Consider the following 57,671-nt stretch of genomic DNA (forward strand, 5'->3'; position numbering starts at 1 on the left):
TCTTTCTAGATACTTTTCATTTTTTAATCAGTTCGATTGTTTTTACTTGACAAAGGGCTTTACATATCAGTCATTTAGTTTATCTTTGATTACTTCGTTAACTCGCTTTGCCGTACTCCACGAAAGTGACTTGCTTCGCATGTCTTATTTCCAACCTAGAACAGCCTCTAGGTTGTTCTAGCAACCTGCACCTCGTTGCCTTGTACTAAAAGCAAACTAAACGACTACATATAAAAACTGGAGCAATCCAGTTTTTTTGGGAGATATTTATGACTGAACTAAACACCATTCTCACCCAACTTGAAGCAGCCAGCCACACTGGCACACTCAAGCGATACGAAAAAATTGGCGAAACTAAGCCCTACTACGGCGTTCCAATGGGAGCTATTTCTGGTATCGCCAAGGCCTATAAAAATCGACTGGACTTGTTTGCCCCACTCTGGCAAACAGGTGTCCTAGAAGCACAATATTTAGCTATTCAAGTTGCAAAAAATAAGCCTGACCAGCTTCCCCAAGCTGATCTAGAGAATTGCCTCAAGGAAGAATTTTCAGTCAATGTCTTAGACAAACTAGCTTCTATCATTCTCAGCAAACGAAAAGACAGTAGGGATTGGGAAGAAACCTTGCTTGCCCAAAAACCAGCCATCTTTCAACGCCTAGGTTGGTTCCTTCGTGCCAAATACTTTGCGGGTAATTCAGCTTCAAATCAAGAAATCGAAGAAACTCTAGACCATATTCACCAGCATTTACAAACCGCAGACTCGCTTATCCAATGGACCATGAACCAATGCTTGGTGGAGATTGCGGTTGCCTATCCCAACTATCTGGAACAAGGCATTGCAATCGGTCAAGAGTTAGCTGTCTATGCGGACATGAAAGTTCCAAAAGGCTGTACTTCTGCCTACGCACCCGACTGGATTGAGGCATTATTGAGGAGGAAATGAGATGCAACATAAAGGAACTCAGATTTTAGAAACAGAACGACTGATTTTACGCCCTTTTCAAGCAAGCGATGTTGAGCCCGTTTTCCAAAACTGGACTTCAGATGAAAAGGTTACCACCTATCTGACCTGGCCAACTCATCAGACAATTCAAGAAACCCAAGACTACATCCAGTTCTGTATCCAATCCTATTCACAGGAAGAAACATACAGGTGGGTAATCGAGCTCAAAGAAAGTCAGCAACCTATTGGAGATATTTCCGTCGTCAGCTTAGATGAGAGAATACAGGCTGCTGAATTAGGTTGGGTGTTAGGTAGCAGGTGGTGGGGCCAAGGTTATATGCCCGAAGCCCTTGAAGCAGTCACTCACTTTCTGCTGGAGGAAGTGGGCTGTTTACGGATTACAGCTGTTCACGATAGTGAAAATCGTCCTTCTGGTCGTGTCATGGAAAAAGTCGGTATGACCTACGAAGGCACTCTCCGCCAAGCCGCTCGAAACAATCGTGGCTTTGTGGACATTGCAGTTTACTCCCTACTGAATTCAGATAGAAAAAGTCGCTAGTTTTTCAACTAACGACTTTTTTCAATATTACACCAATCCCTCTAAAAGTCCACGCATGAACTCTTCGGATTTGAATTCTCCGATGTCATCAATTTTCTCACCGAAACCAATCAGCTTGACTGGAATATCCAGTTCCTGACGGATGGCAAGGACGACACCACCCTTAGCTGTACCGTCCAGTTTGGTCAAGACCAGACCTGTCAATGGAGTAATTTTTGCAAATTCCTTGGCTTGACTAAGGGCGTTTTGACCTGTGGAGGCATCCAGTGCTAAGAGGGTTTCATGTGGTGCATCAGGCAGAGTCCGTTTGATGATGCGACCGATTTTTTCCAGCTCTGCCATGAGGTTTTCTTTATTTTGCAAGCGACCTGCTGTGTCAATCATGAGAATATCCACGCCTTCTGCCACAGCACTTTTTACCCCATCAAAGACCACACTGGCTGGGTCTGACTTTTCAGGACCCGTGACCACAGGCACATCGACACGGCGACCCCACTCGACCAGCTGGGCTACCGCACCCGCACGGAAGGTGTCCGCTGCGACCAACATGACCTTCTTGCCAGCCTGCTTGTACTTGTAGGCTAACTTACCGATAGAGGTCGTCTTCCCAACGCCGTTGACACCGACAAAGAGCATGACTGTCAAATCATCTTGGAAATTGATTTGCTCGCTGAATTGACCATCTTTTTCGTAAATATCCACCAATTTTTCGATGATAACACGACGGAGTTCATCTGTCTTCTTGGCATTTTGTAGCTTGGCTTCATAGCGGAGCTCCTCTGTCAGCGTAGAGGCAACCTGCACACCTACGTCTGACAAAATCAGCATTTCTTCCAACTCTTCGAAAAATTCTTCATCAACCGAGCGGAAGTTGGCAAAGAATTCATTGAGCCTTGCCCCAAAGCCTGTACGGGTCTTTTTCAAGGTCCGCTGGTACTTGTCCTGCTCACTTTCTTGCTCTACTGGAACAACTTCCTCAACAGGATCTTCCTTGACCTTTGTTTGAATAGCAGGGTCAAAGCCTTGTTCCTGCGCTTCCTTCACTCGAGCCGCAGCGGCTTCTTTGGCTGCATAATATTGAGCCATCATGTCTAAGGTCCGTTGTTTCTGAGCTTCCTGCTCGGCAGTCAATTCAGGCTCTACTACTTCAGACTGGAACTTTTCCGTTTCTTGAGTAGCTGACTCAACTTCAGTAGTTACAGTATCTTCGCTTGAAGCCGACTGCTCCGTTTCTACTTCTTCAACAAGAGCAACTTGCTCCTCTTGTTTTTCTTGTCCAAATAATCGATCAAATAATCCCATACTAGTCCTCATTCAATACATAGTGCTCGATGGCCCAAGCAATGCCATCTTCATCATTGGTTTTTGGCAAGACAAGTTTTGCCGCAGACTTGATTTCATCAGTCGCATTCGCCATGGCAACACCTAAACCAGCCCATTCAATCATCGAAAGATCATTTCCTTCATCGCCACAAGCCATAACTTCTGACTGATCAATCCCCAGATGTCCAATCAACTTAGCCAAACCATTTGCCTTGTGAACACCTTTTGGACTCCATTCGAGCAGAATATCACGCGATTTGAAAATCTCGAAGCGCTCGTGAAGTTCCGCAGGAATTTTTGGAATTTGTTCATCCAAAAAGTCTGCTGCCACAGCTGAAACTGCCTTATTGTAGACAAAATCTTCTGGCATTTCCTCATCGCTTGCCACAATTTTATTAAGCAATGGATTACAAGTTAGATAAAGTGATTCATGGGCTGATGGTAGAGAATAGACATCGCCACCATAGAGAATATCCAGAGGCAGGTCTAAATCATTTGTCACACGACGGATGGTGCGCACATCTTCAATGGTGAAGCCAACCTTATCCAAAACTCGACCTGTATTTTCCTGTACTAGACCACCGTTAAATGTAATCGAATATTGATTCTCCCCTAGCAGATCTAGTTCTTCTAGAAAAGTACCGATAGCTTGTAAAGGACGCCCTGTTGTCAGAACTACATAAACTCCACGCTCACGCGCTGCCTGCAAGGCCTTTTTATTAGCTTCTGAAATCCGTTTGTCCGATGTCAGAAGTGTTCCATCTAAATCCAATGCAATCAACTTAATTGCCATTTACTTCCTCCTCTAAATAGGCTAATACTGCTCCATCATTGCAATGACCAATAATAGAATCTGCCTTGGCCTTCACGTCCTCTCTTGCATTTTCTGTCGCAAGAGCCAGACCTGCAAAGTCAAACATATCTAAATCATTTTGATTATCACCAAATGCCACTACATCCTGACTGGTAATTCCAAAATGAGCACAGAGATGGCTCAATCCAACTGATTTATTTGAACCATTTGGAATTATATCAATATTGTCAAAACCAGTTGTCATGGCCGTTACACCTTCAAATGTATCATTTAACCATCGTCTGGCATCGTCCATTTCCTCAGGAGAAAATTTGGCATTGATTTTTATAATCTCTTCTCGAACTTCTTCAAATGTGTCTACCAATCGAAAATGTGCGTAATAATTCGTCATCGCTTCTAAAAACTGAGGCTCAGCATTTTTTAATAAATAAAAGTTTTCGAGTCCAGACAGCACCATGGACTGACTGCTACCAAAGGGACCTGCATCAATACCCGCGATAATCGGCAGATAGATTTCAGGACTAATTGGATCATCCATAAAGATAGTCTGCCCCTGATATTCAACGATTGAACCATTTTCTGCCACAAAACCGATTTCATCTACAAAATCTTCAAAAACAAGTTTCAGGCTTTGCATAGATCGCCCACTTGCTGCCACAAATAAATAACCTTTTTCCTTAAACTGATTCAGTATACGACGAAACCGTTCCTTATCAAAACTATGGTCTTCTCGTAAAAAGGTACCATCCATATCACTGGCGTAAATTTTGTTAATCATAATTTCTCCACATCTTTCAGTTTGACCGACACAATCTTGGACACGCCAGATTCCTGCATGGTCACCCCATACATGGCATCTGCCGCCGCCATAGTCCCTTTTCGGTGGGTCACGACGATAAATTGACTGTCCTTATCAAAGCGATTGAGATAGTCACCAAAACGTTTGACATTTGCCTCATCCAAGGCTGCCTCCACCTCATCGAGAATTACAAAAGGAATGGTCTTAACACGGATAATGGAAAATAGCAGAGCGAGGGCCGAAAGGGCTTTTTCGCCACCTGACATAAGATTGAGAGATTGAATTTTCTTACCCGGAGGTTGAACTGAAATCTCCACACCCGCAGTCAATAGGTCACCTTCTGTCAAAATCAAATCCGCTGAACCACCGCCAAACATTTGTTTGAATGTCTGCTTAAAGCTTTCACGAATAGCTTCAAAAGTAACCTTGAAGCGCTCTTTGACTTCATCATCCATCTCGTGGATAGTATCTAGTAGTAAATCACGCGCCGACAAAATATCTGTCCGTTGCTCATTGAGGAAGGTAAGGCGATTATTAACCTCGTCATACTGCTCAATAGCATCCAAATTGACTGGACCTAAAGCACGAATAGCTCTTTCTAGGTCTTTGAGGCTTTGTTCAGCAACTGCAAGATTCTCAACTTCCTTGGCCTGAGACTGGGCAGCTTCAAAACTCAATTTAAAATGCTCGGTCAAATTACCAAGTAAAGTCCGTAATTTATCGCCCGCTTGCTCACAATCCGCCTCTAACTTAGCCTGCTTACGAATCAAATCATCATTCTTAGTCCGAGCTTGTTGCAATCTTTCTTCCAAGTCTTCAAACTGGCCATCAATATCTTCCAATTCAAACTTTAAGCGAATTAGAATCTGATTGGTCTGGTTCTGCTTATCAGATGCGGCCTGCAATTGTTCTTCAAGAATCTCAATACTAGTATCTTCAAGAGCTTCTAGCTTCTGGTCAATCATATCCTCTAAAAGAGAAATTTCCTTATCTGCAACCACTTTTTCTTCTTGCAAACGTCTCAAATCTGTCTGTTCAAAACGAAGTTGGCTAGTCAGTTCAGCCTGTTCCAAAGTTAGTTGACCCTTCTGAGTCTGTAGTTTCTGCAAGCTTTCTTGAATACTGTCGCGATTATCACGAACTTGATTGATTTGTTGATCCAAGGCTAGTTTTTTCTCATTCAAGGCTTGGACATTTACTTCTTCCTTAGCAGCAGCCTCTTCTAGCTCAGTCAAAATGGTCGGACTAACCTGACTCATTTGCAGGTCATACTGGGCTGATAGCTGAGCCAGTCTATTTTCTGCCTGTTCCTGATGAATCCTTGCGCTCTGCTGGTTCAATCTAGCTTCTTCCCCCTCCGCCTTAATCGTTTCCAAGGCTTCTCTGGTCTGGTCTAGACCTGCCTTCTTAGTCGCAACCAAGCTTTCTTGCTCCTGCAACTGACTAGACAGCTCTGCTATTTCTCCTAAAAGGGCGTCTAATTCCGGCTTGATGAAAGTCGTGTTATTATTCCGATTGCTCCCTCCAGCAAAGGCACCACCAGGACGGATTTCCGCTCCATCCATGGTCACCATACGCACTTGAAACTTGGTTGCCCGCGCTGCCTGATTGGCATGGTCAATGGTATCAAAAATCGCGATAGTGCCTAGCAAATTTTGGAAAATCGCATCTAAATTTGGCTGATAAGTCACCAAATCACTTGCAAGCCCCAAGAATCCTTCTGAAGATTCTAGTAAAGAGACTTGCTGTCCAGAAAGCTGACGTGGCTTGATAGTTGTTAGAGGTAAGAAGGTTGCCCGTCCTTGCCGTTTTTCTTTCAAAAATGCGATAGCTCGTTTAGCAGTCGCTTCATCTTCAACGATGACGTTTTGACTAGCACCTCCAAGAGCAATTTCCAAAGCCGTTTGGTAACGAGTATCAAAGGTCAATTGTTCACTGACTGCTCCAATAATTCCTCCTAAGCTTGGTGCCGCCTGTAAGACAGCCTTAACCCCTGCGTAAAAATTGGAATGATTTTTTAAAATAGCTTCCAAACTAGACTGGCGAGCCTGCTTGCCTTTCAACTGATCCAGCAAATCAAACAAGCGACCTTGTTCAGCCTGATAAGCAGTCTGGGTTTGATCCAATTCCGATTTTTTGGTCTGATAGCTCTCAAGTAACTGGCGTAACACGTGATCAGCTTCTTCTAAACTTTTCCGACTCTTATCAAGTACTTCTTGAGCTGTTTGTTTTTCCGTCTGCAAGCGTGCCAAGTCCTCAGATTTACTCTCAGAAAGACTGATTTGATTGGCAATATCCTGCTGAATCTTGGTCAGACTGTTTGAAGCTTCCGCTTCCTCCTGCATGAGGGCAACATACTGCTCACGCAGATGATCCAAAACCTGATCAGGATCTTCTGAAAAGTAGGAAATTTCTTTGTCTACCGCAGCAATATCGCCTTTCAAGCTAGACAAGGAACTATCTAATTGCGCAAGTATTTCTTGCTTTTGCTCAATCTGTTCTGCCAACTGCTCTCGTCGAGTCAACAATTTTTCCAAACGCGCCTGCGCTTCTTGACGACTTGATTCGTTTTGACTAGATTCCAGTTTATGGACCTCAATTTTTCGCTCTAAATCACTGATTAACTTGGTCAAATCCAACAGAACTGCCTGTTCACGCTCCAATTGTTCTGACAGGCGGTGGCGCTTCTCCTTCAAGTTCTGATTTTCTTGCTCCAGCTCAGAACGCTGTTTGTAGTAGCTAGTCAATTCAGTTTTGACAGACTCTAGTTCGGCTTCTTTTTCCGATAACTTTTCCTTACCAAGCGACAACTGAGCCACCAAAACATCTAAGTATAATTCCTTACGTTGACCATCTAATTCTAGAAATTTCTTAGCAGTTTGTGCCTGTTTCTCCAATGGTTTGACCTGATTATCCAGTTCATAGATAATATCGTCCAAGCGGTCCAAATTCCCTTGAGCCTGAGCCAGCTTACTTTCTGTTTCTTTCTTACGGGTCTTGTATTTTAAGACCCCTGCCGCCTCTTCAAAAATAGCACGGCGTTCCTCAGGTTTGGAATTGAAAATTGCTTCGACCCGCCCTTGTGAAATAATCGAGAATGAATCACGGCCCAAGCCAGTATCCATGAAAAGATCATGAATATCCCGTAGACGAACCTTTTTCCCATCAATCAAGTACTCACTATCACCAGAACGATAAATGTGGCGTTCAACCTTAATTTCCTTAGCCTTATCCGCGATAAATCCGCTAGAATTATCCAAGGTCACGACAACTGAGGCATAGTTAAGAGCCTTGCGGCTTTCCGTTCCTGCAAAGATAACATCGGGCATCTTGCCTCCACGTAGGCTTTTAGCAGACGACTCTCCCAAGGCCCAACGTAGACTTTCTGTAATATTGGACTTGCCAGAACCATTCGGCCCTACAACAGCAGTCACTCCACGGTCAAAGACGACTTTGGTCTTATCCGCAAAGGACTTAAAGCCCTGCATTTCAATTGATTTTAGATACATACCTATCCTCTAGCCTCCACAGCATTTTTGGCGGCGGCTTGTTCAGCTAATTTCTTAGAGCGACCACGACCACGACCAATCACACGCTGATCAGCAGATACCTCCACTTCAAAGGTCTTATCATGGGCAGGACCAGACTCAGCTATTACTTGATACGAAATAGCAATCTCACCATTGACCTGCAAAATTTCCTGCAAAGCAGTCTTATAGTCGGTCACGCGCTCAAAATTCCCTTTTTCTAAACGAGGAATCATGACCTTATGGATAAATTCCTCCACGGTCTTTTCCCCTTTGTCCAATAGCAGAGCTCCTAAGAACGCCTCGAAAGCATCTCCTAAAATGGTATCGCGATTGCGTCCCCCAGACTTCTCTTCCCCCTTACCAAGACGAAGAAACCGATCAAAACCACAAGCTCGTGAAAAACCAGCCAAAGACTCCTCACGTACAAAGGTCGAACGCAACTTGGACATCTCACCTTCGGGGCTATCAGGATATTTTTGATAGAGATATTTGGAAATCATCAACTGGAGAACAGCGTCTCCTAAAAATTCCAAGCGTTCATTATGTGAAATTTTTAGAAGGCGATGCTCATTGGCATAAGAAGTATGGGTAAAAGCCGTTTCTAATAAATTCAAATCCGAAAAATCAATCCCAAAATCAGCCAATAATTTTGCACGTAAATCTTTCATCTATATGCTCCTTTCTAACTTAAACGAAATAGATGGTTTACATTTACTCCGTCCTAACATTATACCATATTTTCCACTGGACTTCTCTTGTCAACTAAGTTTCAGCCAGCACCTCTCCACATCTTTTTGCAAACATTTACATATTCATCAGATTTCGATAAAATAGAAGAAAAAAAGAAAAACGTTAGCATGCAAAATAAGACAAAACCACTCAATACATCACTACTCTCCCTCATCCAGTTCATCGGAGCCATTCTCGTTATCGCCCTCCATTGCCGCAGGTTATTTGAAGCAGACCAGCTCCACTTCATCCAAAAATCAATCTTTAGCCGCATGGTCGTCCCCTACTTCATGGTCACCGCCAGCTTCTTCCTCCGACATAACTACTCTAGTCTCTCCAAACAATACCTCATCCGCTACAGCAAACAATACTTGACCTGGTCCGCCCTCTACCTGCCCTTCTACCTCATCTACCTAACACTCCAAGAAATCCCCTTCCCCTACTATCCCCTCGCACTCCTAGTCGGACTGACCTACACCGGCACCAGCTACCAACTCTGGTACATGCCCGCCTTCTTGCTAGGACTTGTCCTCGTCCATTTTTCCTTGGAGAAATGGGGCTGGCGCATCACAGCTTGTCTAGCCTGCCTTCTCTATCTCCTAGGCTCAGTCGAAACCTACTCCTCCTACCTAGCAGAATCGATTTTCCTGACCGCATTTGACAGCTACAAAACCTTCTTTTTCACCAGCCGCAACGGCCTCTTCTACGCACCGATTTTTGTCCTGACAGGCTTTTATCTAGCCGACAAACTCAATCACCCCATTTTCCAATACCGACAAAAAAACAAACTACTTGTCTGCACAGCCCTTTTAGCCTTTGAAGCCACTATCATCTATCTCAATCAGGGCTACGACAAGAACTTTCTATTTAGCCTGATTCCATTCACAGCCTATCTAGTCGCCTGGACCCTAACCACAGACCTCTTCCGCAAGAAAAAATTTCAATTTCTAAAAGAATACGCCAGCTATTATTATTTTATCCATGTTATCCCAGTGGAAATCAGCTTTTTCTTCCTAGAAACTAGTTCCCTGACCAAAATACAGCAAGGTTGGCTGGTTTTCTTTATCACCATCATCACTTGCCAACTGCTCAGCTGGTTAATCATTAATACTCAAAGAAAATCAAAAACAGACTAGCTCCAACAGTCTGGGAATAGACTGTTGGAGGTCGGAAATTAGACGAACTTGGTTCGTGACCGTAAGATGTGGATAGAACTGAAGTTCATCAAATCAAGTCAACAACGTCTGATTTTGATTTTCGAAGAGTATAAGCACAAAAGAACCTTGTAAGATCTAACTTACAAGGCTTTTTTACAAATCAAAATCGTCTTTCAACTTGTCAATCACCTGTTGGAGCAGGTCGCGATTGACACTGTATTTGACATCGCTATCTTTGGTATTAAAGAGAAGCAGGTCGCCGTTAATCAGCTTTTGGGTGTGGAAGGACACCGCTGCCCCTGTAATAGACAGGCGTTCTGCAATATCCTTGCTCTTGGCATAGGGCTTGGTCAACTCTACCAAAACTTGGTAACGCGTACTATCGCTAATGACTTTAAGAGCCGTTGTCAAATCGTCCAGATCCAGCTCATCATTCGACAGCATAATCTGGTCAATTCGACAGGAAGCCAGCAAAGCAACCTTCATAGTGTCAAACTGCTCATTGCCGTAATAGGCAAACCAATAATTCCAAGGGCTGAGAACGAAGAATTGGGCTGTTTCCACTCCTAAAGCATCCAAGCCAGTCATGGACAACTGTTTGGAATCTCGATAGAGTTTTTCAATGTCAAATTCCTGAGCAAATTCTTCCCGCTCCGCCCTTGCCTGCTCAAAGTAGGGCTGGTAGATAGGAAGCATCTTGTCCAAGAGAGTGACAGACCGCTCAACAGTTTCCAAAGGATTGCGAATAGCCAGTGACCAGTACCACTTATCTGCTGGCTTTTTATCCGTTTTTTCCAAGAGTTCCATGAGGCTGAGGTCCTTCTCGCGATGACCTTCATTTTCTGATGCCAACATGGTCCGCATAGCCTCTTCTACTTCTTCTTGAGACAGCTTTACAATCAACTGACAGGCTTCCTCAACCGTCTTTGGATCCTGCCCATCATTCAAGAGATAGAAATAAAGACTATGCAAAATGTTAAAGATATGTCCCCAGACAAAGACTTGATTGGCTTCCTGACGAAAATCTGCCAACTTTTCTTCAATCTCATCACGAATGTCCAAGGCATCTTTGAGAATGTCTCTTTCTTTCTGTGACAAATCCGCCTCAATCGGTTCCTCATGTTCCGTGACAATTAAAGGAATAAAGAATTTTTCGACAATCTCGCTTCTATAATCTCGGTAATCTAATTTCATACACAAACTTTCTAAACTTGAGCTACTTCATTTTTAGGTTTATGACCCACAAGAATAGTATAGCTTACTAGTCCCACAGAAAGCAAGAGGAAGATAAGGGAAATACTGGTCGGAGACAGGAACATTACCATCAATGACACCAAGGCTTGGCCTGCTACCATACCAATCTGACAGAAGGCATCAATCCCACCACCGACTGTCGCCAATTTATCTTCAGGTAGTTCGTTCAACACAAGGGCATTCATTTTAGGATTGAAAATTCCCAAGGTCATTGCCGTTACGAAGAGAACAGCTAGCACCATGTAGATATTGTGAAGAAAAATCCCTGAAAAAAGTAAAACAGGCATAAGAGTAGAGAACTTGAGCAGGTTGATTAGGCTGACATTTTTAAATGCTGCCATACCCAAGCTTGAACCCAAAATACTACCAACTGAGAAGAGAATGGAAATCAAAGCCACAGTTGTCCCTGCATTGACAATGACAAAATCTGAAAACTCCTTCATATTTAAAACCACCAAGGGAGAGAGAGCTGTAAAGATGGCATTCAAGCTAGCAATGGTGATGATTGACGCTTTAAGTACGGGAATATTCTGCACAGCTTGGTAAGATTCTTTGATACTCTGACCAATTCCTTTGACAATCCCAGCTTCCGTTTCTACTTGCTCGGCTTGCTGGATAGGATTTTCTTTCAGCAATTTAGCAAAAGTTGGACGAAGAATTACCATAATAGCAAGGCTGACCATGAAGGTCCCTGCATTGAAAAAGGCAAGTTGTTGATAGGACATAAAACCAATCAGGATGGCTCCACTAGCTTGAAAGGCAATTTGCAAGAGCGATTTGACAGTCATCTTGAAGGCCATGGCTGTTTCGCGGTCCTCTGCTGCCACAACCCGCAGGCTGACAGGCAGATAAAGACCATTCTCATATTGACCCGACAAATCAGACAAGAAGTTGATGACACATACGACTGCTACAATCCAAAGGGCTGGTGCAAAGCCCATTAAGAGACCAACAAGGGCATAGAGACCAACACGAACCAGCAGGGTTGCAAGAATAGTATCCAATTTATTTTTCGTCTTGTCTGCCCAAATCCCGATAAAAAGTCCAGCCAAAATCGGCAAGGTTTCAGAAGCCGTAATCATAGCCAAGGCAAACTTGGTATCTGGTAGAAACAAGACATAGTTCATCAAAGCTAGGTAGTAAAGCGTGTCTCCAAAGTTGGAAATCAAGTCTGCCACAAAGCTAGATAGGAATAATGTATTGTTGATTAGTTTTTTCATAAACATCTCCTTAAACATCAATTAAATATTTGTTTAATGTTATTTTACACTTTATTTCAATAAAGTCAATACTTAATTTTATAAAAATTAAATATTTTTTAAACATTTGTTTAATTTTTCTTCTAACTGACTTTTTCTTGACAAGATGAGCACAGTTTGTTATAGTATTGTTCGGGCACCTCTTTTGAGAGGTCGGAGAAAAGGCTCCCTAATTTTAGGGAGCTATTTTTGTTTTTCCCAGAAAACATTACACATTTGGAGGACTTATTGAGATGAAGAAAATCGCATTTGATTCAAATAAATATTTGAATTTGCAACGTGACCATATTTTAGAACGAATTACTCAGTTTGAAGGCAAGCTCTATATGGAATTTGGTGGAAAGATGCTGGAAGATTTCCACGCAGCCCGTGTTTTACCTGGCTATGAACCAGATAACAAAATCAAACTCCTCCAAGAGTTAAAAGACCAAGTAGAAATCGTCATCGCCATCAATGCCAGCAACATCGAACATTCTAAGGCACGTGGTGACTTGGGTATTTCTTATGACCAAGAAGTCTTCCGCTTGATTGATACCTTCAATGATATTGATATTTACGTTGGTTCTGTCGTCATTACCCAATACCGCAACCAACCAGCCGCAGATGCCTTCCGCAAGCAGTTGGAAAAACATGGTATCAAGTCCTACCTCCACTACCCAATCAAGGGCTATCCTTCTGATATTGACCACATTATCTCACCAGAAGGTATGGGTAAAAATGACTACATCGAAACTAGTCGCAATCTCGTCGTTGTCACCGCACCTGGACCTGGTTCAGGTAAATTAGCGACTTGTATCTCCCAACTTTACCACGACCAACTGCGTGGCGTCACATCTGGCTATGCTAAGTTTGAAACCTTCCCAGTGTGGAACTTACCACTCCACCATCCCGTTAACTTAGCCTATGAAGCTGCAACTGCCGACCTGGACGACCTCAACATGATTGACCCCTTCCACCTGCAAACCTACGGCAAAACTGCGGTCAACTACAACCGTGATATCGAGGTCTTCCCTGTCCTCAACCGTACCTTTGAACGCATTTTGAACAAATCACCATACGCCTCACCGACAGACATGGGGGTTAACATGGTGGGCTATTCCATCGTGGACGAGGAAGCGGCTATCGAAGCGTCCAAGCAAGAAATCATCCGCCGCTACTATCAGACTCTAGTTGATTTCAAGGCAGAGCGGGTGAGCGAGCAAGCAGTTAAAAAGATTGAACTCCTCATGAATGAAGTCGGTGTGACGCCAGCCGATCGTAAGGTTGTTATCGCTGCACGCGAAAAAGCAGAGCTGACAGCCAGCCCTGCCCTAGCTATTCAGTTGCCAAATGGAGAGATGGTAACAGGTAAGACATCCGACCTCCTCAAACCAACTGCAACTGTCCTTCTTAATGCCATCAAGCAAATCGCACAAATCGATGATGAAATACTTCTTATCGAACCAAACTACATCCGTCCAATTCAAGAATTGAAAGCAGATTATTTGGATAAAAATAATACTCGTTTGGATGCCAGCGAAATCCTCAACGCCCTTGCCATCACCGCACAAGACAGCCCTCTTGCTGCACGTGCCATGAAAGAATTGGGGCAATTAAATGGTAGCGAAGCCCATTCGACTGTAATCCTATCCGATGAAGATAAGAGTGTCCTTCGTAAATTAGGCATCAATCTTACCTTTGATCCTATCTACCAACACAATAAGTTTTATCAAGCTAAATAACCAAATCCTGTTCTAATCTCATTTTGAGGTTGGAACTTTTTTCGTGAATGAATGGTTGCCTGTATATGCCTGTATATAAGAAAAAAAGGCTGGGACAAAAGTCCTGGCCTCCTTAGTTTTTTTCAATAGATAGACTTGACGCAGTGGTTGAGTGGGCTAACGACTCATCGAACCCTGCGGGTTACCGATTTTTGTCCCACTCCCTCATTATTTTATTGAACGTCAAATACCACTGACTTCACTTTAGTCATCGCTTCGATACTGTAACGGATACCTTGTACACCTGCTCCTGAACCCTTGACCCCCAAGAACGGGAAGTTATCTGGACCACGTTGGGTTTTGGCATTGATATGAACCGTACCAACTTCTAATTTAGAAGCAAAATCAAAAGCAAATGGATAGTTGCTTGTAAAGATAGAAGATTGAAGACCATACTCAGACTGGTTACACAATTCCAACATTTCATCCAATGTTGAAACACGAATAATTGGAAGAACTGGTCCAAATGGCTCTTCCCATGCAATTTCCATATCTGGTGTAACATGGTCAAGAAGGGTTGGCCAAATCAAGTTTTTCTCACGTTTGTATGGTGTCAATTCAATTGCACCTTTTGCCTGAGCATCTCGAACTAGGCCTTCAATAAATTCTGCTGATTGTTCGTCAATAACTGGCGTAATATCCTTGTTCTCAAATGGATCACCGACAGTCAATTTCTCAACTTCTGCTTTCAACTTCGCAGCCAATTCATCAGCTACAGAATCCATAACAAGAACACGCTTAATAGCCGTACAACGTTGACCTGAATAGCTGTAGGCACCACTTACAATTTCTTTTGCAGTGTGGTCCAAATCCGCATCTTCCATAACAACTGCTGCATCCTTACCACCCAACTCAAGCATGATTGGACGAATGCCTGCTAATTTACCAACTTTTTGTCCAATTGGCGTTGAACCCGTAAAGTTAATGAAGTTTACTTCTGGATGTTCAATGATGTAGTCACCAATTTCTGAACCGCGACCAGTAATGGTATTAAAGACACCCGCTGGGATACCAGCATCGGCAAAGGCTTCCGCCAACAATAGACCTGAAATTGAACCCTGTGTAGGTGGTTTAAACATAACTACGTTGCCACCAATTAAAGCAGGTGCAATTTTTGATGCCGATAAGTTAACAGGGTAGTTATACGGTGCAATCGCCAATACGATACCTACTGGCTCTCGGCGAACCAAAGAAACCTTTGACTTAGCAGTTGGCTCGTAGGTTCCACCCTCTAATGATGAACCATAAACACGCAAGCCTTCTTCAGCAGCAAAACGAATGAGGTGGGCAGAACGATCCACTTCACCAATTGATGCCTTAATACCTTTTGAAACTTCTTTTGCTAAAATTTCACCAATAGCATCCTTACGCTCTTCCAAAATATTGGCAGCTTTGTGCAAATATTGAGCACGTTCAAATGCTGACAAGGCACGCCAAGCAGGTAATGCCTTTCTAGCAGCTTCCATTGCCTGATCAACTTCTTCTTTTGACATAGCAGGTACTGTACCAAGTTTTTCTTGATTAATCGGTGAGTGAATCGCGATTGATTTTTCTGATCCAACCCAAGAACCGTTAATATAATTATTATACGCCTTCATTTCTTCCTCCTTTGAGTATAATGTGATAATTGTAACACATTGAAATGAATTTTGCAATAATTTTTAGAAAATTTCAAATTTTCTTTCAAATTAATTTCAATCTTCAAAGTATTTTAAGTCGTATATCTCAAAAAATATATGGGCGCCTCTATAAACTCCCAAAATTGCGAATTTGGAGTTACTAAAGTCTTGTTAAATCAATATATTAAATTTTAGAAAATTAGTTTTTAGAGGTCCCCATATATATTGCTTTAAACATCAAAAATGAGAGAACGAATTTCGTCCTCTCTAGGTGTTAGCTTTTCGTCTCCCCACTACAGTTGACATAATCACGACAAAAAGGTCCAAGAGGACCTTTTTGATTATTTTACTGTACGAACACGCATAGTGTTTGTTGAACCTGCAACACCTACAGGCACACCAGCAACGATAACAATATCATCTCCTGCTTCAACAAGACCTTGTTCTTTGGCAATGCGTTCAGCCAAATCAAACATATCGTCAGTTGAATCTGGACGGTTTGTTACAACCGGGATAACACCCCAGTTAAGCATCAATGATTTTTGTACTTTCTCAGTAAATGTTACTGCCAAGATGTCAGCATCTGGACGGTATTTAGAGATTGAACGAGCTGAGTAACCAGTTTCAGTAACTGTTACAACCAACTTGATGTTCATTGAGTGACAAGCATCTTTTACTGCAGATGCAATAACTTCTGTTTTAGATGCACGGTCAAAGTGATCAGAGTTCAAACGACCGTATTCGTTAAGAAGAGTTTGTGCATTTTTAGCAATAGTTGCCATTGTACGAACTGATTCAACTGGATATTTACCGTTTGCAGACTCACCTGAAAGCATTGTTGCGTCAGTACCGTCGATAACTGCGTTGAATACGTCAGATACTTCAGAACGAGTTGCACGTGGTTTTTCAGTCATTGTTTCCAACATGTTTGTTGCTGTGATAACTGCTTTACCAGCTGCATTCACTTTAGTGATAATCATTTTTTGGTAAACTGGAACCATTTCAAATGGTACTTCGATACCCATGTCACCACGAGCAATCATGATACCATCTGAAGCTTCAATGATTTCATCAATATTGTCGATACCTTGTTGGTTTTCGATTTTTGAGAACAATTGAACGTGCTCATTACCAGTTTCTTTAAGAATGTTACGAACTTCTTCAACATCTTTTGCTGAACGAACGAATGAAATGGCGATGAAGTTCAAACCTTGTTCCAAACCGAAACGGATATCTGCATTATCACGCTCTGCAAGAGCTGGGAAAGGAATTTTAGTATAAGGAATGTTTACACCTTTTTGTTTAGCGATAACACCGTCGTTTTCAACTTCAACAACAAATTCACGTTTTTCAGCATCTTTTTCGATGACTTTAAGACCAAGTTTACCGTCGTCAACAAGAATTTGTTTACCAACTTCAACATCGTCAAATACATCAAGTGCACCTGCAACGTTCAAAGCGATTACTTCTCTAGTTGATTGAATACCTTGTTTAGTAGCTACGCGAAGAACATCACCTGTTTTGTATGAATATTCTTTAGCATCGTCAGCAAACAACTCAGTACGGATTTCTGGACCTTTTGTATCCAACAAGAAACCAACTTTTTTACCAGCAATTTCTTCCGCACGACGTACAGTTGCCATACGCTCACCTTGCTCTTTGTGGTCACCATGTGAGAAGTTGAAACGGAATACGTTTGCACCTTCAGTGATCAATTGAGCAATTTTCTGTGCTGATGCTTCAACATCAAGGTTTTCTCCCCAATAACCATCATCACCGAATTTTTTTCCACCACGGATTTCTACCGCAGGTCCGAGGGTTGCAACGATTTTAACACGTTTATTCATCTTAACAAAACTCCTTTATATTTAATGGTCTTTTGAATGGTCTTTTGACCCTTAATAACAAATAATGAAATTGTCAAATTAGATTGACAAGTTGCGGTTTAATTCAGCCATTTCTAAGTCAGCTTTATGTGGATTGTTCACAACAATCTTACCATCTGCAGTCAAGCTGAACAATGCTCCTTCTTCAGCTGTACCAAGAATTGGATTTTCAACCATTTGCTCATTACGGATACCAACCGCAAGACCACCACGGCCTTCCTTGAGCAATTTAACAGCATGCGCGCCCATACGAGATGCAAGTACACGGTCACGAGCTGTTGGAGAACCACCACGTTGGATATGACCAAGTTCTGTCACACGAAGATCACTTGTATCGCCTGCTGCTTTCAATTCTTCAGCAAACTGTGCAGCTGGCATAACACCTTCAGCCAAAACAATGATGCTATGTTTCTTACCATTGTCGTAGCCCGCTTTAATACGGTCAACAATATCGTTGATATTGAAGTCTTCTTCTGGAACAACGATAACATCTGCACCAGAAGCAATACCAGCCCAAAGAGCGATGTCTCCCGCATGACGTCCCATTACTTCAACAACGAAAGTACGACGGTGACTTGATGAAGTATCGCGGATTTTATCAATCGCATCCATAGCAGTTGTTACAGCTGTATCAAAACCGATTGTAAAATCTGTACCCACGATGTCATTATCAATTGTACCAGGTACACCAATAGCTGGGAAGCCATGCTCCGTCAAGCGCATTGCTCCGTGGTAAGAACCATCACCACCGATAACAACTACACCTTCGATACCATGTTTTTTCAATTGCTCAATCCCTTTAAGTTGCCCTTCTAATTTGGCAAATTCTGGATAACGAGCTGAACCAAGGAATGTTCCGCCACGTGAAATAATATCACCTACAGAACGTGCAGACAATTCATGGATATCACCCGCAACCATACCTGCGTAACCTTCGTTGATTCCATAAACTTCCATTCCTTCTGAAATTGCTTGGCGAACAACTGCACGAATAGCAGCGTTCATACCAGGGGCATCACCACCACTGGTCAAAACAGCAATACGTTTCATTCGTTAATGCTCCTTTAACTTTTCATTTTAACTGCCCTATTATAACATACTTAACCTAAACTTGCTTGACTTTTTGCTATTTTTTTATCGAAAAATCGTTTTCATAACAAATTCACTTAACTCTTCTTCTAATTGAGGCGTTTTCATAACCATGTGGTGCTCAGCCTGAATTGTCTGATTACTATCTTGATAATGAAGTACTACTGGAATGCTTCCTCTATATTTATCCAAAATACGAGCAACGGCATAATCGTGTTCTCGATTTTCCAAAAGAATCCAAAATTTCTCCAAACTGACAGGCTCTAATTTTTCTAGAACTAATTGCAACTGTCCATCACGCTCTTGCACTCTACCTGTGATGTACCCCATTCCCCCTTCTTCCAAAACAGAAGCGTATTGGCGATAAGATTCTGGGAAAAGAGTCACATCAAGCGTCCTTTTGGTATCTGTCACTCGAAGAAACGCCATTTGCTCCCCAGTCTTTTTGGTACGAATCAATCGAATAGCTTGAATCTGCAAAAGAACGGTCGCTCGATTGCCAACCGCTAAATCAGCCAAATCTGTAAAACTACGCTTAGACTCTCGACAAATAGTGACTAAAGGATGCGGACTAATACCAACACCTAGCAATTCTTGCTCTAGCATAAATTTTTCGCTGTCGCTGTAATCTTCCACATCTGTCCAACTATAACTCTCCTCTGCAAAAAATGTACCAATTGCCTCTGCAAAGACAAAGAGATTGTCTAGATTTTCAATAATCTTTTTACGATTGGCGTCAAAATCATCAAATAAACCAATCTGAATAAGAGGGATTAGTAAATCCTTTTTCTTGAAATTATCTGGCAAGCGCAAAATAAAATCTTCTACAGACTTATAGGGACGATGATCCAATATCCATAAAGCTAAATCTTTAGGCAAACCTTTCAGTGTTTTTAATCCTAGGTAGACCTTACTTTTATCAAACTTATCGTGATAAGGAATATTGTTAATCGTGAGTCGAGCTACCTCAAAGTCAAACTGCATCGCATCTTCAATATAAGCACTGCTAGAATGATTGAGCATGACATCAAAAAAGACATCCGTATAGTGACTCTTGAAATAGGCCATTTGAAAGGCTAAGGCTGAATAAGCATAGGCGTGGCTACGGTTAAAACCATAACCAGCGAACTTAGCCATCATGCCAAATATTTCCCTTGCATTCTCTTCAGCGTGTCCGTTTTTCAGTGCTCCCTGTAAAAATTCTGCTTCCATTGCCTGCATTTCCTGGGCATTCTTTTTAGACATCGCCCTGCGGAGTAAATCCGCCTTTCCAAGCGTAAATCCTGCATAGACCTGTGCAATCTGCATGACCTGTTCCTGATAAAGCATGATACCATAAGTCGGTTGTAAAATAGGAGCAATGGTTGGGTCCAACAAATCAACTGTCTCTTGTCCATGTTTGCGTTTTACAAAGTTATCCGAATAATCACTAGCCCCCGGCCTATTCAAACTCGTTGTTGCAACTATATCTTCAAATCGACCAGGTTTGACCCTTCGAAGCAGGCTAATCGCACCAGGCTGTTCAAATTGAAAAATTCCCTTAGTCCGACCAGCAGCAAAAAGTTCCAAGGTTTTCTTGTCTTCTAAATCTATCTTGGCAATATCAATTTCCTGCTGATAACGTTCACGTACTCCTTCTGCCATTTTTTGCACAAAGGTCAGATTTCGTAAGCCAAGGAAATCCATTTTCAACAGACCATTCGCCTCAACAGCATGTGCATCATATTGTGTTACCAGCATGTCATCCCCTATTTTAAGAGGGATGGTATCTGTCAAGTCCTCATCACTCATCACTATCCCTGCTGCATGGATAGAAGTCTGTCGGGGTTGCCCTTCAATTTGTTGAGCAATCGCAAAAGCTTTTTGGTACTCTATCTTACTATTGATAATCTGACGAAAAGCGGCATTTCGCTGATAGGCAGAAGTAAGACTATCCCTAAATGAAATTTTCTTGGTAATATTACTTAACTCATATTCAGGTGTTCCGAAACGCTTAAATACATCACGAATAGCCTGCTTAGCTCCAAATGTCGAGTAGGTTACAATTTGCGCAGCATGGGTTGAACCATAACGATCTCGTACATAACGAATAAAATCTGCTCGATGAATATCTGGAATATCAATATCAATATCGGGCATTGAATAACGTTCAGCATTGAGAAAGCGTTCAAAGAGAAGATTATGCTTAACAGGATCAATACCTGTGATATTTAAGGCGTAGGCAACTAGGCTTCCAACAGCTGAACCGCGCCCCATTCCCATATAGTACCCTTGGCTACGTCCAAAACGAAGTAGGTCCCATACAATCAAGAAATAATCATCAAATCCCATTTGATGAATAATGGATAATTCCTTTTCCAAACGTTCTTTATATAGTGAATTAGCCAAGCCCTTCTCTTCTAATCCTTGATAGGAGCGCTCGTATAATTCTTCCACTGCAGGTCTGTCACGATTAAAACGCGGCAATTTTAAATCTGTATTTAATTGATAAGAAATCCCTGCAACCAAGTCACGTAAATTATCAACTGCTTGCGGAAACCGATTAGAAAATAGATTGGTTAAGCTATCAGCCGATAAAAGCTTTTGTCGACTATCTATATCTGCAACTTGATTAAGTGGAATATTATCTCGAATAGCATGGAGAACCTGTAGACTTTCCAATTGTTCCTCTTCAAAAAAACGAACCGTATGAATTGGGAGTATTGCTTGCTTAAAGTCTTGAACTGGTGTATCAACCGTCACTCCGATATAATAGTTAACACCTAACTCAAGGTGCTCAATGCCAGAAAAATAAGGAACAACCACTGCTATGTCGACTAAATACTGGCGAATATCTTCAAAGTTATCCTGTCCAGTCATTTTTGTAGTCGATATTTTCAAGAGATTTCGATAGCCCTTGGTGGTCAAGGCAATCAACTGAGTTGTCACTTCTCGCTCCTGCCCCTCCAACTGCCAGTCCAATTCACAACCAATAATTGGTTGAAGCCCCATTTTGTTACAGGATTCCATAAAACTATAGGCTGCATAAAGACTGTTTTTATCCATTATCCCCAATGCGTGGTAACCAAGCTCTTTAGCCTTGCCTACATAATTTTCTATCGTCACCATGCTATCCATAAAGGTATAGACGGTTTTTGTATCTAGTTGTGCCAGCATGGTCTTCTCCTTTTTATTTCTTCTATTATACCAAATATTCTAGGAAAATTTTTTCAAGAAATGCAATCAAAAGACTTGCAATTTATCATGTTTTATTGTATTATTTTGTTAGAACATAGGTATTGGCAAAAATGCCTAGAAAGGAAAGAATAATGGCTTGGAAATTTGACAACAATATGCCCATATATATTCAAATCAGTAATACTATAAAATTACAGATTGTGACCAATCAATTGAAATCGGGAGATAAATTGCCAACCGTGCGTGACTTGGCTGAAATAGCTGGCGTCAATCCAAACACGGTGCAACGGGCCCTGTCTGATTTGGAAACGGAAGGATTTGTTTACTCAGTCCGCACAACAGGACGTTTCGTCACAGACAATCAAGAATTGATTTCACAGACCCGACTTCACTTGGCACAGAAAGAACTTGAAAACTTTGTGACCAATATGCTAGACTTGGGCTTCAATCAAGATGAATTAACCCACCAGTTAGATGATTATTTGAAAGGAGTCACTTATGAATAACGCATATACTTTGGTTGAGCTACAACAAGTTTCAAAATCTTATGGTGGAGCTGTCGCCCTAAATAATGTCAATTTGAAGTTGACTGCTGGAAAAATCATAGGACTTTTGGGACCAAATGGTTCGGGTAAAACGACCATGATTAAATTGATCAACGGTCTGTTGCAACCAGAATATGGTCAAGTATTGATCAATGGTCGCACCCCATCGCCAGAAACCAAGGCAATTGTATCTTATCTCCCAGATACGACTTATCTCGATGAGCATATGAAAGTGCTCGAAGCAATTACATTTTTTGAAGATTTTTACGCTGATTTTGATAAGGAGCGTGCTCTCCATCTTTTACAAGATTTGGGCATTGATTTAAACAGTCGTATGAAACATCTCTCTAAGGGGAATAAGGAAAAAGTCCAACTCATTCTGGTGATGAGCCGTCAAGCACAGCTGTATGTTTTAGATGAGCCAATTGGTGGTGTTGACCCTGCCGCTCGAGACTACATTTTAAAAACCATCGTCAACAACTACTCTCCGACTGCCTCTGTTATTATCTCTACTCACTTAATTTCAGATGTCGAGCAAATTTTGGATGAGGTTATTTTCCTACACTACGGAAGTGTTATTCGCCATGGAAATGTAGATGACTTGCGAATTGAAAGCGGAGAATCTATTGATGAACTCTTCCGCCAAGATTTTAAGGCTTAGTTAGAAGGAGATTGCTATGTTTAAAAAATTACTCAAATATGAATTTCAATCCGTTGGAAAATGGTATCTAGGAATTTATGCCGGGGCATTGGCCCTATCTATCATACTCGGGTTTTGGTTACAAGCTTTGAGCTTACGGGCACAAGCTGGAAGCACTGAACCTGGTGGTGCTGAAATGGTCCTTTTCGGTACTTCCTCCATGACCTTCGGTATCTTAATTGCAGCACTTGGTTTATCCACCTTTTTCATGGTTATTAACCGATTTAGAAAAAATGTCTATGGACGTCAGGGTTATTTAACCATGACCTTACCTGTCTCCAGCCACCAAATTATCCTCAGCAAACTTGTAGCTTCATTGGTTTGGTACTTTTTAGCAGGAGTTACCATTGTTCTTTCAATCGGAATCATTTTAGCTGTTCTCATGCTCGGAACTGAGGAAATCATGATTCCTGAATTGCATACTGTTGTACAAGCATTAGACTGGCCTGTCATATTTGCACATTTATTCTATATGCTGATTGAGTCAACAATGGGAATCTTGCTGATCTACTTCTCCGTCTCTGTTGGTCAACTGTTTAAAGATCACCGTCTACTGTTTGCCATTTTAACCTATATCGGAATTTCAATTGTTCTCGGTGTGTTTGGAGCTCTCATTTTTACCAATTATCTAGAGAACCTTTATAATGCCGCACTACCATTATATCCTAGTCCAATCTTAGCCTTGATCAATATTATCCTAGCCTTTGCTTACTATTTTGGTACACACTTTATCATGACTAAGAAATTGAATTTGCAATAAGAAAAAGCTCTTTGCCGGTCGTTTTGACATGGCCTAGAGCTTTCTTTTTACAAATTATACTTTTGAGCTAGGACATCAAGTAAGTTTGCCTTTTCTTCCTCACTGGCAAAGCTTGCTTGAATAGCATTTCTGTTGAATTGATAAAATTCTTCCTTGGTCGTTCCAAAATACTCTACAAATAGCTGATATTCTTTATTTAGGTTTGTGTTGGAAACCGTTCGATTATCAGTATTGATGGTAATCTTTGCTCCCGCTTGAACTAGCTGTTCATAGGGGAAGTCTGCTAGAGTTTGAGCAGCTCCGGTCTGGAGATTTGAAGTCAGGCACATCTCAAGCGTTGCTCCGCTATTGACAAAAGCCTGAATAGCCTCAGCGTGACCGCTAAGAGCCGTTCCGTGGCCAATCCGCTTGATACCCAAGGCCAGAGCTTGGGCTACATTGGTCACGCAACCACACTCACCAGCATGGAAGGTCATGGGGTAACCTAGAGATTGTGTGTAGTCAATCAACTCAGCCAACTCATGAGTTGGGTAGTCTGCCTCGTTTCCTGCAAAATCAAAGCCAACCAATCCTTTCGGTGCCAGATTGGCAATAGCAGAAAAGATTTCTCTGGTCTGACTTGGATCAGTTTGTTTCAAGCCACAGACCAAGAGCTTGGCAACTATACCAAATTCTTTCTGAGCCTTTTCCATCCCACGCAAGACGGCATTCACAGCTTCCAGGATAGTCAAACCCTTGTCAGTCGATAATTCTGGTGCAAAACGAAGTTCAATATAGAGGACTCCATCCTTTGATGCTTGACCTAGAACATCGTAGGCAGCTATTTCCAGCGCTTCCGCAGTTTGTAGAAGAGGGCGAACAAAATCAAATGTTTTCAAATAGGTCATCAGGCTATCAACCTTGCCCTCTATACTGACCAATTTTCTGAGTTCCTCATCCTTGTCTGGAATGGAAATTTCTGCCATTTGGGCAAGTTGACGAATCGCTGCTAAGGATAGGGAACCATCCAAATGGCAATGCAATTCTGTCTTGGCTAATTCTTGTACATTCAACATTAACAACCCCTCTTTCGTAAGTATATTGTTAACTATCATACCACATTTTAGACAAAACACAAGATATTTTTGATAAAAAGTGAACTTTATCAACTATCCATTATTCTTTTATGCAAGAAAAAAAGAACGATTTCCATCGTTCTTGCCATACGGAAGACATGGGATTCGAACCCACGCACGCTGTTACACGCCTACCGCGTTTCCAACACGGCCTCTTGAGCCTCTTGAGTAATCTTCCATATATGGAGCTGGTGGGAGTCGAACCCACGTCCAAACACCTGCTAACTTATTCGTCTACAACCATAGGTTATGTCTTGCTTTAACTTGGGCTCGATACATAACTCAAACCTAGCACAAGCGAGTCAGTTCATCTCTTTTGGGACAGCCTGACTCAATCCCAACGTAGCTTGTTATTTTAAGACCAATCAGCAAACACAAGCAATTCGCGAATGGTCACGCAGGCAGGTTATTAAGCTGCTAATGCGTAAGTGTTTGTATTTTTTGCAGTTATATTTAACTGGCATTTTTACATCTGCCGATGAGTTGCAGAACAAGCCTCATAATGCCTGTCGAATCCGTAACAACCCCGTAGGATTTGATACAGGAACTATTATAGCAGAATTTTTTATAAATAGCAAAATTATTTACATTTTCCTTACAATTTAAAAAATTTTTGAAATATGGTAAAATGAAAGTATGTATAAATTTTGGCAAAAAACCATTCAAGTATTAAGTATTTTGACCCTTATCGGGACTGCTATTTTTCTGTTTTGGCTCTATAAGATTGGCATTTTGAACGACCAAAATGTCTTAAGCGATTTAATCAAAAGCCAAGGTGCTTTAGGTAGCCTCTCCTTTTTAGCTATTCAGATTATTCAAGTTGTATTTCCGATTATTCCAGGCGGTGTTACGACTGTTGTAGGTTTCCTCGTATTTCATTTTTGGTGGGGATTCTTTCTCAATTATCTTGGAATTTCAATCGGTAGTATCATCCTTTTCTGGTTGGCTCGTCGCTACGGAAAGAAATTTTGTCTCCTCTTCATGTCTGAAGATACGTTTTACAAATATGAAAGCAAAATTGATAATAAACGTAGTTATGAAATTTTCTTTATTCTTTGCATGCTTTCTCCCATTTCTCCAGCTGACATAGTGGTGATGATTACTGGATTAACAAGCATGAGTTATCGGAAATTTATTATGATTACTTTACTTTGTCGCCCTTTCTCAGTTGTGGCCTATAGCTTCTTTTGGATCTATGGCAGCCAATGGTTGCAGCAATTGTTAGGATAAAAATGAACACCCTTATCTTCGGACAAGGGTGTTTTGTTTATTCTACAATCTGCTGATACATATGTGGTCTGCGGTCTCTAAAGAGTCCCCAATCCAAACGTTCGCGCGCTCCCTTGTCCAAATCATAAGTGGCAAGTATGACTGCTTCTTCCTCGCGTCCCACTTTTTCAATCACTTCACCTGTTTCATCTGTCATAAAGGACGAACCATAAAAACGCAGGCTAGAAGATTGGCCGCCATTTTCTTCAGAAGGATGCACTTCTTCCAAGCCAATCCGATTGGCCGCAATGACAGGTGTGATGTTGGCAGCCGCATGGCCCTGCATGGTCCGCTGCCAATGACCTTGGCTATCCGTGTCCAAAATCGGCTCCGAACCAATGGCTGTTGGATAAAAGAGCAATTCTGCTCCATTCAATGCCAAACAGCGAGCGGTTTCTGGGAACCATTGGTCCCAACAGATGCCAATGCCAATTTTAGCGTAACGTGTTTCCCAGACCTTGAATCCAGTATTGCCCGGTGTGAAGTAAAACTTCTCCTGATAATAATGGTCGTCAGGGATATGAGTCTTGCGGTAAACTCCCAAAACACTACCATCCGCATCAATAACTGCAATCGAGTTATACAGGCTATTGCCATCTTTTTCATAGAAGGAAATAGGCAAGACAACCTGCAATTCCTTGGCAATAGGAATAAAGTGCTGAACAGCATCATTTTCTTCTACAGACTTGGCATAGTTATAATAATCATACTGGCGTTCTTGACAAAAATAAGGACGCTCAAAGAGTTCAGGCAGGAGAATAATCTGCGCTCCCTGACTAGCAGCCTGTCTGACCAAACGCTCTGCAGTCGCCAGATTTTCCCAAAGGTCCTGACTACACTGCATCTGGACAGCTGCTACAGTAACATTTCTCATATTTTCTTCCTTTTCATAATTTCTTTATGGGAGATACAATGGCTCTGAGACAAGGAAGGCCGGAGCCGGCTATACTGGAGTATGCCAATCCGGCTTGACGCTGTATCAGAGTCATTTAGCCCCATAAAGGGGAATCTGCTGGGTGATGCAATGGATATTCCCACCTCCAAGTAGGATGTCGCGGGCTGGTATGCCGACGACTTTTCTGGTTGGAAAAAGCTGCGCTAGGAGATGCAGTGCCTGCGCATCATGCTCATCATCAAACTGGGGCACCAAAACCGCACCGTTGCTGACGTAGAAATTCACATAGGAAGCCGCCAAACGTTCGCCAGCTGTCCGTACTTCTTCCCCCGCTTCATAGACATAGCCTGGCAAGTCCTCTTCTGTCACCAAAATGGGATTTTTAGGGATAGGCAGTTTATGAACGGTCAACTTTCTGCCCTTGGCATCCACCTGTTTTTCCAAGTAGTCCAAATCAGCCTTGGACATGGCATATTGGGGGTCTGCCTCATCATCCGTCCAGGCTAAAACTATCTCAGCTGGGCCGACGAAGGCCGCAACATTGTCTACGTGTTCATTGGTTTCATCATTGAAGATACCGTAAGGAAGCCAGAGAACCTTTTCAGCTCCGAGAGTATCTAGAAGCACTTGCTCAATCTGGTCCTTGGTCAAATGGGGATTACGGCCTGGGCTCAGTAAACAGGATTCGGTCACCAAGATGGTTCCCTCCCCATCGCTATGGATAGCTCCACCTTCTAACACAAAAGGATGGGCATCATGGACTGGCAGACCGATGGCCTGACTAAATCGACTAGCCACCTGATCATCTGCCTCATAGTCCTGATAAAGACCATCATAGCTTCCGCCCCAAGCGTTAAAGGCCCAATCGACAGACAAAGCTCTGCCATTTTCATGAACCAAGACCGTCGGACCTGTATCACGCGCCCAAGCGTCGTTGGTGGGGATGTCCAGATAGGTAACACCATCACCCAGCATAGACTGTGCCTCATCACGGTGAGCCTCATCCACCAAGAGATAGACCTGCTCGCTTTCAGCAATGGTTTTAATGACCTGGCTAAAGGCTTTTTTCGCCCCCTGACCATCAAATAGCCAGGAACCTGGACGAGTCGGCCACACCATGAGCGTGCCATGATGGGGCTCATACTCAGCTGGCATACGGTAGCCAGCAGCTTTTGGACTTTCTATCATGACAACCTCCCCTTGAAATCTTCATAGCCAAATTCCTTGATAATACGGCAGTCACCAGCCTTGTCCATGATGGCTAGGCTAGGTAACCCAATGCCATTGAAGGTATTGTTTTTGACAAAAGAATAGATGGCCATGTCCTCAAAATAGAGTTTGTCACCAATCTCCACAGGCTTTTCAAAGGAATAATCGCCGATGATGTCGCCTGTCAGACAGGTATTGGAAGATAGTCTGTATGTATAGGCCTTTTCACCTGCCTCAAAGCCAAGACGAAGCGGTGGACGATAAGGCATTTCCAAAACATCTGGCATGTGGCAAGTAGCCGAAGCATCTAGCACTAATGTTTCAATGCCGTTTTCAACAATGTCTAACACTTCTGTCACCAGATAGCCTGCATTAAGAGCAATGGCTTCTCCTGGCTCAATGTAAATTTCCAATCCATAAATTTCCTGCATGTGCTGGATAGAGGATATCAGCAATTCTACATCATAGTCTTCTCTGGTCACATGGTGGCCACCGCCCATATTGAGCCATTTGACTTTGTGAAGGTAGGGACCGAATTTGTCCTCAACAGCATCCAAAGTGGTTTTCAAATCATCCGAATTTTGCTCACAGAGAGTGTGGAAATGCAGACCATCCACCAAATCAAGCAGGTTTTCTGAAAACTGGTCAATGCGAACACCGAAGCGAGAACCCGTTGCGCAGGGATCATAGAGTGCATGGTCGTCTTGAGTGGAGCATTCCGGATTGATCCGCAGACCAATACTCACTCCTGCTGCTCTGCATTTGTCCACATGCTTGCGGAGCTGGCGTTCTGAATTGAAGACGATATGGTCTGCAATTTCCAAAATCTCCTCCAAATCCGCATCCTTGAAGGCTGGTGCAAAAACATGGACTTCACCCCCAAATTCCTCACAACCCAGCTTGGCTTCATAGAGACCTGATGCGGTGGTTCCAGCCAAATATTGGCTAATTAGTGGATAGGTGGCATACATGGAAAAGGCTTTTTGGGCCAAAAGGACCTTACAGCCTGTGCAGTCTTGTACAGACTTGAGAATTTCTAAATTGTTGACCAGCTTGGCCTCATCAATTACATAAGCTGGTGTTGGAACTTGATCGATTCTCATTTAGTCCACCAAAACTGGATTTTCAACAACTTGCCATGGTAAACCGTATTGGTTGAGCAAGTCCATAAATGGATCTGGATCTAGTTCTTCCAAATTGTAAACACCTGGTTTCTTCCAAGTCCCGTCCATAACCAGCTTGGTTCCAATCATAGCTGGCACACCAGTTGTGTAGGAAATAGCCTGTGAACCAACTTCCTTGTAACATTCCTGGTGGTCACATACGTTGTAGATGTAGATGGTCTTCTCCACACCGTCTTTGACCCCTGTGAAAATACAGCCGATGTTGGTTTTCCCAACAGTACGTGGACCAAGGCTGGCTGGATCAGGCAAGAGGGCTTTGAGAAATTGGATAGGCACTACTTCTTGTCCATTAAAGTTGATTAGATCCGTACGCAAGAGACCAACATTTTCCAAGCATTTCATATGACTCAAGTAGGATTGACCGAAAGTCATAAAGAAGCGAATACGTTTGACACCTGGGATATTTTTAGCCAGGGATTCGATTTCTTCATGGTGGAGGAGGTACATATCCTTCTGACCCACTTCTGGGAAATCATATTCTCGTTTGATCGACATAGCTTCGACTTCCACCCATTTGCCGTTTTCCCAGTAGGAACCTGGTGCTGAAACTTCACGCAAGTTGATTTCAGGGTTGAAGTTGGTCGCAAATGGATAGCCATGATCCCCACCGTTACAATCTAGGATGTCGATATAGTGGATTTCATCGAAATAATGCTTGAGTGCGTAGGCTGAGAAGACGCTGGTCACCCCTGGATCAAATCCGGATCCCAAAAGTGCTGTCAGCCCTGCTTTTTCAAAACGCTCCTTATAAGCCCACTGCCATGAGTAGTCAAAGTAAGCCGTAAATCCTTCTTCTGCACAGCGTTTTTCGTAGATAGCCCGCCATTCTGGGTCTTCTGTATCCTCGCACTCGTAGTTGGCCGTGTCGATATAGTCCACGCCCGTCACCAAGCAGGCATCCATGATGGTCAAGTCTTGGTAAGGTAGGGCAACATTCAAGACAGCTTTGGGCTGGTAGCTTTCAATCAAAGCAATCACTTCTTCTACCTTGTCTGCATCCACTTGGGCAGTTTCGATTTTTACAGCTGTTTTTCCTTCCAAAATAGCCTTCAAGTCATCACATTTGGATTTGGTACGGCTGGCAATCATGACTTCCTTGAAGGTATCTTCTGCCTGACAAACCTTGCTGATGGCAACTTGGGCAACTCCGCCACAACCAATCACTAACAAACGACTCATTATTTTTTCTCCTCTTCTTCTAAAATATCTTCGACATAACGGGGCAAGAGAAATGCTCCAATATGTAGGTTTGCGGTATAGTATTCTGTAAAAAGCTGGCGTACCTTCCATTTTTCCTTATCAAAATCTTCGATGGGATGGTATTTTTTAGAGGCAAAACCAAATAACCAATAACCCGCCGCAGATGTCGGAATATGGGCCTGATAAACACGGCTGATAGGGAAAGACTGGGTCGCCTTTCTATGCATGGAACGAAAAGCAGACTCATCTTCGTCATAGAATGGCGAACCATGTTGGTAAACCATGATGCCATCTTCCTTCAAAGCTCGGTAGGCATTACCATAAAATTCCTTGGTAAAGAGCCCTTCCGTGTGTCCAAATGGATCTGTCGCATCATTGATGATGATGTCATACTCATTTTCACAGTTGCGCAAGAAACGCAGACCGTCTTGTAAATAAACTTCGACTCGCTCATCTTCCAAGCCAGTTGCATAGTCTGGGAAATACTGACGACAAACTTCCACAAGGAGTTCATCTGGCTCTACAACGTCAATACGTTCGATTTCAGGATACATACTGAGAACTTGGGCAACTCCACCATCTCCACCACCTAAAATCAAGATTTTCTTGGGATTTGGATGAACGGCCATTGGTACATGAACGGCCATTTCGTTGTAAACAAAGTCGTCCGCATCTGAAAAGAGAACCCGACCATTAAGGGTCAAAATCTTACCAAAGGCTGGCGAGTCCAACACAGCAATGTCCTGAAATTCACTCTTGCCAGCATAGAGCTGCTGGCTGGTGCGAATGGATAACTTGACATCTGGCGTTTGGACTTCTGAAAACCACATTTCCATGACTAGACCTCCTTAATGACATTGATGAAGTTGACATCTGGATCTTCTGTCCCTTGGACGGAGCAGCCGCGCTCCTTGGCAAAGATGATGTAATCAACAATTTCTTGAGTCACTCGTTCACCTGGAGCTAAAAGCGGAATACCAGGCGGATAGCACATGACAAATTCTCCGCAGACCTGACCAACTGCTTCTTGCAGGGAACGGCTTTCCCGCTCTGCATAAAAGGCTTCCTGCGGTGACAAGACCAGCTGCGGCTGGATGTATTCTCCCGAAATCAAATCCGAACCATCTCGTGAGTAAAGACGCTTGATGTCAGCCAGAGCCCCCACCAGCCGCTCGATGTCCTGCAAGCGGTCACCGATTGAAATATAGGCCAGGATATTGCCAATATCACCAAATTCAATCTGGATGTCATACTCATCCCGCAGCAAATCATAGACTTCAATCCCTGTCAGACCAATGCCCTGCGTATAGATGGAGAGCTTGGTTACATCAAAATCATGCACCGTTTTACCATCAATTAATTCCTTGGAATAGGCATAGTAGCCACCGATGGCATTGATTTCACGGCGAGCATACTCAGACATTTCAATGACCTTTTCAAAGGATTCCTTGCCACGAAGGGCCAGATTTCTCCGTGAAATATCCAAACTAGCCAACAAGAGATAGGAAGCGGATGTCGACTGGGTCAGGTTGATAATCTGGCGGACATACTCCACATTCATATCAGGACCGACCAATAAAAGCGAGCTCTGGGTCAGACTACCTCCTGACTTATGCATGGAAACAGCAGCCATATCAGCCCCAACATCCATAGCCGCCTCTGGCAATTGGTCCGAAAAATGCAAATGCGCACCATGAGCCTCATCGACCAAAACTTTCATGCCCGCTGCATGAGCTTTCTCAGTCAAGGTCCGCAGGTCCGAGCAAATACCATAGTAGGTCGGATTGTTAATCAAGACAGCAACAGCATCAGGATGCTCAGAAATCGCCCGTTCAAAAGCTTCATTTTCCAAAGCAAGAGCAATGCCAATCCGTGGCTCCACGCTCATATCCACATAGACAGGGATGGCGCCACAAAGAACAAGGGCATTGAGGGCTGACTTATGGACATTTCGGGGAAGGATAATCTTATCGCCCGCCTTACAGGTCGCCAAAATCATGGTCTGCACTGAGGAGGTTGTTCCCCCAACCATGAGAAAGGCATGGCTAGCACCAAAGGCTTCTGCCGCCAATTCCTCCGCCTCTCGGATAATGGAGACGGGATGCCCTAGATTATCCAAAGGTTTCATGGAATTGACATCAATCCCCACGCATTTTTCTCCTAACAGTTCGACCAACTCTGGATTACCACGCCCTCGTTTGTGTCCTGGGACATCAAAGGGAACAATCCGTTTCCGGCGTAACTGTGCCAACCCCTGATAAATAGGGGCTTGGTGTTGATTTTTCATATCGAAAAACTCCTTTGCTTGATGGACTCCTACCCTTTTTAAACAAGTAAAAAGAGCAGGGTTCATCCTGCTCTACAATCCAAATCGACGCTTTTTATTCTTCTCTTGAGTTTATGTGCCTACCGTTTCCTACTCTCCAGTGCAAATATATACGTACTTTATTGACCGTTTCACAAGATGACGTGTGCTTTCACCACACTAAATTTGATATACGAATTAGGAATGAACCCTAAAATCAACTTATAAAATGTAGGCTTTTAACCCTATCAATAATGTGGCTTACGCCACGCTTCGGCATTCGACCCGCCTGTCCGTAGGCTTTGGTTATGATCAATAGCAGAGCTACTCATCCCATATAGGTCTGATATTTGCTAGAATAGGTATGACTACTTTTCCTAGGCCTGTTTATTGTAACACGGAAATTTCTCTTTGACAAGTATAATTTTTAATATTTTTTACAAAAAAATCCAAACATTAATAAAAAAATGGCTTCAAACGTTCGAAACCATTTTGTTTTTTTATTTAATTCCTAATGCAATTCGAGCATAACGACTCATTTTTTGAACGGTCCAAGCTGGTGACCAAACCAGTCTCACATCTACTTCTGTTACTTCAGGGACATCCTTCAATACATCATGAATTTGATCGGTAATTAGATCAGCTAATGGACAACCCATGGTCGTCAAGGTCATATCAATTTCAGCCTTGCCCTCAATAAATCGGATTTCATAAATTAGCCCTAAATTGATAATATCAATACCTAGCTCAGGGTCAATCACATCTTCAAGAGCATGAAAAATACGCTCCTGAATGTCTTTAATTTGATCTTCTGTGTACGTCATTTTTCTCTCTTTCTTTTTCACAACTTCAATACTAGAAAAGAAACAAACCAAGTTTGTGTCAAATTAGTCCACTGGACGTTAGGCTCCCTTTCTAATTTCAAGGGGAGCGGTTAAAAAGGTTCCCCGAACTCTCGCTTGTTTCAAATTTTTAGCAAGCGACCTGATAAGTGCCACTGGCACTTATCAGTCCTCAATAAAATCTCTGAGTGGTTTGCTGCGGGATGGGTGGCGGAGTTTACGGAGGGCTTTGGCTTCGATTTGGCGGATGCGTTCACGGGTTACGTTGAAGACTTTACCAACATCTTCAAGCGTACGCATTTTACCATCATCTAAACCAAAACGAAGACGCAATACGTTTTCCTCACGGTCAGTAAGAGTATCCAATACCTCATCTAACTGTTCACGAAGAACGACACGAGTTGTGTAATCAACTGGATTTTCAATGACTTCGTCTTCGATAAAATCTCCAAGATGACTATCATCTTCTTCACCGATTGGGGTTTCCAAAGACACTGGCTCTTGTGCAATCTTGAGGATTTCACGAACTTTCTCAGGCGTCATATCCATACGCTCAGCGATTTGTTCAGGAGTTGGATCCTGACCTAATTCCTGCAAGAGATTGCGTTGTTCACGGACCAATTTATTAATAGTCTCCACCATGTGAACAGGGATACGGATTGTACGCGCTTGGTCCGCAATGGCACGAGTGATAGCCTGACGAATCCACCAGGTTGCATAAGTTGAAAACTTGAAACCTTTAGAATAGTCGAACTTATCAACGGCCTTCATCAAGCCCATGTTTCCTTCTTGGATAAGATCAAGGAACTGCATACCACGCCCTACATAACGCTTAGCAATGGAAACAACCAAACGCAAGTTGGCTTCAGCCAGACGTTGTTTTGCTTCTGGGTCACCTGCTTCAACCGCCAATGCCAATTCTTGCTCTTCCTCGTTGGTCAAAAGAGGTACAACACCAATTTCTTTCAAATACATGCGAACTGGATCGTTCACTTTTGCAGAAGTGCTTCCAAGCAATTCTTCGTCAGATAATTCTGGCTCTTCCTCTACCTGCATAGCACGCGCTGATGGATTTCCATCCTTATCAACTATTGAAATCCCTGCGTCCTGAATACGTTGGAGCAAATCATCGATTCCGTCAGCATCAAGCGTAAATGGAATAACCAGTTGGTCATTGATTTCATCGTCTGTAGCTGAACCTTGTTTTTTATGGTTACGAATAAATTCAGCAACTTGTACATCAAAAGTTGTCACTTCTGTCTTTTTATCTTTTTTACTTGTCATACTTACTCCATCTGTTTTCTTTTCTCGAGAAGTTGGGCCAACTCATCGAGGGCAATATCTGCATTTCCCACATGGGAATGTTCACGGATTTTCCGTGTCAGGTGTTGATTTTCCTTTCGCAAGAGTTCTTTGTCTCGTCGCAACTCCAATTCTTCTATCTCGTGTTGACCTACTTCTTCTGGTAATCGTTCTTCCAAGATACGATACCAGGCCTGTTGAACACTATCTTCCAATTGAGATAAGTCAAAGCTACTAATCTCACCTTGATTTTTCAACAATTCATACAATACCTGCAATTCTGGTGTAGCAAAATAAAAATCTTCTCTCAGTCGAAATTCATTTAAAATATACGGATGTTCAACCATGCGATAGAGCAAGTGATTCTCCGTTCGAATGAGACTGGTAAGGCGAACCAAGGGCTGAGCTGGAATCTGGAAGGACTGCTCAACTTGTTGGGATTGGATTTGTTGGCTGCGTTGTTGACGTTGATTTAAGCGAACGGCATTGACTGCCTGCTCCACCTGACTATAATCAATGTCCGAAAGCACCTCAGCTACCTTATAAATATAGGAATTCTGAGCTGTAATGGACGAGACCTTTGCAATGATTGGGGCAATCTTATCCACAAAATCAATCTGCATTTGCAAATTATCCGGATTTTCGGGCTTCAGATAGTCGATTAAAAATTCTACATCACTTATCCTAGACTTGGTTAAGACTTGTAACAGGGCTTCTTCAGAATTTTTTTGTAAAAATTCATCCGGGTCCATATTATCAGGCAAACTAACTATTTCCACCTGAAAATCTCGCAATTCGTCTAAAGCCTTCATAGTAGCCGCTTGACCAGCTTTATCACCATCATAGGTCAAAACTAACTTCTTACAGAACTTAGCCAAATGGCCAACGTGCTCTCGAGTAAGAGCCGTTCCCATAGAAGCTACTGCATTGTCAATACCAGCCCGATGGGCCGCGATAACATCCAGAAAGCCCTCCATCAGATAAACTTCCCGCTGTTTTTTGATGACAGCCTTTGCCTTGTCCAAATGATATAATTCGTAACTCTTATTAAAAATAGCTGTGCTACGAGAATTTTTATACTTGGCTAACTGCTTGTTTTGTAAATCTTTTTCTGTCCAAATCCGTCCAGAAAAAGCAATAATCCTCCCATATTCATCTGCCAGAGGAAACATGATTCGAGACTGAAAGGCATCAAAAATCATATTCTGCTCGCTAGGATTAAACAAACCCGAGTGCAATAAACTGTCTTCATCGTATTGCTGAGAAAGTTTTTGATAAAGAATATTTTGCCCTTCTGGTGCAAGACCAATCTGGAAATTCTTAATAACTTCGTCACTTAATCCGCGTTGGTGAAGATAGTTCCTTGCTTCCTCTCCCATTTTTGTGGTCATTAACAAGGCATGATAAAACTTAGCCGCATCACTATGTATGTCGTATAAAAGCTGATGAGGATTTTCTTTCTTGGGCTGAAAATGACTGACAGATGAAACTTCTAGCTGAAACCCAGCTTTTTCTGCTAAAACAGCAACTGCATCTGCAAAGGGAATTCCACGTGTTTCCTCTACAAACTTAAAGACGTCACCAGACTTCCCACAACCAAAACAATGGTAAAACTGCTTGTCTTCAACAACGTTAAAAGAAGGTGTCTTTTCCCCATGAAATGGACAGAGACCGACATAATTCCGTCCAGCTTTTGTCAATGCGACAGATTCACCAATCACATCCACGATATTGAGGGCTTGTTTAATTTCTGTTATTCTATCTTTTGACAGCATATTTCCTCCTCAATATCTTTTTTCTAAATCGAAAAGTGGACACTATCCCCTTAGTTTAGCATACTCTATTTTATACTAAAAAAGTCAAAATGTAAAATTTCTGAAACAAATTACTTGTAAAATATTTTTAATGGTTATAATATATAGAGTAAAATATTTATGAAAGGACATATTTAGGATATGTTAAAAGATTTAAAAGCCTTTTTGTTCCGTGGAAACGTGATTGATTTGGCTGTCGGTGTGATTATTGCATCTGCATTTGGTGCAATCGTTAAATCATTGGTTGAAGATGTAATTACTCCATTGTTCTTGACGCCAGCTTTGAAAGCTGCTGGTGCAGACAAAATTGCTGACTTGTCATGGAACGGTGTTATGTACGGTAACTTCTTGAGTGCTGTTATCAACTTCTTAATCGTTGGTACTGTTCTCTTCTTCATTGTTAAGGCTGCTGAAAAAGCACAAAGCTTGGCTAAGAAGGAAGAAGCTGCTGTTGAAGAAGCTCCAGCAGGTCCAACTCAAGAAGAATTGCTTGCAGAAATCCGTGACTTGTTGAAAAAATAATCAATAAGATAGTGAAACAGGCACCATGCCTGTTTTTTGTACTATGAAAAAGAAGATGTGAGCCAACACTCACATCTTTTCTTATCCTTCATATCCATTTGGATTTTTAGACTGCCAATTCCATGTGTCACGGCACATATCTTCAATGGTTTTCTCTGTTTTCCAATTGAGTTCAGCCAGAGCCTTGTCTGCGTTAGCATAGCAAGTTGCTACATCACCTGGCCGACGGTCTACAATCTTATACGGTACTGGCACGCCATTGACTTTTTCAAAGGCTTGAACCAATTCCAGTACACTAGTTCCTTGACCAGAACCAAGGTTATAGGTATGCACACCTGAGGTTGTCGAAATTTTTTCCAAGGCCTTGATATGACCAAGTGCCAAGTCAATCACGTGGATGTAATCACGAACACCTGTTCCATCTACTGTGTCATAGTCCGAACCAAAGACACTGAGTTCTGGACGCTTACCTACGGCTACCTGTGCCACAAATGGCATGAGATTGTTTGGAATACCTGCTGGATCTTCACCGATTAAGCCTGATTCATGGGCACCGATTGGGTTGAAATAACGGAGAAGGGCAACACTCCAGTCCTTGTCTGCCACTTCCACATCGCGCAAGATTTGTTCCAACATGACTTTTGTATAGCCATAAGGATTGGTTGCACTGGTTGGCATGGTTTCCACCAAAGGTGATGGGTTGTTAAGACCGTAAACCGTTGCACTAGATGAGAAGACTATTTTCTTAACACCAAATTCTGCCATGACTTCTACCAAAGCCAAGGTGGACATGATGTTGTTTTCATAGTACATAACTGGCTTTTCAACAGACTCACCAACCGCCTTGTAGCCTGCAAAGTGAATAGCTGACTCAATGTTTTCTTTTTCAAAAACCTGACGCAAGGCAACCTTATCTGCCACGTCTAGCTCATAGAAAGTTGGGCGTTTGCCTGTGATTGCTTCGATTCGGTCCAAGACTAAGATGCTAGAGTTGGATAGATTATCTACGATGACGACTTCTTTTCCCAACTTCAACAACTCTACAACCGTGTGACTACCAATATAACCAGCTCCACCTGTAACCAAAATACTCATGTATGCTCTCCTTTTCACTTGGACAAAATTTTATATATCTATTATATGTTACATAGGGTGAAAAGTAAACAAAAAAACAGCCCGAAGGCTGTTCAAATTCAATTAGAATTTTTTACGCTTGCGAGCTGCTTCTGATTTACGTTTACGTTTTACAGATGGTTTTTCGTAGAATTCGCGTTTGCGTGTTTCTTGAAGAGTACCAGCTTTAGTAACCGCACGTTTGAAACGACGAAGAGCATCATCAAGTGATTCGTTCTTGCGTACTACTGTTTTTGACATTATTTTCACTCCCCTCAATTTCAAAGTCTTAATCATTTTACTGTAAATTCACTGCGTTGTCAAGTGGTTTTTCTTGGCTAATATTATTTTTTAACTCTCCAAAGCCACATCAAACAAAGCAACTCATATAGGATAAAGAAAATAATAAAACAATGAAGGAAAAATTCCTGTGGAAGTATATAAATAACCGGATCTTTCAACGGGTCAAAGAGCCAGGTTGAATCACCTGGAAATAGCAACTGATGAAAAAGAACAAAGAAGTTATCAAAACCAATCAACAAGCCCACTAGCGCAATAAGTAAAGGAGCTAGTGCTATCCATATAAAAACAGTTCGATAGAGCTTGCCATATCCTTTTCGCACTACATCTTTCAAAAAATAGAAAACCGCGGGCAAACTAATCAGGAAGATAAACTGTGCCAGATGAAAGAGAACTTTCACATCCGCAAAATGTTTGAGTCCATTTGCTGAGGATGAAAAATTTGGCATATCTAAAACACTTGCAAATGGATTGGTCAGATAGTTCATCAAGATATTGAAATTATAGGAAATATCTGCCGATTTCATGTAGACAATCTTTTCCAAACCTAAGTAGGAAATTTCTAGTGGAAAAATTAACCAAGCAAGATAAATGGTTGCTAAAACGGCTGACGACAAGGTGAAACATATTGTTCCAACAAGCTGTAACTTAGTTCTCATCAAAACTCCATTCATCTAGGCTGTTGAGGACATGGGTTGGAGCCAGGGGTAAGTCTGCTACTTCTTCTGGCTTGGTAAATCCAGTCAGGACTAAAAGAGTTGGAAATCCATTGTCAATCCCTGCACGAATATCCGTCAGGTAGTTATCCCCCACCATAACTGTCTGACTGCGTTCTGTACCTAAAATCTCCAGAGCCTTATCCATGATAATGGCTTCAGGCTTGCCGATAAAGGTCGGATCTACTCGGGTAGCAGCTTTCAGGAGGGCAATCAGTGAACCCGCACCTGGCAAGTGACCACGCTCCGTCGGAATGTTCAAATCAGGATTGGTACCGATAAAGGTCGCTCCCTTTTGAATAGCCAAGGTGGCAATGGTCAGTTTTTCATAGGTCAACTGAGTATCCAAACCTACGACAACATAGGCTGGATTTTCCGTGTCTTCCACATAACCTGCCTCAAAAATGGCAGACTTGAGCCCATCTTCTCCAATGACATAGACTGTCTTTTCCTTACCCAAGTCATTCATATAATCTACTGTCGCCAGACTGGCTGTATAGATTGTTTCAAGCGGTGTCTCGATATTAAAATGCTCCGCCAACATAGCCTGTACCGTTTCAGGACGGCGTGTGGTATTGTTGGTCACAAATAAATAGGGAATCTGACGTTCTTGCAAGCGATGAATAAAACGTTCACCAGCAGGAATCCGCTTTTTCCCTTCATAAATCGTACCATCCAAATCAATCAAATAACCTGTATATGTCATTTTTCCTCCTTAATCAAATCGTGTTTCCCAATGCTCAGACCGACTAGCTTCCAAGCAAAGTGCTAACTGCTCAGCTGTATTTTTCGCAAGTGAGAGCGGTGGTAAGTCATCTAGACTGAAAAAGCCACTGGCAACTGTTTCCGAATTGGGCTGAAACTCCCCGCCAAGGAGACGACATAGAATGAAGACCTTGGTCACGCGGTGGGCTGACTTGGCAGGATTGTTCTTGTGCTTGTCCAAAATCGCAACGACTCGCAGAGCCTCCACATTCAGCCCCGCTTCTTCCTTTACTTCCTTGACAACATTTTCCTTGACGGACTGGTCCACATCGCACCAACCACCTGGCAAGGACCAGAGCCCATCGTTTTCCTGGACAAGTAGGATCTTATCCTCTTGGAAAATAGCTGCGCGGGTATCCAGCTTGGGTGTCTGATAGCCTGTTTCATTGCAAAACAAGTCTGTCACCACTTCCAAGGGCTGTCCAGATGGCTCTACCAACATTTCCGCCGCAATCTGACGGATTTCCTCAAATCGCTCTATGTCATAGACATCTTTTCCATAGGCCAAGCCTGTCTGAGCCAAGGCTTGTAAACGTACGGCCCATTCCAACCACTTATCCTGCGACATGACTTTCCCTCCATTCTATGACAGCTTGCGCATGAATATGCCCATCTACCACAATCTCATGCTGGCTGACACCAGCTTCTGCCACCATGCGTGAACTCACCAAGCTAGTCGCCTCTACTTCCTTAAGATACTTGAGTTGGATTTTTTTAGGGACATGGCAGAGCAGAAAATCATAGCCCAGTGCTTCATACATCCATTCCAGGTACTTGCCATTATTGACATGCCCATTCATATCCAAGTCAAAATAACGAACAGGAAATTCTTGAACAGATGGATTTTCCAAGAGCTGATACTTGGGAGCCCGAGGTAATTTCTTGACCTGCTCAGACTGATAAGGAACAATCAAATCTTCTGGCACAGGGGCCACCTTGCGAGTCTCAAAATCAATCAGGACAAAGTAGCAGAGAATGTCTAACAAAAGATTGCCCGCCTCATCGTAGATATAGAACATCCGATGACAGAAAAACTTGTTGTAGGCAACCGCTTCTGTTTTAATGACAATGGTTTCATTGTACTTAGGCAGGCTTTGAATAGTTAGTTCGTAATCTGTCACCACCCAAATCAAGCCAAATTCCTGAAAAACATAGAGGTCACTGCGACCCAGTTCTTCCGACTGCCGACCTGATACACCAAGACAGTAGGAAATAAAGTCAGGCAGTTTGATTTCTTGTTTAACATCCACCATATCAAAGGGAATAGTGAACTCTTCTTGGTAGCTTAGTCCCATTATGTCCTCTTTCTAATCTTCTATTATAAAACGCTCGGCAACTGTATCGCCAAGAAACAATCCCTTTTTCGTCATCCGAAGCCAACGGTCTTCTTCTTGCAAGAGACCTTCATTTTTCAAGTCTCTGACCACCTGACCGTAGCGGTCTTCAAAGGAAATCCCAAACTTTTCCTCGAATCGCTCAATGGACACGCCAGTTTTTTTCCGTAGGCCCAGAAACATCTCTTCTTCCATCTGCTCGGTCTGGCTGAGGAATTCTTCGTGTAAACGAGAATGGCCTTTTTCGCGGATGGATTTGAGGTAGTGCTGAATGGGGCCACGGTTGCGGTAGCGCATGCCGTCAATGTAGCCAGATGCTCCAGCTCCTAGACCATAGTACTCCGAGTTGTCCCAGTACATGAGGTTGTGGCGACTTTCAAAACCAGGTTTGGTGAAGTTGGAAATTTCATAGTGCTCAAAGCCGTTTTTCTCCAGCTCTTGTAGAATGTAGTCGAACATATCCGACTCCACATCTTCGTTGGGCAGATGCAGGTTGCCGCGACGCTGGCGGTTCATGAAGACCGTGTGATTCTCCAAAATCAAGCTATAGAGGCTCATGTGGGGAATGTCCAGCTCCAAGGCCTTGGCGACATTGTCCACCACCTGCTCCATGGTCTGACCAGGCAGAGCATAAATCAGGTCAATGGAAATGTTGTAGAAACCCGCTTCCTTGAGGGCTGCAATGGTTTCATAAATTTGGGCTTGGTTGTGGCTGCGACCGATTTTTTTCAACATACGGTCATCAAAGGTCTGAACGCCAAGCGACACTCGATTGCACTTGGATTTTTTCAGAACCGCAATCTTATCCGCCGTCAAGTCACCTGGATTGGCCTCGATGGTGAATTCTTCCAGCTGTGACAAGTCTAGCAAGTCCTCTAGATTGGTCAGGAGATAATCTAGCTGGTTTGCCGAAAGAGCCGATGGTGTTCCGCCTCCGATATAAAGCGTGCGGAGGGCTGGCAGGTCGTAAAACTTGACCTCTTCCATGAGGGCTGCTAAATACTCATCAACAGGCTGGTTCTTAATAAAGACCTTGGAAAAATCACAGTAGTAACAAATCTGGGTACAAAATGGAATGTGGATATAGGCTGATGTCGGTCGTTTTTTCATACCAACTATTATAGCATACTGTCTATAAAAATATTTTTTACAGCCTTTACCCCCCCTTTTTTTCAAATAATGATATAATAAAATAAAAAGGAGGCCCTCTATGAAAAAAGAAATTATCTACGATTGTATCAACTTGATTCTATCATTTCTACTTTGCCGTTGGCTCTTCATGACCTTTCTCTTTTACCAGTTCACGACCATTTTCATGACGGTTGATTTTTGGCCGGCGCTTGCCGCAATCTTGTTAATGACTGGATTTTGCTTTACTCTCTTTCGACTGGTCTATAAGCCCCGCATTTCGCGACTGACACTTTGGTTTTTCTACACTTGCTACGGACTTCTGCTAGTCTATCTTCTCTTTTTCAAAAGTATGGGCGTCCAAGGTGTCAACTGGGATCTCCTTAGTACCTTCTCTCAAGACCTATTTCTCAATCCTGCTATATTGGTCTTTAACCTCTTACTCTTTTTACCACTTGGGTTGCTTTTTTCATTTTCTTGGAAAAAACTTTCTCTCTTTGTAGGGGCCATATTGCTAGTTGAAGCCTGTCAATTCTTCTTTTCACTGGGCTTCTTCGACCTTGGCGACATCTTGCTCAACACCTCTGGTTTTGCCCTCGGAAACCTCTTGGGACAATCCGCAATCGCTCAATCTTTCAAAAATAGAATACAGAAAAAATGACCCCGAAAGGTCATTTTTAGTTTATTTATACTCAATGAAAATCAAAAGTAGCCTAGGAAACGAAGCCGACGATAGAACTGTAGTTCATCTAGGCTCTTGACAACGGATAATTTTAATTTTCGAAGAGTATTAGCTTACTTAACTTCCAAATGCCAGATATCTTCGTTGTACTGTTGAATGGTACGGTCTGATGAGAAGAATCCTGCCTTAGCAATGTTGACGATGACCTTATCCAACCAGCTGTCGCGGTCTTCATAGTCAGCCAACATTCTTTCCTTGGTCGCAATGTAGTCTTCCAAGTCTAGCAAGGTCATGAAGTGGTCATTGTGCTTGAGGTTATCCTGTAAACGCCATAGACGTTCATCAATACCGCCAGCCTGACGAATGGTATCAGAAGTGATGAAATCAATCAATGGACGGATAGCATCACGCTCGTAGAAGGCATATGGATGGTAGGTTCCATTGACATAGTGGTCAATAACAGTCTGGCTATCTTGACCGAAAATGTAGATATTTTCATCGCCGACCAATTCATGAATTTCCACGTTGGCACCGTCATCTGTACCAATAGTCAAGGCGCCGTTGAGCATGAATTTCATGTTACCAGTACCAGATGCTTCTTTAGACGCAAGAGAAATCTGCTCTGAAATATCTGCCGCTGGGATGATGAAGCTGGCTTCCGTTACGTTGTAGTTTTCAATCATAACCAACTGCAAGTGTGGTGCTACTTCTGGATCATTTTTGATAACCTGTGACAAGACCAAAATCAAGTGAATGATGTCCTGAGCAGTTGTATAGGCAGGTGCTGCTTTTCCACCAAAGAAGACTGTCAATGGACGAGTTGGGATATTGCCTGCCTTTATATCCAAATACTTATGGATAACATAGAGAACATTCATCTGCTGACGTTTGTACTCGTGCATACGCTTGATTTGCACATCAAAGATGGATTCTGGATTAACCTCCACACCTTGCGTCTTAGCAATATGACGTTGCAACTTACGCTTGTTGTGTTGCTTGGTTTTTTCTAACCAAGATTTTAATTCCTTGTCATTCTTATATTCTAAGAGTTTTTCCAACTCGCTGGCATCATGGTGGTAGCCATGTCCAAGTAGGCTATCAAGATAGCTAGCCAATCTTGGGTTAGCATGCATGAGCCAACGGCGGAAGGTGATACCATTAGTCTTGTTGTTAAATTTCTCTGGGTAAAGCTCGTAGAAGGCTTTCAACTCAGATGTCTTCAAAATCTCAGTATGAAGGGCTGCCACACCATTGATAGAGTAGCCATAGTGAATATCCATGTGGGCCATGTGGACACGACCATGCTCATCGATGATATTAACCGCTGGATCATTTTTCACTTCTTTGGCACGGCGGTCCAACTCCTCAATAAATGGTACTAAGTGAGGCACCACATGGTTCAAGAAGTCAAGTGGCCATTTTTCAAGGGCTTCAGACAAGATTGTATGGTTGGTATAGGCAGTCATTTTCTTAACAATTTCGATTGCCTCATCGAAGGAAATGCCACGAAGTTCCAAGAGACGAATCAATTCTGGAATGACAAGGGATGGGTGGGTATCGTTGATTTGAACCACTGCATAATCAGGCAAGTCATGAAGGTTTGACCCTTTGGCAACCGCTTCGTCAATCAAGAGTTGGGCAGCGTTAGACACCATGAAATACTGCTGGAAGATACGGAGAACTTTACCCTCGTCTGTCGAATCATCTGGATAAAGGAAGAGGGTCAAATTACGGAAAATATCTTCCTTGTCAAACTCAATGCCATCATAAATAATATTGTCATCAACTGAACCAAGGTCAAACAAACGCAAACGGTTCTTCCGCTCGGTCTTATAACCTGGCACATCGATATCGTACAACTTAGACGTCAAGGTAAAGTTAGCAAATGGTACTTGGTAAGAAATTGGGGATTCTGTCAACCAAGAACGTGGTGTAATCCACTCGTTTGGCACTGCAGATTGTTGGTGGTATTCGAACAACTGACGGAAAAGTCCGAAGTGGTAGTTCAATCCCACACCATCTCCGTTGAGACCAAGGCTAGCAATGGAATCAAGGAAGCAGGCGGCCAAACGACCCAAACCACCATTTCCTAGTGATGGCTCCATCTCCACATCTTCAATAGCAATCAAGTCCTTACCTGCAGCTGCAAGCTGGCTTTTCACTTCATCATAAAGACCAAGGTTGATTAAATTATTAGACAAGAGCTTACCAATTAAGAACTCTGCTGAAATATAGTAGACCTTTTTCTTTTGGTCATTTGTATACTTAGCTTCACTCTGCTGTTTTGTAAAAGCAAGCAAGGCGTAATAGAGTTCTTGGTCTGTACAATCTTCAATGCGTTTGGCATACATAGACTGAACAAAATTTTGTAAATTAATCATAAGGGTTCTCCTGGATATATTAATGTAATCATTCAGAAAGGTTTCACTCCACCTTTGTAAACGTTTTCTTAATTATACCCTATTTATAAAAAAAAGACAAGCCAACTTCCGCACAAATAGAAATTGGTTCGTCTTTTAAACGAGGCTGGGCAAAAAGTCCAGCCACGCTTCTCAGAGTTCGTGTAAACATCTCAGCGCAGTGGTTGATTGGCAGATTTGTTCGTGTTTCACACTCCAAATCTGACCATTACGACTGTTGCGAACAAAGTTCGCTTCATCTCCAACCTCCAAAGGTTCCCCGAACCTTTGGAGCTATGCGGGGGTGGGAGTGAAACAGTCTGGGGATAGACTGTTTCAGCTCAACAACTAGAAATAAAGACTTGTTGACGAACTCTTTTTTAGACCAGTCGAGTTCTTTCCCACTCCCAGAATTATTCTTAATTATTCTGCAATCAGAGTTTCCAAACCAACTTTCATCATATCCGTGAAAGTATTTTGACGCTCTTCTGCTGTGGTGTCTTCCTCTGGATTAACCAAGCTATCTGAAATCGTCATAATGGCAAGCGTTTGAACGCCAAACTTAGCACCTAGGTAATAAAGTGCAGCTGCTTCCATTTCTACAGCCTTGACACCTAGTTGACCTAATTCTAAGTTGCGACTAAACAATTTTGGAGAATAGAAACTATCTGATGATAAAACATTGCCAACATGCGTTGTCATGTTGAGTTCTTTGGCGATATGATAAGCCTTATCTAAAAGATCAAAATCAGCAATTTGTGGCAAATCGTACTCTGGCCAGTCAATATTGATCATACGAGAGTTGGTTGCAGCTGCCTGAGCCAAGACCAATTCACGGACATGGACATCCTCGTTCAAAGAACCTGCTGTTCCCACACGAATTAGTTTTTTCACACCATATTCGTTAATCAATTCATGGGCATAGATAGAGATGGATGGCATTCCCATACCTGTTCCCATGACAGAGACACGATGACCCTTGTAGGTACCTGTGTAGCCGAACATATTGCGAACTTCGTTGAAGCAAACGGCATCTTCAAGGAAGTTTTCAGCGATAAATTTAGCACGAAGCGGATCACCAGGAAGCAAAATCTTATCAGCAATTTCGCCTGGTTTTGCGGAAATATGGATAGACATGTAATGTACCTCTTTGTTCTATTTTCGAATGCTTACAACTCAGCCAAGATAGCTTTCACCAAGCCCTTGAAGTTGCCCTTGATTTGCTCGGTTACTTCTACGACTTCTTCGTGGTTGAGTTCTGATTGGAAACCAGCCGCAAAGTTTGTGATAGCAGAAATACCCAAGACTTTCATACCTGAGTGAGCTGCCACGATAACTTCTGGCACTGTTGACATACCAACTGCATGGGCACCCATGGTCTTGAAGGCCAAGATTTCTGCAGGTGTTTCATAGGTAGGACCTGTCACGCCGAGGTAGACACCATTGTCCAACTTGATACCCAATTTTTCTGCAACAGCATGAGCTTTTTCACGGTATTCTTTGGTGTAGGCATTTGACATATCTGGGAAACGTGGACCAAATTCTTCCAAGTTTTCGCCAATCAGTGGATTTTGACCAGTCATGTTGATGTGGTCTGTAATAGCCATGAGGGTACCTGGGCCGTAGCCGATACCACCTGCGGCATTGGTAACAATCACACCTTCACAACCAAGAGCTTTCATAACACGGACTGGGAAGGTCACGACTTCCATTGGATTACCTTCATAGAAATGGAAACGACCTTGTAAAGCCAAAACCTTGCGACCTGCCAAATCACCGTAAACCAACTTACCAGCGTGACCTACAACTGTTGACTTGCCCCAGTTTGGAATGTCTGCATAATCGATTACGATAGCATTTTCTACTTCTTCCGCTAATTCGCCCAAGCCAGAACCCAAAATCAAACCAAATTCTGGCTTGACCAAACCTTTTTCTTCCAAGAAGGCTTTTGTTTCATTGATTTTTGCAAGTAAACTCATATTTTCTCCTTTTACAAATAAGCTGACCAGTCGTATTCTGGCATTTTTTCCTTGATGATATCAAGCGGACGACAGAGGAAGGCTGTCTGCTCTCGCTCGATAATGGGACGGTTGAGAAGAGCAGGATCTTCCACTAAACGCTCAAAGAGTTGTTCTTCTGACAAACCTGCTCGCTCTTCTTCTGTCAACCGAATAACTGCTGAAGGCTGACTGCCCATTTTTTCCAAGAGAGCTGTCAATTCCTCTGCTGTCAGTGGATTTTCTAGATAATTAACCCACTTGACTTCCATATCCTGACTGGACAGCAATATTCTTAATTTTTTACACTTACTACAGTCAGGATTGTAATAGACCCTTAGCTTCTCCATTAAACCAATTGTGATAAGAAGCTTTCGCCAATCATGGCTGTGTCCACTCCGAAGTTTTCCGCAACGGTTGCTGAAATGTCCGCAAAATGGCCTACTGGCAAGACACCACTACCTTTGAAAGCCTTGCTGTATGCCAAGAGTGGCACATATTCACGTGTATGGTCTGTTCCAGCATAGGATGGATCATTGCCGTGGTCTGCAGTAATCAAGAGTAGGTCATCTTCACGCATATTGTCAATAATCTCTGGAATACGTGCATCAAACTCTTGCAAACAATCGCGGTAGCCTTCGATATTGCGACGGTGACCATACACAGCATCAAAGTCAACTAAGTTTGTGAAGGAGAAACCTTCCTCGAAGTCTGATAACTTCAGAGTATCAATCAACACATCGACACCGTGCATGTTGGACTTGGTGTGACCCATATCATTTGTAATACCTGAACCATTGAAAATATCACTGATTTTACCAACTGAGTAAGTTGGTACACCCGCATCTGCCAGTTTGTTGAGTACTGTTGCTTCAAACGGTGATACTGCATAGTCGTGACGGTTGGCAGTTCGTGAGAAATTGCCTGGCTCACCAACGTATGGACGGGCGATGATACGGCCTAGAAGAGCTGGGCGTTCAAGGGTAATGGAACGAGCGTATTCACAGATACGATATAACTCATCAAGTGGAATAATGTCTTCATGGGCTGCAATCTGAAGCACAGGGTCTGCGGAGGTGTAGACGATCAACTCTCCTGTTTCCATTTGGCGAGGGCCAAAGTCATCAATGACAGCTGTACCTGAATACGGCTTGTTCGCCTCGCGGATGATTTTACGTCCTGAGAACTCTTCGATTTTTGTCAAAATCTCCTCTGGGAAGCCGTCCCAGAAAGTATCGAATGGTTCAGTGATATTGAGGCCCATGATTTCCCAGTGACCTGTCATAGTGTCTTTTCCAAGCGATACTTCTTCCAACTTAGTCACGTAGCCGGTCGGATGTTCCTCGGCAGGAACTGTCGCAAGGGCTGTGTCACGAGGGATATTTCCAAGACCGATCTTGGTCATATTAGGCACCTCAAGCCCAGCTTTTTCAGAAATGTGACCGAGAGTATCAGATTCTGTATCTGCTACACCCGCATTGAAAAATTTATCTGAGTCTGGTGCTGCGCCGATTCCGACAGAGTCCATAACTACCAAGTGAACACGTTTAAATTTAGGCATAATTGTCTCCTTTATTTGAATAGTTAGATTCAACCAAAATCAACGTCCAACCAAGTTGCTAGACTGGAAATTATCGTTACCACATCTAAACATTTTAATGGGGTGCAATACTTATACAGTCAAAGCTCTCGGCATCAAACTTCCTAACTATCAAAACTAGATACTGTTACTCGCTTCACCGACTGCTGTTCAGCTATCGCTTTTTCAGTACCTATCATCTGACTGCTACGAGGTAAGGGGATAGATTTTTGAAGAGTCTAAACGTTCGTGTTTTCATTATACCATAAAAAAGCTTCTCATTGTACCAAAATGAGAAGCGGTTTCAATTTATTTCTTTTCGATGATGTTCGGTCCTTCTGGTGTGCCGACAATTACCTTGGAAATCAATCCAATAAAGAGACCGTGTTCTACAACACCGACGGTCCGATCCAATTCTTCCGCCAATGCATATGTGTCTTCTATTCTACGCAAATCAAGGTCAATGATAAAGTTCTGCATATCCGTGATATGTTTTTCCCCATTACGCATACGAAAACTTGGACGATACCCTTTTTTATCAAATAGTCGGAAAAGATTTTCCGCACCGTACTGCACGACTTCCACTGGCAACTTAAAGGCACCTAGGGTATCTACCACCTTAGACTCATCCACAATCCAGATGCAGTCCTTACTATTGACTGCAACTACCTTCTCCATGAGCAGTGCAGCACCGCCGCCCTTAATACCATTGAAGGCACCATCCACCTCGTCGGCTCCATCCACCGTCAAGTCCACGTGATCGACCTCGTCGATATTTTTTAGGGGAATCCCAAGGGATGCAGCGTGCTCAGCTGTGGCATGAGAGGTCGTTACGCCTGTGATTTGTAGCCCTTCTTCTGCAACCCGGCGGCCAATCTCCTGCACGAAATAGTATGCCGTCGAACCAGTTCCAAGCCCAACAATCATCCCGTCCGTCACAAATTCCGCCGCCTTAATCCCAACCTGCTCTTTAAGATTTGTCATCTTTGTCTCCTTTGAAGTCATTCATGAAATAATTATACCACGAACTGGTTTAAGAGGATAGCGAATACATAAAATTAACTACTTCAATTTTTCCAGAAAAGCAGTTAATTCTGCCTGAGCTTCTGGTGTGGTACCGACTAGCTGACCTAGCATGGCTTCAAGCTGTGCTGTAGTTTCTGCAATTTCCTTGTCGGTCTGGGCCAGCTTGTCCGCAATCTCTGTCAGTGGAATGACCGGCTCTTCCTCAAAGGTGTCAACATAGCGAGGGATGTTGAGGTTGTAGTCATTTTCCACAATCTCCTCAAAGCTGGCTAGGTGGGCAAACTTGTCCGCATCTTGCCGGTCTTGATAAGCTTTCAAAATCTTGGCGATATGGTCATCGGTCATGATATTTTGGTTTTTGCCCTTATCAAATTCTTTAGAAGCATCGATAAAGAGGACATCTTTGCTGGTGCGGTTTTTCTTGAGAATGATGACAGTGGTTGGAATGGAGGTATTGTAGAAGATGTTGGCTGGCAGTCCAATCACGGTGTCAATGGCTCCTTCCTCTAGGAGATGCTGACGAATTTTCTGCTCTGCATTTCCCCTAAAGAGAACCCCGTGAGGGAGAACAATGGCCATAACACCTGAATGCTTGAGGTGGTAGAAACCATGAAGGAGGAAGGCGAAGTCAGCCTTGGACTTGGGTGCAAGGACACCATAGCTGGAGAAACGTGCGTCTTGCAGGAAACCAGCGTCCCCACTCCACTTCTGAGAATAAGGTGGGTTCATGAGCACCCCGTCAAAATCTGTCGGCTCGGTCGTTGGCCAGTCCGCATCAAGAGTATCACCGACATGGAGTTTTTGGTTTTCAATGGCAACCCCGTGAAGCATCATGTTCATGCGGGCCAGGTTGTAGGTCGAGGTGTTAATCTCCTGACCGAAGTAGGAGACGGTCGAAGCCTCTTTACTGTAACGTTTGGCGTTAAGAAGGAGGGAGCCTGATCCCATGGTTGGGTCATAGAGGGTCATGCCCTTTTGGTGTTCCCGTCCAAGAAAGACAATCTGGGTCATGAGGTGGGAAACTGCCTGAGGCGTATAGAACTCGCCCGCTTTCTTTCCAGAGTCGCTGGCAAACTGACCAATCAGGTATTCATAGGCATCTCCCAAAACATCTCCATCATGGTTACTGAGGTTGAGTTCATGAAGTTCTTTGATCAGGGCTGAAATGACCTGATTCTGCTTTTGTGGTGTTGGTCCTAGCTTTTTAGAGTAGAGGTCGATGTCTTCAAAAAGGTTTTCAAAAATCTCGTTGGACTGCTCAATATCACGGAAACCCTGTGCCAAATCTTCCAACTGGAAGTTGCTGGTGTGGACTTTTGCCACCAAGGCCGTAAAGGTCAGACCAGGCTCGATAAAGTAACCCAGCTCATCATCAAGGACATCTAGCAAATCTTCCTTAACATCTGGATCCGCAAAATTTTCTTCATAAAGTCTTTGCGCCTGTGACAAACTGTCAAAGGTTTCATCGAGGTTATCACAAACTGCCAGAAGCAACTTGTCTGATAGGTATTTGTAGAAAATCAAGCCCAAAAGGTAGGACTTGTATTCGTTAGCGTCCATCTTGCCACGGAGAATATCCGCTGCATTCCAAAGAGACTGGTAAAGGGATTGTGAGTTGTTTGAATTGTTCATGTCTGTGATTCTTTCTAAAGATATGATATAATAGATAAGTAGAGAAATATGACGGTGGTTCCAACTTTCTAACTGGAGGTGGTGCTTATGGAAATAAGTCCGAAATCTTACAGAAAGGGGGAACAAATGTCTCTAACTGATGTTTTGATGGTAATGATTGCCTTCGGTGGATTTATCTTAAATCTCATCAATTTAGTCATTATTATCTATAAAACATTCGCAGACAAAAAATAAAACCGTCAATATTTTGGGACACTGACGATTTTATTTTAATATAAAACAAACATTGTGAACCACCGAAATGGCTCTACTAGGAGTTGGATTGCCGTCCAACTCTTTTTCTATGCTTATTTTAACAAAATATCGTCAGTTAATCAAGATTTTTACATGATGACTTAGGGGGAGTGAAACATCTGATGAAAACAAAAAATAATCCGTCCCCACTTTCGGCAAGTTGAACGGATTATTTCTGTAAATATGAGCCACCGTCTTAAACGGTTCTACTGAGAGTTGGATTGCCGTCCAACTCTTTTTCTATGCTCATTCTATCAGAATATCAACCGTTCGTCAAGAAATATAATGGGAATTAGGAGGGCGAGAGGCTAGGCAAAAAGCCCAGCGCCACTTCTTAGAGTTCGTGTCAACATCTCAGCGCAGTGGTTGATTGGCAGATTTATTCGTGTTTCACACTCCAAATCCGACCTAATCAACTGTGCGGGGGGTAGGAAGACGAACTCTTTTTAGACCAGTCGAGTTCTTTCCCACTCCCTGAATTATACAAATAATTTACGGAGTAGCGTCTTTTTCATCTCTTTCAAGCTAGCCAGCTTATCCTCTACCTGAGCGATTTTTTGGTCTAGGGTTTGGAAGAAAGTGCCGATGGCTTCTTGTTCGGGGAGGGTAGGGAGTTGAACTAAAATAGAACCAAATAAATCCAGATCTAAATTTCTTCGAACAATACTTGCACCTTGAACCGACGCTTGAGCATATTCAAAGAACATTTGTGGTAATCGTAATACAGTAGCCAAAAAAAGTTCATTTGGGCCATTTATATTAAATACTTTGTAACTAGGAGACACAATCCCAATTTCAAATTTAGCATTGTAATTAATATTCCCCAACCATAAATTCTGTGGTGATAAGACAATCATTCCTTTTTTTATTATTTTATATCCAATATTACTTTCTCCACTTACACGACCTGACCTTGGTTCTATTCCACTATTAGTAGAACTCAATAATTCAAATTGATTTTCAATCTCAGATTTCTTGTTATATTCAACCAAGACTTCCCCCAACTTAACTTCTTCCCAGTCGTCTTCAAAGCCTTGGAAGCGGAGGGCTGGCTTGGTTTGTCCCTTGGCTGGAAAGAGGAGTTTGAGATAGGTCTTCTTCTGCTCCTTGAGCGTGTCCAACTTACGCTGATGAAGGGTGATGTGGCGCTCCAGGTTGGAGAAGAAGGTGCCGATGGCGGATTGTTCGGGAAGGGAGGGGAATTGAACTAAAATAGAGCCAAATAGATCCAGATCTAAATTTCTTCGAACAATACTTGCACCTTGAACCGACGCTTGAGCATACTCAAAGAACATCTTCGGTAAACGTAAAACCGTAGCCAAATAAAGTTCATTTGGGCCATTTATATTAAATACTTTGTAACTAGGAGACACAATCCCAATTTCAAATTTAGCATTGTAATTAATATTCCCCAACCATAAATTCTGTGGTGATAAGACAATCATTCCTTTTTTTATTATTTTATATCCAATATTACTTTCTCCACTTACACGACCTGACCTTGGTTCTATTCCACTATTAGTAGAACTCAATAATTCAAATTGATTTTCAATCTCAGATTTCTTGTTATATTCAACCAAGACTTCCCCCAACTTAACTTCTTCCCAGTCGTCTTCAAAGCCTTGAAAACGATAGGCTGGGATATTATTGTTTGTTTTCATTTAATTTAATAGCTCCTTTCTCATCTGATCTATATCATAACTTTTCACAAATACAATATTTCCTCTCCCTGTTAACTCTACTAACTTCCTTTTTCCTAAAATAATTGCTAGATTTTTAACAATATTCCGTTTCGTGACCTCGTCAAGGTATGTAAATATGAACTTGTAAGCATAGCCCACTTCATGGGCTAAATCAAAACAGGCTTTAAAAATTTCCTTATCAAGAGGATCTACAGAATGACCAAAGATGATAATATTTTTACTAGCCGAATACACCCCATCATCACTAAATTCTAAAGTATTTTCAAAAAAATTCTCAAACTTGCTTCCTGTTTCTTTAACCGCTCGTTGATAGAATTTCTGATAAGGGATTAAATCTTGATTGATATTTTCAGCTTCTGCTTCCTTATCTTCAATACCAAAAACCATGGTATTGATGTCATCATCCGAACGTTCAAAACTACATTTTCCATGAACGAAGTGAGTATTGTCCTCGGTCACACCCAGCATTTCACTAGCAGTATTGGTATAATTAAAAGTAATAACTTTAGATTTTTCAATATTTTGAATAGCATCCAACGCTGTTGAAACAGGGCTAATCTTTTGCATTTCAAAATCAACCTTATCCAAATAGGTTAGATAAAATTCAAGGTAATCTGTTATTTTCTCTAATTCAGAAATCATAAATTCATTAATAGCATCAAGGTGATGACGTACGGATAACTTTGAACTTTGAGAAAAAGACTCATTTTTCAATAAATCCAAAACATAACATATTGCCAGATAATTTGCACTATCAGTAAACTTTGATTTCACATTCTCAAGTTTAAAGTTCCTGTTAGTAACATATTCTTCCGCCAACACATCTGTTAAAATGTATGCATTTTGTTTAATCTCCACAATCGCCTCTGCAAGTGATGAAATAGCATGTTCAATATTTGACCAGTTTTTACCTAGTAAATCTTTATTTTCTTCAAGAAAGCGAATATAGATATTATCTGGTAATTTAAATAACCATTTAGAATTTCTTTTTTCAGAGCTCTTTGTTAATTCAAGTACACAATCTATGTTAAAGAATCTATTACTGATGCTAGTGTCATTTTTAAGTTCTTCCCTAATTTGATTTAGTAAATATCTTTTAGTTGCACCTTTATTGAATGAATTTAAAGCTACTAGGGTTATACAATCATCTTTTAATATTGCTAATTTCTCAAAAATATGTTCTGAAATTAGTAAAAATTTTTGGTCTGCTTTCAACTTGTTATAAAAATTTTGTTCTTCCTCTGATTGTTCAGTCTCATCATACTCATGATTTTCCCAGAGCTTATCTATGTCATCGATAAAAGCAGAGAATGCTTCTTGAATATCTTTTGCATTGTAATGTTGCAGAATATGGCAACCTAAAACCTTTATATGCCTAGCAAATTTCAAAAAATCTCCATAGCTAGTCTTTCTACCCTTCGCAAGATCAAAACCATTTCCTAAAATTAAAATATTTTCTGCCATTCCCTCCTCCTTTCTATTTTCATTTCCATCAAATACCGCATTTTGTAGAAATTGCTCTCAATTATTCAATTCTATTTTGACAAAATGCTGATTTTGATAAAATAGACTCATGTTTTTTCATTCTAATTTGACAAAATGGCTGTTTTGAGCAGATAGAAAATAAATCTCAGGGTCTATTTTGACAAATTGAGGGTTTTGTTAAAATACATCTACCTTACCTCCCCCTCAATGGTAGAATTTCTTCCGCAATCATATTCATATAGTCCTCTTTGAGGGCTTTTTTGTATTTGAGCTTGTTGAGGGCTTGGTCGCCCTTGTTTTCCTTGTAGCTTGTATAATCGTAGGTATCAACAAGGGCTTTTTCGCCGATTTGCTTGTCCTTGCCGACTCGGTAGTTGTCCACGATAAACTGGAGTTCGTCTTCGCCAACACACCAATCTCGTGCGGTGGATACGACTTGCTCACGGATGGTTAGGTCAATCATCTCATCTAACTTGTGGGCGATGGATTGGTCCTTGTAATCTTGAGTATTGGTCTGAGCTTCCTGCCAGATTTTAGAGATGAGTTGGGAGAGTTTAGGATTGGTCTTGTCTAAGTCGGCGATGTAGTTGTCCACCATCTTTTTCTCTTTATCAGGAATGACTTGATTTTTACTGTTAATCAGGTTCTGGATAAGAGAGATGATATAGTGGTAGTTGATTTCATCCGTACGGACAGACTCCAGCTCGTATTCAATATCAAAAGGCGTATCTTCTATGCCCTCGTCATCCTTCCGCCGTCTGCGGAGTTCTTCGATGACATTTTGGTATTGTCCAGAAAAATTCTCAATATCCTCCAGACTAAGCCCGATTTCCTTGAGCATGTCCTCTTGCTCGTAGTCGGCATAGACCTGTACAGAGGCAAAGAGCTTGTCAAATTCCTGGAAGGCCTTGGCAAAGCGTTTCAACTCGGCATCACTGCTGGCATCTAGGTCTGGCACCATTTCAGGATTTGGGGCAATGGCCAGCAACTGCTGAACTTTTTCCTTGAACTTGGCTTTTTCTTCCAACCAAGTCGGAGCCAGCACCGCAAACTCACCACCATTTGAATAGAGACTGAGAGCCTCGTCAACTTTTTCCTTGAAGTGACTCGGAGTCTGGAATGTTACGATTTGTCCAAACTTCTTGCCCTCGTCAAAGAGACGGTTGGTCCGTGAAAAGGCTTGAATGATGTGCTGGGGTTTCATAGGCTGTCTGTCCATGAAAATGGTAGACAAGCACGGAGCATCAAAGCCCGTCAAGAGGCGATCTACTACGATGACCAAGTCCAACTGCTCCTCACGGAAGGCATACTTGTCTTTTTTCCGAGCCAAGCGTTCGTTGAGGTCAGTATTATAGGAACCAAGGGTCGCCAGAGTGAAATGCGTACCAAACATGGCATTGTAATCCTCCAAACTCTTGCTCATGTAGTCTTGATTAGCAAAGGAAGATTCTTCATTTTCAGATACTGAGTAGGTGATAGCAACTTTTGGAAAGTCAGGCAAGACTTTTTTGACTGATTCCGAAATGGTCAAGCTTTTCTGACCTGCCTTAACTTCCTGTATCAAGTCATAGTAGGCTTGAGCACGGGCGATGGACTTGACAGTCAGTAGGCCCTCGTAGGTTTTCCCTACACCGTTTTGGAAACCAAGTTTGCGTTTGGATTTATTTAAAATAGCATCCAACACCGTCAGCATGTGCCGTTCATCGTCGTAAAACTCGTCTTCAATTTCATCTTCCGCCCAGCCAGGCATGGTGGTCTGATATTCCACTTGGAAACCAAGGACAGCTCGATCATGGATGGCTTCTTTGACCGTGTATTCATGGAGACATGGACCGTACTGTTCTTCTGTTGTCTGGGCTAAATCGCCTTTTTGCTCTCGCTTGTTCTCCTTGAAAATAGGAGTACCTGTAAAACCATACCAAAGTGAGTTGACAAAGAACTGTTCCAAAATCCGCTG

The 57,671-nt window shown here is 42.3% G+C and carries 49 protein-coding genes, 1 tRNA gene and 1 other RNA gene (1 of these 51 running past the window's edge); 11 read left to right on the forward strand and 40 right to left on the reverse strand.

Annotated elements, in window-relative coordinates:
* The first annotated feature begins 269 nt into the window (after positions 1 to 269).
* Positions 270 to 944 (forward strand): DNA alkylation repair protein, encoded by a 675-nt coding sequence (locus tag P7J49_RS08225; protein ID WP_408570395.1) that lies wholly within the window; start codon positions 270 to 272, stop codon positions 942 to 944.
* 1 nt (position 945) lies between these two features.
* Positions 946 to 1,503, forward strand: a complete 558-nt coding sequence (locus tag P7J49_RS08230) for a GNAT family N-acetyltransferase (RefSeq protein WP_408570396.1) — start codon at positions 946 to 948, stop codon at positions 1,501 to 1,503.
* Between the two features lie 27 nt (positions 1,504 to 1,530).
* On the opposite strand, the gene ftsY is transcribed toward P7J49_RS08230, so the two are convergent.
* From ftsY to rnc, 5 genes are read right to left on the reverse strand one after another with little or no spacing between them, the layout of a single operon-like run.
* On the reverse strand, positions 1,531 to 2,805 hold the full coding sequence (ftsY, locus tag P7J49_RS08235; protein WP_408570397.1) for a signal recognition particle-docking protein FtsY: 1,275 nt from the start codon (positions 2,803 to 2,805) through the stop codon (positions 1,531 to 1,533).
* A 1-nt stretch (position 2,806) separates the two neighbouring features.
* Positions 2,807 to 3,619 carry a Cof-type HAD-IIB family hydrolase gene (locus P7J49_RS08240; RefSeq protein WP_408570398.1) on the reverse strand — a complete coding sequence of 271 codons (813 nt, stop codon included), beginning with the start codon at positions 3,617 to 3,619 and terminating at the stop codon, positions 2,807 to 2,809.
* Positions 3,609 to 4,418 (reverse strand): Cof-type HAD-IIB family hydrolase, encoded by an 810-nt coding sequence (locus P7J49_RS08245; RefSeq protein WP_052502422.1) that lies wholly within the window; start codon positions 4,416 to 4,418, stop codon positions 3,609 to 3,611. Before P7J49_RS08245 ends, P7J49_RS08240 begins: the two co-directional genes overlap by 11 nt.
* Positions 4,415 to 7,948, reverse strand: a complete 3,534-nt coding sequence (smc, locus tag P7J49_RS08250) for a chromosome segregation protein SMC (protein ID WP_408570399.1) — start codon at positions 7,946 to 7,948, stop codon at positions 4,415 to 4,417. Before smc ends, P7J49_RS08245 begins: the two co-directional genes overlap by 4 nt.
* 2 nt (positions 7,949 to 7,950) lie before the next feature.
* Positions 7,951 to 8,637 carry a ribonuclease III gene (gene rnc, locus P7J49_RS08255; protein WP_029944344.1) on the reverse strand — a complete coding sequence of 229 codons (687 nt, stop codon included), beginning with the start codon at positions 8,635 to 8,637 and terminating at the stop codon, positions 7,951 to 7,953.
* 189 nt (positions 8,638 to 8,826) lie between these two features.
* Between rnc and P7J49_RS08260 the strand changes: the two genes are divergently transcribed.
* A complete protein-coding gene (locus P7J49_RS08260) occupies positions 8,827 to 9,834 on the forward strand; it encodes an acyltransferase family protein (RefSeq protein WP_408570400.1) in 1,008 nt (335 codons plus the stop codon).
* Between the two features lie 174 nt (positions 9,835 to 10,008).
* On the opposite strand, the gene P7J49_RS08265 is transcribed toward P7J49_RS08260, so the two are convergent.
* Together P7J49_RS08265 and P7J49_RS08270 are read right to left on the reverse strand one after the other, a co-directional pair.
* Positions 10,009 to 11,049, reverse strand: coding sequence for an ArsR/SmtB family transcription factor (locus P7J49_RS08265; RefSeq protein WP_408570401.1), 1,041 nt, complete (start codon positions 11,047 to 11,049; stop codon positions 10,009 to 10,011).
* 11 nt (positions 11,050 to 11,060) lie between these two features.
* Positions 11,061 to 12,329: an MFS transporter gene (locus P7J49_RS08270; RefSeq protein WP_408570402.1), complete on the reverse strand. Its 1,269-nt coding sequence runs from the start codon at positions 12,327 to 12,329 to the stop codon at positions 11,061 to 11,063.
* Positions 12,330 to 12,601: 272 nt separating this feature from the next.
* Between P7J49_RS08270 and P7J49_RS08275 the strand changes: the two genes are divergently transcribed.
* Positions 12,602 to 14,089: a DUF1846 domain-containing protein gene (locus P7J49_RS08275; protein ID WP_408570403.1), complete on the forward strand. Its 1,488-nt coding sequence runs from the start codon at positions 12,602 to 12,604 to the stop codon at positions 14,087 to 14,089.
* A 212-nt stretch (positions 14,090 to 14,301) separates the two neighbouring features.
* Here the strand turns inward: P7J49_RS08275 and P7J49_RS08280 are convergent, their stop codons facing one another.
* The 4 genes from P7J49_RS08280 to P7J49_RS08295 form a co-directional block, all read right to left on the reverse strand.
* Positions 14,302 to 15,726 (reverse strand): NADP-dependent glyceraldehyde-3-phosphate dehydrogenase, encoded by a 1,425-nt coding sequence (locus tag P7J49_RS08280; protein WP_172003868.1) that lies wholly within the window; start codon positions 15,724 to 15,726, stop codon positions 14,302 to 14,304.
* A 362-nt stretch (positions 15,727 to 16,088) separates the two neighbouring features.
* On the reverse strand, positions 16,089 to 17,594 hold the full coding sequence (gene pyk / locus P7J49_RS08285; RefSeq protein WP_408570404.1) for a pyruvate kinase: 1,506 nt from the start codon (positions 17,592 to 17,594) through the stop codon (positions 16,089 to 16,091).
* Positions 17,595 to 17,672: 78 nt separating this feature from the next.
* Positions 17,673 to 18,683 carry a 6-phosphofructokinase gene (pfkA, locus tag P7J49_RS08290; protein ID WP_408570405.1) on the reverse strand — a complete coding sequence of 337 codons (1,011 nt, stop codon included), beginning with the start codon at positions 18,681 to 18,683 and terminating at the stop codon, positions 17,673 to 17,675.
* Positions 18,684 to 18,767: 84 nt separating this feature from the next.
* Positions 18,768 to 21,878, reverse strand: coding sequence for a DNA polymerase III subunit alpha (locus P7J49_RS08295; RefSeq protein ID WP_408570406.1), 3,111 nt, complete (start codon positions 21,876 to 21,878; stop codon positions 18,768 to 18,770).
* 152 nt (positions 21,879 to 22,030) lie between these two features.
* Here P7J49_RS08295 and P7J49_RS08300 point away from each other — a divergent pair, with 152 nt between their 5' ends.
* Genes P7J49_RS08300 through P7J49_RS08310 form a run of 3 tightly spaced genes read left to right on the forward strand, consistent with a single transcriptional unit; the run spans position 22,031 to position 23,904 of the window.
* Positions 22,031 to 22,405 (forward strand): GntR family transcriptional regulator, encoded by a 375-nt coding sequence (locus P7J49_RS08300; RefSeq protein ID WP_024377435.1) that lies wholly within the window; start codon positions 22,031 to 22,033, stop codon positions 22,403 to 22,405.
* A complete protein-coding gene (locus tag P7J49_RS08305) occupies positions 22,398 to 23,105 on the forward strand; it encodes an ABC transporter ATP-binding protein (protein ID WP_014638281.1) in 708 nt (235 codons plus the stop codon). The genes P7J49_RS08300 and P7J49_RS08305 overlap by 8 nt, the downstream gene beginning before the upstream one ends.
* A 16-nt stretch (positions 23,106 to 23,121) precedes the next feature.
* Positions 23,122 to 23,904 (forward strand): hypothetical protein, encoded by a 783-nt coding sequence (locus P7J49_RS08310; protein WP_029180221.1) that lies wholly within the window; start codon positions 23,122 to 23,124, stop codon positions 23,902 to 23,904.
* A gap of 47 nt (positions 23,905 to 23,951) precedes the next feature.
* Here P7J49_RS08310 and add read toward each other — a convergent pair whose 3' ends face one another.
* The 3 genes from add to ssrA all read right to left on the reverse strand — a co-directional run bounded on the left by add (position 23,952) and on the right by ssrA (position 25,547).
* Positions 23,952 to 24,959, reverse strand: coding sequence for an adenosine deaminase (gene add, locus P7J49_RS08315; protein WP_408570407.1), 1,008 nt, complete (start codon positions 24,957 to 24,959; stop codon positions 23,952 to 23,954).
* A 150-nt stretch (positions 24,960 to 25,109) separates the two neighbouring features.
* Positions 25,110 to 25,197 (reverse strand) — tRNA-Ser (locus P7J49_RS08320).
* Between the two features lie 2 nt (positions 25,198 to 25,199).
* Positions 25,200 to 25,547: a transfer-messenger RNA gene (gene ssrA / locus P7J49_RS08325) on the reverse strand.
* 108 nt (positions 25,548 to 25,655) lie between these two features.
* Here ssrA and P7J49_RS08330 point away from each other — a divergent pair.
* Positions 25,656 to 26,249: a TVP38/TMEM64 family protein gene (locus tag P7J49_RS08330; protein ID WP_002935545.1), complete on the forward strand. Its 594-nt coding sequence runs from the start codon at positions 25,656 to 25,658 to the stop codon at positions 26,247 to 26,249.
* A 37-nt stretch (positions 26,250 to 26,286) separates the two neighbouring features.
* Here P7J49_RS08330 and aguB read toward each other — a convergent pair whose 3' ends face one another.
* The 9 genes from aguB to dnaG all read right to left on the reverse strand — a co-directional run bounded on the left by aguB (position 26,287) and on the right by dnaG (position 37,000).
* Positions 26,287 to 27,162, reverse strand: a complete 876-nt coding sequence (gene aguB, locus P7J49_RS08335; protein WP_408570408.1) for an N-carbamoylputrescine amidase — start codon at positions 27,160 to 27,162, stop codon at positions 26,287 to 26,289.
* 111 nt (positions 27,163 to 27,273) lie between these two features.
* Positions 27,274 to 28,371 (reverse strand): agmatine deiminase, encoded by a 1,098-nt coding sequence (gene aguA / locus P7J49_RS08340; protein ID WP_408570409.1) that lies wholly within the window; start codon positions 28,369 to 28,371, stop codon positions 27,274 to 27,276.
* Entirely contained in the window at positions 28,368 to 29,495 is a 1,128-nt protein-coding gene (gene nspC, locus P7J49_RS08345) for a carboxynorspermidine decarboxylase (protein WP_408570410.1), read from the reverse strand. The genes aguA and nspC overlap by 4 nt, the downstream gene beginning before the upstream one ends.
* Positions 29,496 to 30,755 carry a saccharopine dehydrogenase family protein gene (locus P7J49_RS08350; RefSeq protein WP_408570411.1) on the reverse strand — a complete coding sequence of 420 codons (1,260 nt, stop codon included), beginning with the start codon at positions 30,753 to 30,755 and terminating at the stop codon, positions 29,496 to 29,498.
* Positions 30,755 to 31,612 (reverse strand): polyamine aminopropyltransferase, encoded by an 858-nt coding sequence (gene speE / locus P7J49_RS08355; RefSeq protein ID WP_408570412.1) that lies wholly within the window; start codon positions 31,610 to 31,612, stop codon positions 30,755 to 30,757. Before speE ends, P7J49_RS08350 begins: the two co-directional genes overlap by 1 nt.
* A gap of 2 nt (positions 31,613 to 31,614) precedes the next feature.
* The gene (locus P7J49_RS08360) at positions 31,615 to 33,063 is read right to left on the reverse strand and encodes an aminotransferase class I/II-fold pyridoxal phosphate-dependent enzyme (RefSeq protein ID WP_408570413.1); all 1,449 of its coding nucleotides are present in this window, start codon (positions 33,061 to 33,063) and stop codon (positions 31,615 to 31,617) included.
* A gap of 518 nt (positions 33,064 to 33,581) precedes the next feature.
* Positions 33,582 to 33,905 carry a metal-sulfur cluster assembly factor gene (locus tag P7J49_RS08365; RefSeq protein WP_002935553.1) on the reverse strand — a complete coding sequence of 108 codons (324 nt, stop codon included), beginning with the start codon at positions 33,903 to 33,905 and terminating at the stop codon, positions 33,582 to 33,584.
* 183 nt (positions 33,906 to 34,088) lie between these two features.
* Positions 34,089 to 35,207: an RNA polymerase sigma factor RpoD gene (rpoD, locus tag P7J49_RS08370; protein WP_024399366.1), complete on the reverse strand. Its 1,119-nt coding sequence runs from the start codon at positions 35,205 to 35,207 to the stop codon at positions 34,089 to 34,091.
* Between the two features lie 2 nt (positions 35,208 to 35,209).
* Complete coding sequence (gene dnaG / locus P7J49_RS08375) at positions 35,210 to 37,000, reverse strand: DNA primase (RefSeq protein WP_408570414.1); 1,791 nt, start codon at positions 36,998 to 37,000, stop codon at positions 35,210 to 35,212.
* A gap of 180 nt (positions 37,001 to 37,180) precedes the next feature.
* Between dnaG and mscL the strand changes: the two genes are divergently transcribed.
* Complete coding sequence (gene mscL / locus P7J49_RS08380; protein WP_029186739.1) at positions 37,181 to 37,561, forward strand: large conductance mechanosensitive channel protein MscL; 381 nt, start codon at positions 37,181 to 37,183, stop codon at positions 37,559 to 37,561.
* A gap of 81 nt (positions 37,562 to 37,642) precedes the next feature.
* On the opposite strand, the gene galE is transcribed toward mscL, so the two are convergent.
* From galE to hemW, 7 genes are all read right to left on the reverse strand, one after another.
* Positions 37,643 to 38,656, reverse strand: coding sequence for a UDP-glucose 4-epimerase GalE (galE, locus tag P7J49_RS08385; protein WP_029186740.1), 1,014 nt, complete (start codon positions 38,654 to 38,656; stop codon positions 37,643 to 37,645).
* A 102-nt stretch (positions 38,657 to 38,758) separates the two neighbouring features.
* Positions 38,759 to 38,935: a 30S ribosomal protein S21 gene (gene rpsU, locus P7J49_RS08390; RefSeq protein ID WP_000048054.1), complete on the reverse strand. Its 177-nt coding sequence runs from the start codon at positions 38,933 to 38,935 to the stop codon at positions 38,759 to 38,761.
* Between the two features lie 83 nt (positions 38,936 to 39,018).
* Positions 39,019 to 39,633, reverse strand: coding sequence for a TIGR01906 family membrane protein (locus P7J49_RS08395; protein ID WP_408570415.1), 615 nt, complete (start codon positions 39,631 to 39,633; stop codon positions 39,019 to 39,021).
* The gene (locus P7J49_RS08400; RefSeq protein WP_024376617.1) at positions 39,623 to 40,396 is read right to left on the reverse strand and encodes a TIGR01457 family HAD-type hydrolase; all 774 of its coding nucleotides are present in this window, start codon (positions 40,394 to 40,396) and stop codon (positions 39,623 to 39,625) included. Before P7J49_RS08400 ends, P7J49_RS08395 begins: the two co-directional genes overlap by 11 nt.
* A gap of 9 nt (positions 40,397 to 40,405) precedes the next feature.
* Positions 40,406 to 41,023: an NUDIX hydrolase N-terminal domain-containing protein gene (locus tag P7J49_RS08405; RefSeq protein ID WP_105158438.1), complete on the reverse strand. Its 618-nt coding sequence runs from the start codon at positions 41,021 to 41,023 to the stop codon at positions 40,406 to 40,408.
* Positions 41,010 to 41,750, reverse strand: a complete 741-nt coding sequence (locus P7J49_RS08410) for an acyl-ACP thioesterase domain-containing protein (protein WP_408570416.1) — start codon at positions 41,748 to 41,750, stop codon at positions 41,010 to 41,012. The genes P7J49_RS08405 and P7J49_RS08410 overlap by 14 nt, the downstream gene beginning before the upstream one ends.
* Before the next feature lie 12 nt (positions 41,751 to 41,762).
* Positions 41,763 to 42,899: a radical SAM family heme chaperone HemW gene (gene hemW, locus P7J49_RS08415; RefSeq protein ID WP_408570417.1), complete on the reverse strand. Its 1,137-nt coding sequence runs from the start codon at positions 42,897 to 42,899 to the stop codon at positions 41,763 to 41,765.
* Positions 42,900 to 42,999: 100 nt separating this feature from the next.
* Here hemW and P7J49_RS08420 point away from each other — a divergent pair, with 100 nt between their 5' ends.
* Positions 43,000 to 43,578: a VanZ family protein gene (locus P7J49_RS08420; protein ID WP_408570418.1), complete on the forward strand. Its 579-nt coding sequence runs from the start codon at positions 43,000 to 43,002 to the stop codon at positions 43,576 to 43,578.
* A gap of 134 nt (positions 43,579 to 43,712) precedes the next feature.
* Here the strand turns inward: P7J49_RS08420 and P7J49_RS08425 are convergent, their stop codons facing one another.
* The 7 genes from P7J49_RS08425 to P7J49_RS08455 form a co-directional block, all read right to left on the reverse strand.
* Positions 43,713 to 45,980 carry a glycogen/starch/alpha-glucan phosphorylase gene (locus P7J49_RS08425; protein ID WP_408570419.1) on the reverse strand — a complete coding sequence of 756 codons (2,268 nt, stop codon included), beginning with the start codon at positions 45,978 to 45,980 and terminating at the stop codon, positions 43,713 to 43,715.
* 441 nt (positions 45,981 to 46,421) lie between these two features.
* Complete coding sequence (gene deoD, locus P7J49_RS08430; RefSeq protein ID WP_014638302.1) at positions 46,422 to 47,135, reverse strand: purine-nucleoside phosphorylase; 714 nt, start codon at positions 47,133 to 47,135, stop codon at positions 46,422 to 46,424.
* A gap of 32 nt (positions 47,136 to 47,167) precedes the next feature.
* Complete coding sequence (locus P7J49_RS08435; protein WP_105113307.1) at positions 47,168 to 47,977, reverse strand: purine-nucleoside phosphorylase; 810 nt, start codon at positions 47,975 to 47,977, stop codon at positions 47,168 to 47,170.
* A gap of 11 nt (positions 47,978 to 47,988) precedes the next feature.
* Positions 47,989 to 48,345, reverse strand: coding sequence for an arsenate reductase family protein (locus tag P7J49_RS08440; protein ID WP_408570420.1), 357 nt, complete (start codon positions 48,343 to 48,345; stop codon positions 47,989 to 47,991).
* Positions 48,345 to 49,556, reverse strand: a complete 1,212-nt coding sequence (locus tag P7J49_RS08445) for a phosphopentomutase (protein ID WP_408570421.1) — start codon at positions 49,554 to 49,556, stop codon at positions 48,345 to 48,347. Before P7J49_RS08445 ends, P7J49_RS08440 begins: the two co-directional genes overlap by 1 nt.
* 327 nt (positions 49,557 to 49,883) lie before the next feature.
* Positions 49,884 to 50,558: a ribose-5-phosphate isomerase RpiA gene (rpiA, locus tag P7J49_RS08450; RefSeq protein WP_408570422.1), complete on the reverse strand. Its 675-nt coding sequence runs from the start codon at positions 50,556 to 50,558 to the stop codon at positions 49,884 to 49,886.
* A 78-nt stretch (positions 50,559 to 50,636) separates the two neighbouring features.
* On the reverse strand, positions 50,637 to 52,232 hold the full coding sequence (locus P7J49_RS08455) for a type I restriction-modification system subunit M (RefSeq protein ID WP_408570423.1): 1,596 nt from the start codon (positions 52,230 to 52,232) through the stop codon (positions 50,637 to 50,639).
* 126 nt (positions 52,233 to 52,358) lie between these two features.
* Here P7J49_RS08455 and P7J49_RS08460 point away from each other — a divergent pair, with 126 nt between their 5' ends.
* A complete protein-coding gene (locus tag P7J49_RS08460) occupies positions 52,359 to 52,466 on the forward strand; it encodes a putative holin-like toxin (RefSeq protein WP_044774273.1) in 108 nt (35 codons plus the stop codon).
* A gap of 539 nt (positions 52,467 to 53,005) precedes the next feature.
* Here the strand turns inward: P7J49_RS08460 and P7J49_RS08465 are convergent.
* The 3 genes from P7J49_RS08465 to P7J49_RS08475 form a co-directional block, all read right to left on the reverse strand.
* Positions 53,006 to 54,187 carry a restriction endonuclease subunit S gene (locus P7J49_RS08465; protein ID WP_408570424.1) on the reverse strand — a complete coding sequence of 394 codons (1,182 nt, stop codon included), beginning with the start codon at positions 54,185 to 54,187 and terminating at the stop codon, positions 53,006 to 53,008.
* A complete protein-coding gene (locus P7J49_RS08470; RefSeq protein ID WP_408570425.1) occupies positions 54,188 to 55,693 on the reverse strand; it encodes an AbiH family protein in 1,506 nt (501 codons plus the stop codon).
* 214 nt (positions 55,694 to 55,907) lie between these two features.
* On the reverse strand, positions 55,908 to 57,671 hold the 3' portion of the coding sequence (locus P7J49_RS08475; protein ID WP_408570426.1) for a type I restriction endonuclease subunit R. It continues 1,599 nt past the right edge of the window; 1,764 of the gene's 3,363 nt are visible here — the last part of the coding sequence; its start codon lies off the right edge, out of view; its stop codon occupies positions 55,908 to 55,910.

Origin of the sequence: Streptococcus suis, from assembly GCF_046032515.1 — a bacterium.
Classification (GTDB): domain Bacteria; phylum Bacillota; class Bacilli; order Lactobacillales; family Streptococcaceae; genus Streptococcus; species Streptococcus suis_AL.

Coding starts and splice junctions, on each gene's coding strand:
- P7J49_RS08225 (WP_408570395.1), top strand. CDS start 270: ATGACTGAACTAAACACCATTCTCACCCAACTTGAAGCAGCCAGCCAC.
- P7J49_RS08230 (WP_408570396.1), top strand. CDS start 946: ATGCAACATAAAGGAACTCAGATTTTAGAAACAGAACGACTGATTTTA.
- ftsY (WP_408570397.1), bottom strand. CDS start 2,805: ATGGGATTATTTGATCGATTATTTGGACAAGAAAAACAAGAGGAGCAA.
- P7J49_RS08240 (WP_408570398.1), bottom strand. CDS start 3,619: ATGGCAATTAAGTTGATTGCATTGGATTTAGATGGAACACTTCTGACA.
- P7J49_RS08245 (WP_052502422.1), bottom strand. CDS start 4,418: ATGATTAACAAAATTTACGCCAGTGATATGGATGGTACCTTTTTACGA.
- smc (WP_408570399.1), bottom strand. CDS start 7,948: ATGTATCTAAAATCAATTGAAATGCAGGGCTTTAAGTCCTTTGCGGAT.
- rnc (WP_029944344.1), bottom strand. CDS start 8,637: ATGAAAGATTTACGTGCAAAATTATTGGCTGATTTTGGGATTGATTTT.
- P7J49_RS08260 (WP_408570400.1), top strand. CDS start 8,827: ATGCAAAATAAGACAAAACCACTCAATACATCACTACTCTCCCTCATC.
- P7J49_RS08265 (WP_408570401.1), bottom strand. CDS start 11,049: ATGAAATTAGATTACCGAGATTATAGAAGCGAGATTGTCGAAAAATTC.
- P7J49_RS08270 (WP_408570402.1), bottom strand. CDS start 12,329: ATGAAAAAACTAATCAACAATACATTATTCCTATCTAGCTTTGTGGCA.
- P7J49_RS08275 (WP_408570403.1), top strand. CDS start 12,602: ATGAAGAAAATCGCATTTGATTCAAATAAATATTTGAATTTGCAACGT.
- P7J49_RS08280 (WP_172003868.1), bottom strand. CDS start 15,726: ATGAAGGCGTATAATAATTATATTAACGGTTCTTGGGTTGGATCAGAA.
- pyk (WP_408570404.1), bottom strand. CDS start 17,594: ATGAATAAACGTGTTAAAATCGTTGCAACCCTCGGACCTGCGGTAGAA.
- pfkA (WP_408570405.1), bottom strand. CDS start 18,683: ATGAAACGTATTGCTGTTTTGACCAGTGGTGGTGATGCCCCTGGTATG.
- P7J49_RS08295 (WP_408570406.1), bottom strand. CDS start 21,878: ATGCTGGCACAACTAGATACAAAAACCGTCTATACCTTTATGGATAGC.
- P7J49_RS08300 (WP_024377435.1), top strand. CDS start 22,031: ATGGCTTGGAAATTTGACAACAATATGCCCATATATATTCAAATCAGT.
- P7J49_RS08305 (WP_014638281.1), top strand. CDS start 22,398: ATGAATAACGCATATACTTTGGTTGAGCTACAACAAGTTTCAAAATCT.
- P7J49_RS08310 (WP_029180221.1), top strand. CDS start 23,122: ATGTTTAAAAAATTACTCAAATATGAATTTCAATCCGTTGGAAAATGG.
- add (WP_408570407.1), bottom strand. CDS start 24,959: ATGTTGAATGTACAAGAATTAGCCAAGACAGAATTGCATTGCCATTTG.
- P7J49_RS08330 (WP_002935545.1), top strand. CDS start 25,656: ATGTATAAATTTTGGCAAAAAACCATTCAAGTATTAAGTATTTTGACC.
- aguB (WP_408570408.1), bottom strand. CDS start 27,162: ATGAGAAATGTTACTGTAGCAGCTGTCCAGATGCAGTGTAGTCAGGAC.
- aguA (WP_408570409.1), bottom strand. CDS start 28,371: ATGATAGAAAGTCCAAAAGCTGCTGGCTACCGTATGCCAGCTGAGTAT.
- nspC (WP_408570410.1), bottom strand. CDS start 29,495: ATGAGAATCGATCAAGTTCCAACACCAGCTTATGTAATTGATGAGGCC.
- P7J49_RS08350 (WP_408570411.1), bottom strand. CDS start 30,755: ATGAGTCGTTTGTTAGTGATTGGTTGTGGCGGAGTTGCCCAAGTTGCC.
- speE (WP_408570412.1), bottom strand. CDS start 31,612: ATGGAAATGTGGTTTTCAGAAGTCCAAACGCCAGATGTCAAGTTATCC.
- P7J49_RS08360 (WP_408570413.1), bottom strand. CDS start 33,063: ATGAAAAATCAACACCAAGCCCCTATTTATCAGGGGTTGGCACAGTTA.
- P7J49_RS08365 (WP_002935553.1), bottom strand. CDS start 33,905: ATGACGTACACAGAAGATCAAATTAAAGACATTCAGGAGCGTATTTTT.
- rpoD (WP_024399366.1), bottom strand. CDS start 35,207: ATGACAAGTAAAAAAGATAAAAAGACAGAAGTGACAACTTTTGATGTA.
- dnaG (WP_408570414.1), bottom strand. CDS start 37,000: ATGCTGTCAAAAGATAGAATAACAGAAATTAAACAAGCCCTCAATATC.
- mscL (WP_029186739.1), top strand. CDS start 37,181: ATGTTAAAAGATTTAAAAGCCTTTTTGTTCCGTGGAAACGTGATTGAT.
- galE (WP_029186740.1), bottom strand. CDS start 38,656: ATGAGTATTTTGGTTACAGGTGGAGCTGGTTATATTGGTAGTCACACG.
- rpsU (WP_000048054.1), bottom strand. CDS start 38,935: ATGTCAAAAACAGTAGTACGCAAGAACGAATCACTTGATGATGCTCTT.
- P7J49_RS08395 (WP_408570415.1), bottom strand. CDS start 39,633: ATGAGAACTAAGTTACAGCTTGTTGGAACAATATGTTTCACCTTGTCG.
- P7J49_RS08400 (WP_024376617.1), bottom strand. CDS start 40,396: ATGACATATACAGGTTATTTGATTGATTTGGATGGTACGATTTATGAA.
- P7J49_RS08405 (WP_105158438.1), bottom strand. CDS start 41,023: ATGTCGCAGGATAAGTGGTTGGAATGGGCCGTACGTTTACAAGCCTTG.
- P7J49_RS08410 (WP_408570416.1), bottom strand. CDS start 41,750: ATGGGACTAAGCTACCAAGAAGAGTTCACTATTCCCTTTGATATGGTG.
- hemW (WP_408570417.1), bottom strand. CDS start 42,899: ATGAAAAAACGACCGACATCAGCCTATATCCACATTCCATTTTGTACC.
- P7J49_RS08420 (WP_408570418.1), top strand. CDS start 43,000: ATGAAAAAAGAAATTATCTACGATTGTATCAACTTGATTCTATCATTT.
- P7J49_RS08425 (WP_408570419.1), bottom strand. CDS start 45,980: ATGATTAATTTACAAAATTTTGTTCAGTCTATGTATGCCAAACGCATT.
- deoD (WP_014638302.1), bottom strand. CDS start 47,135: ATGTCTATCCATATTTCCGCAAAACCAGGCGAAATTGCTGATAAGATT.
- P7J49_RS08435 (WP_105113307.1), bottom strand. CDS start 47,977: ATGAGTTTACTTGCAAAAATCAATGAAACAAAAGCCTTCTTGGAAGAA.
- P7J49_RS08440 (WP_408570420.1), bottom strand. CDS start 48,345: ATGGAGAAGCTAAGGGTCTATTACAATCCTGACTGTAGTAAGTGTAAA.
- P7J49_RS08445 (WP_408570421.1), bottom strand. CDS start 49,556: ATGCCTAAATTTAAACGTGTTCACTTGGTAGTTATGGACTCTGTCGGA.
- rpiA (WP_408570422.1), bottom strand. CDS start 50,558: ATGACAAATCTTAAAGAGCAGGTTGGGATTAAGGCGGCGGAATTTGTG.
- P7J49_RS08455 (WP_408570423.1), bottom strand. CDS start 52,232: ATGAACAATTCAAACAACTCACAATCCCTTTACCAGTCTCTTTGGAAT.
- P7J49_RS08460 (WP_044774273.1), top strand. CDS start 52,359: ATGTCTCTAACTGATGTTTTGATGGTAATGATTGCCTTCGGTGGATTT.
- P7J49_RS08465 (WP_408570424.1), bottom strand. CDS start 54,187: ATGAAAACAAACAATAATATCCCAGCCTATCGTTTTCAAGGCTTTGAA.
- P7J49_RS08470 (WP_408570425.1), bottom strand. CDS start 55,693: ATGGCAGAAAATATTTTAATTTTAGGAAATGGTTTTGATCTTGCGAAG.